This window comes from Vibrio sp. 2017_1457_13, assembly GCF_030851525.1.
Classification (GTDB): Bacteria; Pseudomonadota; Gammaproteobacteria; order Enterobacterales; family Vibrionaceae; genus Vibrio; species Vibrio metschnikovii.
Window position 1 is genome coordinate 1 of record NZ_VHTA01000005.1, and the last position, 57,671, is coordinate 57,671.

A 57,671-nucleotide genomic window follows, 5' to 3' on the forward strand; every position below is an offset into this window, starting at 1 on the left:
CTGAAGTGCTCTTTGATGGTATTAATATTCATGGCAACACCTTAAAAAAGGAGCATAAGATCACAGCCCGCACGTCAGGTCAAACTTAACCTCGCATTGCGCAAAAAACGTTCATGATCTTGCCCTGCCTATTCAGGGCTGTCAGGTTAGCGTGCAGATGCACTAGATGATCGGGATAGTGTAAAACCAGATTGAAGTAATCAATAGTCTGCGCGCAGGGGCGCATCATCCGACATTTCTTGCCCGAATTCATAATCATTATGCGACAATCATAAACACTCAAACATAGGACTCAGCCTTAAGGGCTGTAGTCCATTTCCTATCGCCTTTTCTTTTTTGTGTATCGAATAGACTGATAAAAATAGCGAATGAAAGCATTACTCAGGATTCACTCATCACACAACACATTAATATATAACATTTTCTATAAGCTAGAGATAAATCTTATATTTATTATAAAGATATCGATAATCATCTAAATCTTTTTTCCAACGTAATTCTAGCTTTTTAACCAATGATTCAAGTTCAGTGACTTCTTTAGAATAAGATTGAAGATCAGCGAGAAAGCTTTTCGTACCAATCAATTTAGCGAGCCATGCGGGTCGAATAACGAAATGAGATTCTTGATAATCAAGGTAATTCGCTTCTTGATCGTATGCTACAGCTAAACTTTTAGCATTATGTTGAAACGCAAGCCACCAGCGAACAAACTCTTTAATACTCGCACGATAATGCTGCGGGTTAGCATAATTAAAACGCTCTCCATAAACGGTTTTCCCTCCTTGAGGCCAACCATAAGCGGTGATAGATGGATCAATGTGATATTGAGTATTAATGTAAAAACTAGGATCCGGAAAACCTAATTGTTCATGAGGGAAAGATGAACCTCTCCCCATATTCACACTGGTTGCTTCGAATAGTCCCAATGCTGGGTATAGACGTATTGCTAAGTCCGTTGCTAAGTTAGGTGATGGATTAATTGGCAAAGAATACGGCTGCTGGTGGGTGTAATTTTTCATGGTTATAACATGCAGCTTTTCAACGGGTAAGCGGTATTGCTCCGCCCCAAACAAACTCCATCGATATTCATCAACCCCAGTCAACCACCCTTGGCCAACAATCATCGTCGCGAGCTCACCAGAAGTCAGTCCATGTACCATAGGAATGGGATGGATACCGATACCAGATACGTTCTCCTCCTCTAGTAATGGACCATAAACATAATCACCATTAGGATTTGGGCGATCAAAGACCATGAACGCTTTGCCATACGCTTGAATGCTCTCCATCATTCGATGCATTGAGATTGTGTAAGTAAAAAAACGTACGCCAACATCTTGCAAGTCGTATATAACAATATCGACATTAGAGAGTTGATCTTCTGTTGGTCGAGCTCTCGGTCTGCCATTATCGCTCCCATATACACTGATTATAGGTAAGCCAGTTTTATCATCAATATGGTCGTTATCGCCCTCACCAGCCTCTTTATCACCTCGAATACCATGCTCAACCGCAAAGAGGGTGGTTACTTTAAAATTGTATTTGCTCTCTAAAGCAACTAATTTATCTATGGTATGCATACCTTTAGAATCTAAAGAACTTTGATTAACCATTAATCCAACATTTTTACCAGCTAATAGTGGACCATAAATGTCTTGTCTATCAACACCAAGTTGTAACTGATTACTTTCATCAGAATTACAAGCCAACAACCCAATTGATATAATTAATATAAAAATAGTTTTAAACCATATTTTCATTATTTTCCCTTACTCTATTAATGGTGAGTTTTATTTATGGTACGTTAATCCATGGCCAATCTTATATCTTAAGTCGCCTAAAGAACCATCTTCATTCTGATGATAAATATTAACTGGAAGTTTCCCTTTAGGCTCTAGCTGACCTGAAATTATTTTTGCCACTGCATTCATTACATTTGAACCAAGATCTTTTCCATTATTATCCTGACCATAATAGTTATAGGTAGCGATAGCACTGTGTGACACTTTTTCAAAGTTAACAATGTCATAGGGAGCCCGAAGAGTAACATGAATAACGTTTTTACCACGTTTAAATGCGTACTCCATTAACTCATAAGCGAATTTATATTCATCTATAACCGTATTATCATTAAAATTATTGGCATTAAAAACCAAACTACGTTGTAGATTATAATGCTCGAACCTGACATCACCATTATTTTCTACTGGTGAGGGTTTTGTTGATGCCGTTCCTATAATAATGATATCTGATTCATCAATAACTCGTTGTTCATCATCTTGAGTTGTCTGTGACATTAAACTGGCTGAAACATATTCAAATCCATGTTCGATCAACTCATTTTTTAGTGTCTTTGCTTTATCTCCCTCCCCATAATTTGGCATAATCACATGAACCTTACTGGTCATTTCTTCTGCAATAGGAAGTGACTTTGAACTACCAAACTCCGTGTTTCGAATCAGTGTTATCGCCTGCTCTGTGATGTTCTTCTGGATAATTTTATGTTCTGATTTTCCAATCGTATGATGAGCTTGTTGTTTTATCTTCTCAATCGAAGGTGGATTATTTTGTTTAATTAATCCATATTTCAATTTCGTTTTTACGATTCTTTCAACGGAACGAGTGATCTCTTGTTCTGACAAATCACCATACTGCACCGCTTGTACAATCTGATCAATTAACTCACTTAATTGATGGCTTTCTTGATCAGTGTGAATTAACACAGGCATTAACGCGATATCTACCCCAGCTTGAAAGGTTTTGATTACTGCTTCAGCTGGCCAAAAATGATCGGCAATACCTTTCATGTCCAGTGCATCAGTAATGGTTACTCCCTGGTACTGAAGTTCTTTACGTAACAGCTGGGTTTGAATTTCTCTAGAAAGTGTTGCTGGAAGAATCATCTCTTCCCCAGTCACATTACTTACAACCGTCGTACCGTCTAAAGCTGGATATTGAATATGCGCAGTCATAATCATGTCCGGTGCAAGACCGTTTTGAATAGCAAATCGATAGGGATATAAGTCCGTTGCATCCGCTTCTTCCCTTGATTTATTGACTATTGGCAAGCTGTAATGTGAGTCAGATTGAGTATCACCATGCCCAGGAAAATGCTTAAAAACAGGTACTACATTATTTTTAGCAAAGCTTTTTGCCGTTTCGCCTGCCATTAATCCAATTAACTTAGGATCTTCACCATAAGCTCTAACATTGATTACTGGGTTGAGAGGGTTTGACTGAACATCAACAACCGGGGCAAAGTTAACATTAAAACCAACTGCACCAACCTCTGCCGCTAAAATATGTCCAGCATCATAAGCCAATGAAAGATCACCACTGCTTAAGTAAGCAGAACCTAATGCCATGTTACCCGGCAAGTTAGTGGCTTTTGTCCTTGGTAAACGAACAACATTTCCCCCTTCTTGATCGATAGCGACAAAGAGGGACAGTGGATACTGCTCATGAGTTGAATTTTGTAAATCCCAGATTAACTGAGCGGTTTGGTCAATATCCGTCAAATTAGCACTAAATAAAATAATACCGCCAATATGATTATCCGATATGAGTTGGCTAACAGTGTCGTTGATTTCTATAAATCCATCTCTACATTGTGCATCTTGATCATCACACCAATAACGAAAAGACATCATGAGTTTTTCACCAATCTTTTCTCTTAACGTCATTTTTTGAGTTATTTGCTGTGCTTTTTCTTGTAGAGGATCTTGTTTATCACGATCAAAACATCCGGTTAGTGTGATCATGATTCCAATAATAATCCAATAGCTCTTTATTTTTGTTTTCATCGTATCTCCATGAATTCCAGTTATTAATATTTTTATTCTCAAATTAATTACCGCTATATCGTATGTATTTTTATTGATAGTTCTACGATATAAATCACATCTAACTCTATTCAGGATAACCATTAAAAGTGGAATACTCATTAACCAAAAATAAATAATAGGAATTAATTTACAATAAAAACAATTAGTTATACGAAGTACGCGCTTTAAAATTTATTCTCCAAAAGAATAATCCCTCTTTTATATAAACAAATAAATTATGAAAATTGATATTAAACAAATAACCTAAACTAAAAGTAGGAATAAACCACAAAAAACAAGGATTAATCCTACTTTTAATTCAACATGAAATCATGTAGGGAAAATTTAAAAACTATAGAGTCCAGTAAATGAGAAAATCTCAATCGATGTGGATGAAAAAATACAGTTGGGGAGTCATTGTTTAAATAGGAGAGATCCAAGAATTATAAAGTTGACCTAAATCAGATCAACTTTATACATATTACTGATATAACTCACTTACCTTATCAATATCAGTCAACGCTAAATTTATTAGTGCAATTCTACACGCACAGTTTCCCCTGTCTCGCTACTTTGCAGCGCCATCTCTATCAACTGGATGTTTTGTAGCGCTTGCTCGGCGGGTACTGGGTTATCGGTGCCAAGTCGAATCGCATCGGCCACGGCTTTAAAATAGTGTTGATAACCACCGATTTCTGTCTCGATTAATTCTGAGCCTTGCTCACTGTAGAGCTGCCCATAAAGATATAAATCCTCTTTTGCCCATTCAGGGCTGTCGGGGACTCTACCTTGCTTTAAATACTCTTCTTGTGGGTCAAGGCCCTGCTTTACAAACTTGGCCTTAGTGCCCAACACATTAAAGCGTAAATTAGGCTCTGGGCTATAGAGGTTAGCGTGCAGATGCACCAGGTGATCGGGATAGTGTAAGATGAGGTTGAAGTAATCAATGGTCTGCGCGCCGGGGCGCATCATACGGCATTGGGCGTTAATCGCTTGTGGTAAACCGAACAGCACCAACACTTGATCGAGTAGGTGAGGAGCAAGATCAAACAAGATCCCACCACCATGTTGTGACTGCTCGCGCCAGCGTTGACGCACTTGTGGGCGATAACGATCAAAATGTGACTCGAACAGACGTACTTCACCTAATCGTCCCTCTTTAATCAGTTTTTGCACGGTGAGGAAATCCCCATCCCAACGTCGATTATGAAAGACACTCAGTAACAGACCTTGCTGATGGGCAAGATCGATCAAGGCCCGTCCCTCTTCGACACTGGTGACAAAGGGTTTTTCGACAATCACATGCTTACCGTTTTCTAGCGCTCGCTTTGCTAAAGGAAAATGGACATCATTGGGCGCGGTGATGATCACTAGCTCAGCATCGCTGTTATCTAACAAACTCTCTGCATCTTGATACCACTGAGCTTGTGGCCAATCAGCTTCGACCGCGGCTTGCTGACTGGAACTGATCGCGCACAATGTCAGTTCCGATAAGCTTTGAATAAAAGGTAAATGGAAGGTTTTTGCCGAGTAGCCATAGCCAATAACGGCGGTTTTGATTGGATGGTAGGTCATGATTGAATCTTCTCTTTTGGTATGTCGAGACTATCTTCATCATGCCCAATGCCGCTCTTGGGGTAAAGGTTTGTTTATCATAGCAAGCATTTGACAGTCAGCAGCCCACAAAAGAAAAAACCACCATCAAAAAGACAGTGGTTAGCACATAGAACTCAATTAAGCGGCGGCGATGTAATGTCGTTTGGTATGCTTTTTTTGTTGCAGCTCGGCTATCAACGCATCGATATCGACCTCGATATTAAAACGCTGCTTGAGATTGGCGAGGAAGATAGGATCTTCACACATCGCTTTTTGTGGCTCATCGCTGATTTTGGCGACGGGTCGCCCGCAACATTCCGTTAACTTAATCACGATAGACAATGGCTTATAGACTTTGCCTTGCGCATTTTTCCAATCCGCGAGATCGTTAGTCAAGAAAGTACCAATCCCGAATGAAACGCGCACTCTGCCAGCGAAGTATTCACACAAATCGAGTGCTCGTGCAAAATTGAGTCCATCAGAGAAAATAAATAGCTTGTTACGAGGATCAATACCAAGCTTCTCATAGTGAGCGATCATCTTATCACCCCAGGTAAATGGGCAACCTGAGTCATGCCGAACGCCATCATACGCTTTCGCTAAATGGACATTAAAATCGTTGAGAAAAGCATCAATATTTAAGGTATCGGTTGGCGCAATAGCAAGCTGACCATCAAAAGCGCGCAGCCACTGTTCAAGGGCAACGCGTTGTGAGTCTCCGACATTAACCAACGCTTGATGGCCCATAAACCACTCATGAGCAATCGTACCAATCGGCTTGAGATTAAACTCACGAGCAAAATGATAATTACTGGTGCCTAATAACTGATCAGGAATTTCTTGTTGTAAGTAAGCAATCACATCTCGCTGAACTTGGCTGGAAAAACGTCGCCGCGTACCCATTTCGGTCAATGAGAAGTTGCTGATCCCACGCTGAGCAATTTCTGCTTTTAAAGCTTGCACTTTATCAGCCAATACTTGCATCGGTAACTCGGCGGGCACTTGCGCCCAGTGACGACGACTACGAACTTCAGAGATCAAAGCCATCACTAATGTTTCATACAAAATGGTGTCTCGCCACGTACCTTGGATCGCGATGCGTAGCTGGCGCTTGCCCTCTTGCTTAATGATCCCCATTTCCACTTGACGCTCTGGTTGAAAATGGAAATAGCGTAATGACTGTAAAAAAGTGTGATTAAGGTGTGGGGCATGTTGCTCTAAATAAACAATGTCAGCATCCGAAAAACGCAGTGAAGCCAAATGATTGATTTCTTGGCGAACTTCTTCTAATAAGCCACTCAGGTCTTCATCGCTGCGTACAATCAATTCATAGCGCACCTCAACATCCGGATACAACGAATGAACAGCCTGCATCATATTGATTTTATAGGCATCAAGATCCAGCAAACTGCGGATAAAAAGAGGAGAAAACAGGCGATCGCTCATGATGATGCCATCCTTTCGTTCGGTTTTATTCAGTCATTACGTTAGTAACAACGTGTTGCTAACTTTTGGCGAACAATAAATTACCCTTGCAAGTTTGTCAACTTTTGTGACAAACCTAGTCGTCCACCAATTAACCTCGTTATAAATAGGGACAACGCAGATTAACCCGCTAGTCATAGCAACAATCACAGCACGTTTATTATCCAAGTCATGTTTGTCACAAAATGTTATTTACATTTGACCATCATCATCCACTTACCTAGAATAGACCCGTTGTTGATAAGAGAGCCCATTATGATTGTCACTATCGATATGATTTGCCTGCGTCTTGCGCCAAAATCTATCCAAGTTTTATTGGTGAAACGGTCTAATCCGAACCGGCCGGATTGTGGTAAATGGGCATTGCCCGGTGGGATAGTCTATGACGAAGATATGACCGCTCATGGTGGTGAACCGGTCGATGAGGATTTTGATGCGGCGAGACGACGTATTTGTCGGCAAAAAGTCCATACCTATCCCAACTTTATCAGCGATCCGCTGGTTGATGGCAACCCCAAACGCGATCCGAATGGCTGGAGTGTCAGCATTTCTCATTACGCTTTATTAAACGCTTCTAATGTTAAACAGATCGAAGATTTTGGCATCGACCCCGAACGAGCCAATTGGTTTGATCTTCCTCCCCTACTTAACGGGGATATGGCACTGGCTTTTGATCATGTCGCACAAATTCAGCATGCATGGCAAAAATTACGCGCTGCGGTTGAATACACGTCGGTGGTATTATTTTCATTAGAAAAAGAGTTTTTAGTCGCTGACATTATTGACGCCTACGCCAAATTTGGCGTCGAAGTCAATCGTATGACCATTAAACGCCGCTTGATCAATACCGGAGTGATCGTCAGTACCAATAAAATGGCCGCCTCTTGTAAAGGCAAAGGTGGCAAGCCAGCCACCGTTTATCGTCTGGCTAGTCACGAAGTGACCTATTTTCAAACCTGTTTACGAGGTTAACTGATCGAAAATCATGTACAGTAACGGTGATGAGGTTAACTGATAATAGATGGGTAGGTAGGAAGCAATGCAGATTATTCTTGTTCATGGACTTTATATGCATGGCTTGGTAATGCATCCTCTGAGCCATCGTCTGCATAAATTGGGTTATCGTACTCAAACCATTAGCTACAACTCACTCGCGATTGATGATGAGACTATTTTCCGCCGTCTTGACCGGGCGATCGCTCATGGTTCCCATAATGCTTTAGTCGGACACAGTTTGGGCGGATTGGTGATTAAACGTTATCTAGAATCACGCACGCCTTCTGGTGATACCGTCTCCCATGTCGTTGCTATTGGCTCTCCTTTGCAAGGTGCTTCGATCGTCAATAAAATTGAGCAATTAGGTTTAGGGGCAGCACTAGGTAATTCTGCCGAATTTGGCTTAAAACAACACCATGACGAATGGCGCTATCCGCAAAAGCTTGGCAGTATTGCCGGCACAATACCTTTAGGTCTGCGCAGCCTTTTACTGCGTGATCAACTGGACTCCGATGGCACAGTGACAGTAGAAGAAACCAAAATAGCTGGCATGACAGATCACATCGCAATATCGACCACTCATACGAGCATGCTGTTTAATCATTCCGTTGCCGAGCAAATCGACCACTTCCTTCGCTATGACCGCTTCCGACGCTAAGGTCGTTGGAGACTTCTGGCGACCTTTTGCTTCACATCAAACCGATGACGGTAGAAAACATACCCACGACTTAATCAGAGGGTATTTCCATCATCAGTGCTTTACCATGCAATAAACAGTCAGCAACTTTACGTCTGGCCGCTTTGACTAAATTGGCGAGTGTCTGCCGCGATACGCCCATGACCAACGCCGCCTCTTGCTGTTGTAAACCTTGGTAATCGACTAATCGGATCGCTTCAAACTCATCGGCTGCTAATGTGACGCGTTGTAATTGCGCCATCGGAATGCCGTTAGGTTTGAAACACGTTTGTGCAGGCACACCACAAATGTGTCTGGGAATTTTAGGACGAGCCATCACTGTTCTCTTTTCTGGGCATTCATAGCGCCGTTAATCGGTATTGTGTCATTTTAGCAAGAAAAGGCAACGTAACGCTTTATAATCAAGCTGATGCTGCTATCGATTGATAAATTTAACAAAATGATACAAAAGCAAAACAAATTAAACATTTATAACCTATCTCACATTCAACTTAGTTAATAATCAGTACACTCTGCCGGTTTTTGACTATTGGAGTACCTATAATGAATCGACTGTGGATCGGTTTTGGCTTGTTATTGATCCCTCAACTCGCGTCTGCAAGTAATGCCACCCATGACGCACCACTTGTACTTACTCATTCGACGATTGGCTATGCCTCTTTAATTTTATTTTGCTTCGCCTATGCGCTGGTGATGCTAGAAGAGTATTTGCAACTGCGTAAATCGAAACCAGTTTTGCTTGCAGCCGGACTGATTTGGGCGATGATTGGCTATGCCTATCAACAGCATGGTAATGTTGATATTGCACGAGCCGCGCTCGAACATAACTTGCTGGAATACGCAGAGTTATTGCTGTTTTTGCTGGTTGCCATGACATACATCAGTGCGATGGAAGAGCGGCGCTTATTTGATGCGCTGCAAGCTTGGATGGTCGGTAAAGGCTTTAATTTTAAAACCTTATTCTGGCTGACCGGTATTTTGGCTTTCTTTATCTCACCGATTGCCGATAACTTAACCACCGCACTACTGATGTGCGCGGTAGTGATGAAAGTCGGTGGCAGCAACACTAAGTTTGTCAATCTGGCGTGTATCAATATCGTCTTAGCGTCTAACGCAGGGGGGGCATTCAGTCCATTTGGGGATATTACCACTCTCATGGTATGGCAAGCTGGTCATGTTACGTTTATGCAGTTTATGGATCTGTTTGTACCTTCGGTGGTCAATTATCTGATCCCTGCTTTCATTATGTCGTGGTTTTTACCCAAAGAGCAGCCAGACGCAGTTTATGAACAGGTAGAAATGAAACGCGGCGCACGACGAATTGTCGCACTGTTTATTTTTACCGTCGCAACCGCCGTCTCTTTTCATGCCCTATTCCACTTCCCACCCGTGATTGGCATGATGATGGGCCTTGGGTATTTACAATTCTTTGGTTATTTCCTCAGAAAAACATTAGCCCGCTCATTAGCTAAAAAAGCCGCAATGGCGATGGCGAAAAATGATGAGGCCGCGTTAAAACGTCTCGGTTCTGTGGTTCCTTTCGATGTTTTTCGACGTATTTCTCATGCCGAATGGGACACGCTCCTGTTTTTCTACGGCGTAGTGATGTGTGTCGGCGGGCTAAGCCTGCTCGGTTATTTAGGTTTGATGTCGGAGCTGATGTATACCCAGTGGGACCCAGTATGGGCAAATATTGCACTGGGTATCTTGTCGGCGATTGTCGATAACATCCCTGTTATGTTTGCGGTATTGAGTATGGAACCGGAGATGTCGCTCGGCAACTGGTTATTAATTACCTTGTCTGCGGGCGTTGGTGGTAGCTTACTTTCTATTGGTTCAGCGGCTGGGGTGGCTTTAATGGGGGCAGCACACGGTAAATACACCTTTGTCGGCCACTTAAAATGGGCTCCGGTGATCATGCTGGGTTACGTAGCGAGTATTGCCGTGCACCTACTGCTCAACCAAGGACTATTTACCTAACCTTGTCTCAACATTGCTATGGTGTTGAAAACAGTCATCGACACCGCTAGCAACGCTCAATAAACCAAGGCAGAGGGATGATGATCATCAAATCCTCTGCCTTGCTTTTATTGATCAACGACCAGCATTTACGGTAGTACCGCTAAACCATACACTGCCGTTAGTTGTTTTGTGGATCAGCATCTAAACGTACCCAGACATGGCTCATCTGGTACAACGCACACGCACTGCAGGTTAAAACTTCCCCGCCACCGTGAATACGCATCACTAAATCATCCCGCTTCTCTTTCGAACTTTGCCGAAACTGTATCGCCAATTGATTATCTTTAACAATAAAACTGCGTTGCCACAAACGCGTACCGTTCGACTCAAACGCCACTTCACCGTCTTTGAAGAGCAGCATATCTTGATTATGCTGATTATCGTACTTACCTTCAAAAGAGAACGTCGGTCTATCAGCCAGACGCTCTAATTCTTCTTGGCTACAAGCGACTAACAGAGCAAGCAACAGCAGGGTAATTGCTGTTTTAAACCACTGACGATGCATGCTCCTCTCCTCCTGCTATGTGCTGCTTACTATCCTGCGAATGACGACCGCTGATTGATTCCGTTGAGCCAAGCATCACAACTTCTAGCGCTCAAATAAATACACATATTTTGGTAATGAACAATATGCATAAGTATAGAACAAGATTCGATTTACTGACTTAACCTTAGCGTGATCGTCGATTAATTAACCAACTCCTCGCGTGATCAACCAAACCCATTTGCTGATACCTACCTTTTCGCCAGTCACTAACGGTGAGAGTATCAAATGGTATCTGGTTATCGTACCTAGAGATGCGCAAAATGAATAGTCAGTAAAATCTGATTCATCACCCTACAAAAGCGTTAATCGTCATCGAGAGAGCATTACGGAACTTATCCCTTTCCGACTTAACGCTACCGCTTTAACTCGAAAGGGGATAATCAACATTAGCGCAATAGAGTGATGTACCCTTGCAAAACGATCAGATTCACAATATCAATGAAAAAGGCCCCGACAATCGGCACGACCATAAAAGCTTGGGGAGAAGGTCCATAACGGTTGACTATCGACCCCATGTTCATCACTGCCGTTGGTGTCGCCCCTAAGCCAAAACCACAATGGCCACTCGCCATCACCGCGCCATCATAAGTTTTGCCCATTATTCGAAAAGTCACCGTATACGCGAACAGCGCTAATATCACCGATTGAACACTAAGAATAATTAAAAAGGGCAGCGCAAGATCAAACACATTCCATAACTTAAGGCTCATCAGCGCCATTGCGAGAAATAATGACAGCGATACAGTGCCTAGAATATCGACCGTTTCGGTATCGATCTTACCCATTTTGCTCACCTCCAACAGATTGGTGATAGCAACACCGATAAAGAGCGCATAAACAAAATCCGGAACCATTAACCAAGCGATCTGAAAATGTGCCACCCATTGGCTAACATAATGTGCCCCTGTGACACACAGTAAAATCGTAGCTAAACTTTCAACTACTTTTTTAGCAGTCACACGGTCTTCTTCATGCTCGTTGTACGTGACAAGCTCAGGAAAGCGCTGATGGGTTTGATTGCCAATACCGTAGTCAGATTGTAGATGATGTTTATCAATCAATCTTTTCGCCATTGGACTGCCAATGATCCCACCAATGATTAAGCCAAAAGTCGCAGAAGCCATGGCAATTTCGAGCACATTATCTAAGCCATAGACATTTTGAAAAGTCTGTGCCCAAGCCGCTCCGGTCCCATGACCGCCTGACAGGGTAATCGAACCCGCAATCAGCCCCATTAACGGATCTAACCCAAGCAAAGTCGCTAACGAAATGCCTACGGCGTTTTGAACAACGATAAAAACAGAAGCGACAGCCAAAAATAAAAAGACTTTGAGACCGCCTTTAACCAATTGAGTGTAATTCGCGGCAAGGCCAACGGTAGCAAAAAACATCAACATAAAGGTGTTTTGTAACGGCAAATCAAAACGTATATCTACCGCATTAAAATGTAATATGGTCAATACGCTGGCGACCACCAAGCCACCGACGATCGGCTCTGGTATGGTGAATTTCTTCAAGATCGGGATGTGAAAATTAATAGAACGCCCTAAAAAAAGCACACTGATTGCCACTAGAAAAGACTCTAGGGGACCAATAGCAATAACCTGATTCATGTTACCTCTCACTGCATGTATGATTTCGGTGATTCCCTAATTGAAATGGGTACTTTGGCAGGGTGCCTAGCAATAGCCTGTATTTCTAGAACCAATTGCTGTTTAATTCCCAAAAAATAAGAATAAAAAGCAAATTAATCGCAATTAATTCTCATAATTTGAGAAAAAGGCAAGCATCAGCCCTCACACAGAATCATGATTGAAAAAGGTTGCTTATAGCCAAACAACTTAGAGTTGCAGGTAGGAAGGAGATATGAACAATCGCGGAAAAAGAGGAAGGAAAAAGAAAGCCCAAGCGGCGTTTAGCGACTTGGGCTTTCTTTCTATTGGAAGCTATTCAAACGCTAACCTCAGTCATCGTCTCAAAACGAGACTTAACCAAAGATGCTGATATACCCTTGCAAAACGATCAGGTTAACAATATCAATAAAAAACGCACCGACAATCGGCACGACCATAAAGGCTTGTGGTGAAGGGCCATAACGATTGACAATCGAGCCCATGTTCATCACTGCCGTTGGTGTCGCTCCTAAGCCAAAACCACAATGCCCACCAGCAATCACCGCAGCATCATAATTACTACCCATAAATTTAAAAGTCACGTAGTAGGTAAAGAAAGCGAGGACGATGGATTGTACAGTGAGGATAATTAAAAATGGAATGGCTAAATCGAGCACATTCCACAGCTTTAAACTCATCAACGCCATCGCCAAAAATAAGGACAGCGAGACGGTTCCCAGCATGTCGATGGTTTCAGTATCGAGCTTACGAACTTTCGTCACTTCGAGTACGTTAGTGATGATCACACCGATAAACAAGGCATAAACGAAATCAGGGATCATCAGCCATTGGATTTCTAAAGTACTTGCCCATTGTGAAACGTATCGCGCTCCAACCACGCAAACAATCAAAAAAAACAGTTGTTCAACCACCTTTTTTCCGGTGACTTTATCTTCTTCATTTTCGTTGTAGGTGATGATTTCAGGGTGCCGTTCATGGGTTTTAGAGCTTCGACCATACACAGATTCCATATTGTGTTTGTTTACCAAACGCTGGGCCACCGGGCTACCAATTAAGCCGCCAATGATCAAACCGAAGGTAGCCGATGCCATGGCTATCTCAAGCACATTATCAAGGCCATACATCTCTTGGAAAGTTTGCGACCAAGCGGCACCAGTACCGTGTCCGCCAGAAAGCGTAATCGACCCTGCCACTAAGCCCATTAATGGATCTAAGCCTAACGCAGTCGCCATCGAGACACCGATGCCATTTTGAATAATGATATAAAACGACGCGATGGCCAAAAACAGAAACACCTTGGCCCCGCCTTTGATAAGTTGTGTGTAGTTCGCCGCTAAGCCAACAGTGGCAAAGAACATCAGCATAAAGGTATTTTGCAGCGGTAAATCAAACTCTAAATCCATACCATAAAAATGCAGCATGCTGATCAGGCATGAAACAATTAAACCGCCGACAATCGGCTCTGGTATATTGAATTTATTTAAAATCGGCAGCCTAGCATTAACAAAGTGGCCTAAAAACAGCACGCTGATCGCCACTAAAAAGGACTCCAGTGCCCCAACTGAAATTAAATGATTCATACAACCTCATCATAATATGCTCTTCATCCTCCATGATGATTGAGGGTTAATGGGATAGTCTATTCGATAGCTCACGTCCACAAAGATACGTATCTCAACCGTTGTTGTGCGCCTTAGGCTGATTTAATGGGTGGAATAAGCGATGGTTAACTCACGCTGTTTACCCTTTAAAATGTAAAAAGGAGCACACCACAAGTGGGTGGTTGCGCTCCTTTTTGCTGTTGAGCGTGCGCGAAAGCGGGTCTTTCTGGGCCACAATAGGCTCCTTTACATCAACAGAAATGACCGATGCTATCGGATAGCGTTGTGGCTATAGCCTCTATCGCCAAATCATTTGGGATAGAACAAGAGAAGATGTCCCTAGGGCGAATTTACCTTTAGCGATGTTTATTTTTTCAGCTAAAAATCAACACGCCCTAGCCTGCAATTTACTTGTTCCTATCGTAGTGGAATACTCTGACTCATGGATAGGTTGTGAGTCGAAACCAAGGAAAAACTCAAGTTCGCAACAGGCTGCATGGCCATAACCGGGCCGGACTATAGCACAGGAACCACGATTTTAGGTAACCCTATGCCATTGGCGGAAGGCACATTATTACAAATATGTGACAAAAATATGAATTAGGATAATCACAAAGGTAAATGATTCTCACCAATCATCACTGACCGATGGCGCCACCACCTGTACAGGGAAACCATTTTGCGCAGCAATGGCCGCTCGAGCACGTGCGTCAGAATGATGAGAGGCACTCAGCCACCAAGTTAACTCAACCGGCAAATCAAGGGATTTTTTACTCCCATCACTACGGGTTAGAGGCTCATGAGCTTCAAGGTATACACTGCGATCAGGCTCCAGCGTGACTTTGATCGGCTCATCGATGATCCGCACTTTTACCCCGCGATCCACTTGGTGAAAAAGCCACTCAATGTCTTTAGGATCCATACGAATACAGCCCGCACTCACGCGCATGCCAATCCCAAAGTCTTTGTTAGTGCCATGAATCAGATACTCTCCTGAACCATAGGCTAAACGCATTGCATAGTTACCCATCGGATTATCTGGACCGGCAGGAACCACCGCGGGTAACTCAATACCACGCTGCAAATACTCATTACGCACTGACTGCGGCGGAGTCCAAGTTGGGTTACGGCGCATTTGGCTGATTTGTGTGGTCATTTCTGGCGTATCACGGCCAATTCGACCAATTCCAACCGGGAAAATATGCACCTGCTGAGTATTAGGTGGAAAATAATACAAACGCAACTCGGCAAGATTGACCACAATGCCTTGATACTCAACCTCAGGTAAAATGACCTGTGAAGGAATCGTCAACACCAAACCCGCTTGGGGGAGAAACGGGTCGACGCCTTTATTAGCCGCCATTAAAGCCAGAAAACCGACATCATATTGGCCTGCTATCTGCGCCAACGTTTGTCCTTCTTGCACTTCATGATAATGCATCCGCCCGACTAGGCGACTGCCCTCTTTAGGCAAGTCATAGACTGCCGCTTGCAAAGAGGCGAGCCCACTTAACCAGAGTAAACCGATGAGAAACCCGTTACGCAACATCAATAGGATTATCCTTTGCTTCTTTGTAGAGACGTAAGGTTACTTCTCTTGCTACTTTATGATCAACCATCGGTGAAGGATATAACAGAGACTTAACACCAAGCCATTTCCAAGGCGTATGAATATAGGCAGTAGGCACACTGGCCAGTTCAGGCACCCATTGACGAATAAATTGCCCACTGGGATCAAACCGCTCACCTTGAGTGATCGGGTTAAAAATTCGAAAATAGGGCTGACCATCACAACCGGTGGAAGCGCACCATTGCCAACCGCCATTATTCGCAGCGTAATCACCATCGATTAATTGCTGCATAAAGTAGCGCTCTCCCCAATGCCAATCGATATGCAGATCTTTGGTCAAAAAACTCGCCACGATCATTCTTAATCGGTTATGCATCCAACCGGTTTGATTTAATTGCCGCATCGCCGCATCAACAATCGGATAGCCAGTGTTACCTTCACACCAACGAGCAAAAGCTTGCTTATCATCCGACCATTGCAGTTGATCACCCCATGAATGAAAAGCTTTGCCTTTCGATAATTTACTTTCAAACACTAATAAATGCTGATAAAACTCGCGCCAAATCAATTCACTCAACCAGATTTCCGCGCCAGAAGATAACAGGGCGGATTGCGATTGCGCATACATTCGCGCAATACATTGCCGCACCGAGAGCATGCCAATCGCCAGATAAGGAGAAAGCCGACTCGTGCCTTCCTGAGCAGGAAAATCACGTTGCTGATGATAATCATCGATCGATTGCTGGCAAAACTGACGTAATTGGTGGCGAACGGTTTCAAAATCTACGGGCCATTGATCACTCGATACTCGTGGATAAGCAAAGTCTTGCCTCTCATTCCACAACGCGTTGTGTTCAGAAGCCAGTAACGGGTTCACCGCAGCAGTTGGAGTTGAAACGATGACTGGCGGTGTAAACCGACTCAACCATGCCCGTTTGAAAGGAGTAAAGACTTTAAAATACTCGCCTTGTTTATTTAATACCTGCCCAGGCGTAAGCAGACACTTATCATCACAAGCTAACCAACCAATTCCGAGCGTACTTAATGCCTGTTCAGTTTGGCTATCCCGCTGCTGTTCATTCCATTCATAGTCGCGATTGACCAACACTTGATTGACCGACAAGCTTTGTGCAAATTCACTGACCACTTGGCTTGCTTGCTGATAGTCATCAACCTGTTTGTAAAATAAAGGAATATTTAACGCCGCTAATTCTTGCTGCAAAGTAAACAAACGGCGATAAATGAAATCCGCTTGGATCGGAGCCAAGTCATGACGTCGCCACTGATAAGGTGTGGCCACGAAAAGGGCCGAAACCGATTCACCGCTGGCAATCGCCTGCTGTAATGCTGTGTTATCTATCGCGCGCAAATCTCGGCGCAACCAGACCAGTTTCATGACTCATTCTCCTGATGGGTTAAGACATCCAAAACACTGGATAAGACCAAGTGATCCTGCAGTTGGGTTTTCAACTGAGCCAACGCAGAGCGCTGCGCTTCTGCTAAACTTCGATGTGAAAACACACTCACTCCTTGCCAGTCGTGCAAACTCTCGTGCTGGAGCAAGCCACTCATATCGTCAACGCCTTCAATAAACGTCACTTGATAGCCTTTTTCAGCCCACATTACCGCCCAAAGCCAAGCAAGAATGCTACCGTGTCCATCAAAGCTGATACACAAACAAGGACCACGATGCGCCGCTTTATTTTCCGATTCGAGAATACTCGATAATTTACTGAGCATCAGGCTGCTAAACAGCCCCTTTTGCAGCGAGCGTAATGGTCCTTTGACCTTTTCCAGAGCTTCAATCACCGGCAACACAAACTGCGCTTCAATAATATCCAAAGGGTATTCTTTCATTACCGTGGCAATCACATTCGCGGCTTTGGCTCGTTTCAATTTAGCCAACGCGTCCAGTAACGCAGAACACGCTTCAAGCTCTCCACCCGGGTCCAGCACCTCACTTTCCGGTAGCTGATTGTTGTGTAACAACTGACTTACTTTGCCAATCGAGACGCCTTTTAATAACCAGCTCTGAATGGTTTGGATCGTCTGAATATCCTGTTCGGTATACAGCCGATGCCCTTTCTCGGTACGTAAAGGTTGCAACAAGCTGTAGCGACGCTGCCAAGCACGTAACGTTACAGGCTTAACGCCGGTTAACTCCGCAACTTCACGAATCGCATAGTGCTTCGCCTCATAGTCCATAACGTAATCTCAATGTTTGTGGGTGGGGATCCAAATAACGCTGCTGACTAAGATACTCATCAGGATACATGGATAAATAGTGCTTAATTAACGTTAAAGGCGCGAGCAGAGGCAATAAACCTTGACGATATTCATCGATCACTCGCGCTAACTCGGCTTTCTGTTGTGCGGTCAAAGAGCGTTTAAAATAACCTTGGATGTGCATTAGCACGTTAGTATTATTTTTGCGGCTAATACGGTGAGTAAGTGCTTGCATTAAGCCTAAGCGATATTGCTCGATAAAGGTGTCGGTCGGATATTTGGTCACTTCCGCGACTAAACGCCCTAAAGCTTTGTAGGACATCGGATGATGAGCCATTAAAGAGAGTTTATAACGCGAATGGAATTCTACGACTTTGCCTGCCGTTGGCTGTGAGCCAAGCGATTGGTAAAAATCATTTAAACAAAAAACGCGAGTAATAAAATTTTCTCGCAGCACAGGGTCATTTAATCGACCATCCTCTTCAACCGGTAACCAAGGCATCCGTTGCATTAATTGTTGCGTGTACAACCCGACGCCATTTTTTTCAGCGCCGCCTCGTTCACCGTAGATCTTGACTCTTTCCATGCCACAGGTCGGCGATTTAGCACACACGATATAACCGGATAGATGTTCAGATTGCAGCTGCTCTATTTTCTGCTCGGAATAATTGAGTAAGGCCGCCGTATGATCGCGGCTGGCATCTTTTGTTTCCACCAAGGCGATGCGTTCATTATTCGACATTAAACGTATGGTTGGTCGTGGCACTGGTAGCCCCATACCGACTTCGGGACAAACGGAAACAAATTCGAAGAAATTGGCCAACTCTTTGGTAACAAAGTTGCTTACTTTATGTCCAGAGTCAAAGCGAACCGGTTCACCGAGTACACAAGCGCTAATACCAACGCGAATAGGGGTCGATTCCATCTTTTTTCTCCTAATGACGATAATGTTGGGTAACATCACTCACGGTTGTACAATTATTTTATTTGTATAAGGTATAGCACAGCTCCGCAAAGTTATACAAATTATTTTTTTGTACATGAAACTGAGCATCTTTTGTCTCCCTATTCGATCAAGCAGCTAAAAAGCCTAAAATTACAGCGAGAAAACCAGTGTTTTGTGATTCAAACGATTAACAAATCGATTGCGCCATCAAATTAAACAGATTTAGTTATCAATAAGGGATTCAAAAGATTATCAAGGTGTTTTTGTGACTTAGTTCTCACGGAGTACTGGTACGACAAGATAGTATTGCTGCAACTGAACATTCATCAGTCAACAATAATCGTAATTAACTATTGTGACTGATTAACTCTTGGAGAAAAATGATGGCGACCCCACATATCAACGCACAAGCAGGCGCATTTGCAGAAACCATTTTGATGCCTGGCGATCCGCTTCGCGCAAAGTTCATCGCCGAAACCTATTTAGACGATGTGACCCAAGTTTGTGATGTCCGTAACATGTTCGGTTACACCGGTTTTTACAAAGGTGTCAAACTGTCCGTCATGGGTCACGGCATGGGAATTCCATCCGCGAGCATTTATGTACACGAACTGCTGGCTGAATACGGCGTAAAAAATATTATTCGTATCGGTAGCTGTGGCGCTGTTCGTGATGATGTTAACTTAATGGATGTGGTGATCGCGATGGGTGCATCAACCGATTCTAAAGTAAACCGCATCCGTTTCGGCGGGCATGATTTTGCTGCAGTGGCCGATTATGACTTGCTAGAAACCGCAGTTAACCAAGCGCGCGCTCATCAAATTCCAGTTAAAGTCGGTAATATTTTCTCTGCCGACCTCTTCTATACTCCAGAGCCAGAAATTTTTGAAAAGATGAAAAAGCTAGGCATCTTAGGTGTCGATATGGAAGTCGCTGGTATTTATGGTGTTGCGGCTGAGCACGGCGCTCGCGCACTCGCTATTCTCACCGTCTCTGATCATATTTTGCGTGGTGAAAAACTCAGCTCTGAAGAACGTCAAAAATCGTTCCATGAGATGATGACTATTGCGCTCGATACGGCAATCAACCTTTAATTTTTTACCCCGAGGGGGAGATCGTGTCTAACGACCAATTACCAGCGGCCGCTGAAGGTTTGCAACTCAACTTTTGTAAAACATTGGCGTGTGATAACTTTGGCTTGAGCGACGCAAAACATTATGTTCTGCAACATGCGAACCCAAAGCGGCCAACGATGGTTTGTCGTGAGTGTGGAGCTTTCCCCCCCTTACTTAATAATCGCGATGTGCTTAATGAGCTGCATCGCTTACGTCAGCAACACAGCGATGGCTTGCCCGCGTGTCGGCGCGATAATTGTCAAAATTTTGGCTTATCGGTGCACACTCACAAACACCTTTATCACGCTTTTGGTTACAGTGGCGACAGACAGCGTTATCGCTGTAAACAGTGCCACTCGACTTTTGTCGATAAATGGTCAGGTTCGAATAATAAACTTTTATTACAAGAGAGCTTACTCGGCTTGCTGTTTACCGGATATTCTGTGCGCGAGATTTGCCGCAAGTTACACATCAATCCTAAAACTTTTTATGATCACGTCGAACACATTGCCAGCCGATGCCGACGTAAATTAGCCATGATTGACGCGCGATGGGTCAATCACGCCAAGACGTATCAGTTAGCCTCTTATTATTTGCCGCTACAACCTCGCAGCAATAATGGCGCGCTGTGGATGGCAACGGGTGATGCCAAAACCGGTTATATTTTGTGTCAGCATGTCAACTATTCAATCCATGAACAGGCGCAAGGAACGAACGATCACGATCCTTATCATCTACCTGCCCGTTTTGTCAGTAAAGATTACTCTTCAGAATCCAACCTCCCGCTGTCAGTTTCTTCATCTATTTTACGGGAACGGATTGATCAAAAATATCAAACGATTTTAGCGCGAGGCAATGTTGAAGACCCAATGGGGAATTTAACGCGTTTTGATTATCCTTCAAAAGGAGCATTAATTCGTCCGCCCTATACTGCGTATGCTCATTATCTGCATGTGCTCGATCTGTGTCACAGCGATAAACCTGTGACAATTTTTATGCCCCAAGATCCTTTACTACGCTCTGCCTCAATGAGTGTTTGCTTACCTCGTATCCAAAATAACACCGTACATCTGATGTACGTTGAAGAGGATGAAACCTGGTCAAACCATCATGCATTCAACAAAATCGATATCGTCCTCATGGGCTGGTGGCGAGATCGATGGGCGATTATTAATCATCAGAATAGCGCAAAAGGGATCTGTTATTTAGCCGGTAATCATCCCGATCCTGAGCATTGGTTATCGATCGCTTCCACCCGTCAAATAGCTTTCTACCAACAGCGCTTCCAATTACTGTTTGAATCGTTGATCAATGAACCGCGTCGTAAATTACGTCCCGGTGGCATCTTGCCGTTATTGGATATTTTCCGCGCTTGGCATAACCTCTGTTATCAAGATAAATATGGTTTTACCGCAGCACAAAATTTAGGCGTAACTCAACACCCTTTAACATTGAAAGAGCTTTTATCATAACGCAGCCTCCGCCAGCATTAAAAACCGTCCGCAAAAACATGCTTCACCCCTGCGGGCGGCATTCAGTACTCAATCAAGGTCATAGGCCTGAACACAAGGTCTATCGACCCCATCACGTATCTACACTAAACTAAGAGGGAAGTGACTTTCTTACCGCACCTTGGGGTGAATCAAGAAATGTGAACTAAGATCAATAAATACGGTGTCATCGAGTAATTCACAGTACATTACTTGTCGATAGAGATAAGCTTAAGCCTAAAGACCATGCACAAAAAGGTTCAATCATCCTTGATTAGGAAAGATGGCCTAAGGTTAATCAATCAGCATGGTACTGATAAGGATGATCATTTGGATAAGCATCAGCGCCTCCTCGAACAGGAAATTAAACCACTAAAATCGAGAATTGATTCTGAACCTCAACAGGTCATCGCTATCGCTCAGCAGTGTTTATCTCGAGCCGAGCAGTTGGATTATTCTCAGGGTATCTTGCAATCACTGATCATTCTCTCACGTTGCGCTTGGGTCAATGGCGACTATCGCCTTGGTTTGAAAACCATTAAGCAAGCTTATCTCCACCAACACAGCCAAGATAATGATGATTATCTCGCCGAAATTTTTCATGTTCATGCTCTGCACTTCTGGGGACAAGCAAAATATTACACCGCACAACAGTATTGGATTAATGCGCTTGAGCAAGCTTCCCTTGTCGATGATACCGAAATCCTAATCGAAAGCCTTATCGGACTGGGTAATATTTGGCGCATGACTCATAACTATCAACTGGCTTGTTCTACCCATGAATTAGCCGTCAAAGTCGCCAATAATTGTCGAATCGCTTGGTTAGAAGGCAAAGCTCGGATTTTATGGGCTTGGGACCTTTATCTGCTCAATCACTACTTAGATATGCTTTCTGTGCTCGATGGCGCAGAAGAAGCCTTGCACACTCATGCCGATCAAACTTGGCAAGCAGAAATATGGGACTTTCGTAGCCTCGCATTATTGGGTTTAGAACGTTTAGCGGATGCCGAACAAGCCACACAACGCGCGCATGATTTAGCTGAGCGGCATAACCTGCCATGGATGAAAGCTCACGCTTATATTAGCCGCGCACGATTAGAATTATTGCGTAAAGACATCGATAAAGCCGGTCAGTTACTCGCTTTGGCCGAACAATCTGCAGAGAAATTCGATGATCGAGAGCTGCTCTCGCAAATTTGCTATCAACAATCGTTAGTCGCGGAAGAGAGTGGCAATTACCCGCAAGCATTGGCCGCCTTTCAAAAATATCGACAGCTTTCTCTTAGCATGCAACGTGAACATACCGCGCACTTAGGGTTAGATAAGGCGCGCCTCTCAAAACGGCAATTAGAACAGCGGGCTCGAAAACTCACTCACCGTATTCGCTCCCAGTATGAATATGATCCACAAAAACATTTATCTAATGTGGTGTCCGAAAACTACTGGTGGGAGCAGCTAATGCTTTACAAAGCGGAGTTAAAGCAAAGTAAACATTGCGTGTTGATCATTCGTCATGACGATCCCTCCTATTTAGATACCTGCACGGAAATCATCCATTCCTTATGTGTCGCGCCGGATTTATTATCCCGTTTAAGCCCAACACGATTAGCGTTATTGTTGGCGGAAACCGGCCCTCAAGCCCAGCAGTTTTATCATACTCTTGAGCAAATATTGGATGTTTATCCATGGCAACGCAAAGGCTTAACCGGACCAAAACCACGATTAACTTGGCATGATATCTTGAGTTTTCCGTTTACTTTGGAACAATTAGAACAACTTCAAGCACAGGAAGAGGCCAATGGAAACACTGCTCAATAAAATTCAGGATGCAGGGTTAGACGTCACCGCCGTGAATGGGGAAGAAGCGATCATCTTTTGGCATCATGTTTATCAACATATCGCCAATTCTCCTGAAGAAAAAGCCTTGTGTCTTACGTTAAGTGCCGAATATCGCGCGGAACTAAACCAATTAGCAGCCAGCTCTGAGGAGTTAAATGCCGCACTGGAACTGCTCAGTGCCAGCAAAAACATTGAGCTAATTTTAAGTATTAAACAGAGTCTCAGCGAACGCTTAATTGAGCTTAGCCACTACCATGCGGCACTCAACGAATACGTGACTATCTCCCACCTTGCCGTCACCCATGGCTATATTGATGACTTTGCACAATCAGTACTTGGGATGGGAAACTTATGTGATGCCTACGGCGATCATAACCGTGCGCTGCGTTATTACCAAAAAATCGATGCGCTTGACCACGCTCTCAGTAGCCGATCGTTACGCTTACGTTATAAATTACATATGCTGGCCTGCTATCTGCATCTTCAACGTTTTTCGGCGGCTTATGATTTACTCAAGGAGTGCGAAGAGCTCAGTATCTTGGTCAGTGATAAAACCTTGATGGGGCAAATTGCGCTGTATCAAGCGAAGTTATGTCGTCAACACGGTCAACTGGATCAAGCAGTCACTCGACTATCCCATGTCCAATACGTCAGTGGTAACGTCCATTCGATGTGGCTATCTAACATGATACGCATTGAACAAGCTTATTGCTTATTAGAGTTAGATAAAGCACACATGGCCGCGTTGCTACTCACTACCACGGAAAAACGTCTTAAGAAACTTAACGTACCGATTTTAGAGCAGAGTCTGTATGCGGCATTCAGTGAAGTGTGTGAACGCCAAGGCGACTATCAACGCGCTTTATATTATGAGAAAAAAGGCTTTCGCTTAGAGTCTGACTTAGTAAAACGTATTCCGATTGGTGAACTGGGTGCGGCTCAACTGCGCCGCTTGGCTCGTTTTGAGCCACAATTAAAACTGATTCTCTCTGAACAAGAAAATCGTGAGCTAAAAGAAACGACTGAGCATCAAAAAAACACCGTTGCTCAATTACAACAAGACGTGTTCACCGATCCATTGACTCAATTACATAACCGCCGTTGGTTAGAAATAAAGCTGAAAGATTTACTGCTCCACGAGACGTCCTTTGCTTTTTTAGTGGTGGATATTGATCACTTTAAATCGATTAATGATGAATTAAGCCATTTAGTCGGTGATAAAGCGATTACTCATGTTTCTGAAACGCTTGCCGATTATTTTAAGTTTCGTGGCGCCTCCTGTGTGCGCTTTGGTGGAGAAGAATTTTTAGTCATTCTTGAAGGCTGTTCATTAGATCAAGCCATCATGCATGCCGATACCTTCCGAGAACGCATCGTCAATTACGATTGGCAAACCATATTAGGCGAACGAGGTCTCACCGTCAGTATTGGTATCACCCTCCATCGTGATGGTGAAAATACTCAGCGAACCTTCTATCGTGCTGATAAAGCGCTTTACAGAGCGAAAGCCAATGGCCGCAATCAAGTTTGTAGTGAATAGTCATCAACTACAAACTTGATCTAAAACGCTTAATTTTTGCTTAAATTGCTTGGAAAAGGCCTCGAATCCACCTAAGATCGGCCATTGATTATTTTTATAAATTTAACAAAAAGCGAATTCAGACCCCATAAAAAATCGACAAAGCAACGATTACACCCAAGAGTCTGAACGCGGAGCATTTATGCATACAACGTCATTAATCAATCATGAAAAACTGGCTCACCCTAAACCACAATCAACAGCCGATACCGTCACCACGGTCAACAGTATTGATGCTTTAGCGATGGTAGAGCATGGCAGTGAGTTAACCTTAAGTATTACCACACCGGTAGGAACAAAATTTCTTTGCAAAACCGCGTTTATTGGTACTCATTCAGACACTTATTTACTGATTGAAACGCCTAAAATTTCAGCCGATGACTTGAATTATTACTTCCAGCAAGGTTTTTGGATCCATATTCGCGCTATTTCATCGCGCGGTGAAGGGGCAAAAATTCATTTCCGTAGCCAACTGCTGCATACCATTCAAGATCCTTTGGCTCTTTTGGTACTTTCTATCCCCAATACCATGCAGGTGACGCAATTGCGTCAAGAACCCCGTTATGAGGTTAATTTGGCGGCTCGTGTGATTTGTGAAAACCAACGTTCTGAATGTGAGGTGAGAGATCTATCGAAAAATGGTTGCCGTTTTATCACACCACCATTAAGCCGCCATTGGCAAGTTGGCGATCATGTCAGTATTGATATCTCGACTGAGCGACAGCATAGCCAAGTTTTTTCGCCTCTAACTGGACGAATTTGCAATCTACAGCGCTCGATTCATCACGTTCGGTATGGCTTGAAATTTGACGAGTCAGGAAGAGAAAGTGCGAAAACACTGCTCGGACAGTTGAAATTCAATGGTACTAAACTGATGCTGACGAAATCATCTCAATAAAACATCATTTTCTTAACAACAAAAAAATAGCCAGTCGCAACACGGCGACTGGCTTGTATTGGGTGAACAAATTGTCGTTCACTAACAACGTCAGTTGATTAAAACGGCCCTCGGCTTAAGAAGGGCCGCAACAAATTATGCACTAGGTTTAATTATATTTAAAGTTGCAATCAGTGACTGGCGTTATATTTACTAATATTTTCATTCGGTTAATTGCAAAAAAACATCATTAAACTCAGAAAAACAAGGTTTAGATCACACTCAAACACGGCAGCGATTAAAGCCTTCAAGCTCAGTGATGAATCGCGGTTAGCAATAACAACGGTAGGAGGGGGAAGTGGACTTCGCTATACTTCTCCATCGCTTAATAGCCACCTTTAGGTCAGTATAATGAATTATCTCAGCACATTTTTAAAAGGGATCGCTATGGGAGCAGCAGATGTTGTTCCAGGTGTCTCTGGCGGCACTATCGCTTTTATTACCGGAATCTATGATACTTTATTAGAAAGTATTCGGCGCATTAACCCACACCTAATCCAACATTGGCGGCAACATGGGTTGCTCTCCACTTTTCGCCATATCAATGGCGGATTTTTATTGGTTTTATTCAGTGGCATTTTTACCAGCATACTCACCTTAGCGAAATTCATCTCTTGGCTATTAGTTAACCAACCTATTCCCACGTGGTCATTTTTCTTCGGATTAATCATGGTCTCGGTGTGGCATATGCTGCAGCAAGTAGAAAAACGGCAGGCTTCACGTTTTCTCGCTTTTATCGTCGGTGGTGTCTTCGCTTATACCATCACCATGATTAATCCTATTCAACTCGATGTGACAACATTCAATATCGTGCTAGCAGGCAGCATTGCGATTTGTGCAATGATTTTACCTGGCATTTCAGGCAGCTTTATTCTTCTATTACTCGGCATGTATACTCCGATCCTCAATGCTGTCAAGACGTTACAAATTGATATGCTGAGCTTATTTATGTTTGGCTGTATCCTAGGCATTACCAGCTTTTCCCATCTTTTATCATGGCTACTCAAACGTTATCGAGATGTCACTCTGACTTTTTTAACGGGTCTGATGATGGGAACACTACCTAAAATTTGGCCGTGGAAAGAAACGTTAACGTGGCGAACCAACTCCAGTGGCCAAGAAGTTCCGGTATTACAGCACAACCTATTGCCTTGGGATTACGAGCAACTCACCACTCAACCAGCACAATTAGGCATTGCCATACTATGCATGCTAAGTGCGGTGATCATCGTCCTTGGACTAGAAAAAATTGCTCAGCGTGAACAGAGCCATTAAAGCGAGTTCATGTGCTCACCATTGAATTCACACTTCAACAACAGAACCGAGATAATCTAACAACATAAAGGCAATGCAATTACTTTCATTTTACATCGATATTTTTCATGATTGTGAGTAATTAAACCTAGACACCAGATATCGGGTGATTATTATTGGCTACCTTCAGTCAATCATCACTGAAGTAAATAGCACGGATGGATCTTGACTAAACAAGATCGCTGAAGCTAACAATGCCTTGAAACGGATGATGACCAACCACATTGGCTGCTCAACGCATCGAATCGGTCGTTGAACACTGATCAGATCTGCCCATTGGTTCGATTTCAAGGCTCAACACTCTAATAATTACATTTGAACACAGGGATAATTATGCAAAGCAACTCTCTCCTTGCCCGTTTTGCTCGTGGAAATCTGGTATTACAAATTTTAGCTGGGATCGTGCTAGGCATCGCACTGGCTATTATTTCACCAGAAAGGGCAGAAAGTGCGAGCCTGATTGGTAATCTATTTGTCGGTGCACTCAAAGCCGTTGCACCGATTTTAGTGTTTATCTTGGTCGCCGCTTCAATCGCTAACCAAAAGAAAAACAAACACACTTATATGCGCCCTATCGTGGTGCTTTACCTTTTCGGTACTTTTGCGGCCGCATTAACGGCGGTTTTGTTAAGCTTTATGTTCCCAACCACATTGACACTGGTTGCCGGAGCAGAAGGAGCGACACCACCTCAGGGTATTAGCGAAGTCATCCAAACACTTTTATACAAGTTAGTCGATAACCCAGTCAACGCGCTGATGTCCGCCAACTACATTGGTATTCTTGCGTGGGCGGTTGGCCTTGGCTTAGCACTGCATCATGCTTCTGCGACCACTAAATCCGTATTTGAAGATCTTAGCCACGGAGTATCACAAATTGTTCGCTTTATTATCCGCTTAGCTCCATTTGGTATTTTTGGCCTTGTTGCATCCACCTTTGCCTCAACCGGATTTGATGCACTAATCGGCTATGCTCAACTGCTGGCTGTCTTGCTAGGCGCGATGCTCTTTATTGCGTTAATTGTCAACCCAGCTATCGTTTATGCAAAAACCAAAAGCAACCCTTACCCATTAGTCTTCCAGTGTTTACGTGAAAGTGGAGTGACTGCCTTTTTCACCCGTTCAAGCGCAGCAAATATTCCTGTGAATATGGCACTGTGTGAGAAATTAAAGCTTGATGAAGATACTTATTCCGTCTCTATTCCCCTTGGCGCGACGATTAATATGGGCGGTGCAGCGATTACAATTACCGTATTAACGCTAGCAGCCGTTCATACCATGGGCATTGAAATAGATATTTTCACCGCATTATTATTGAGTGTTGTCGCGGCAATTTCAGCCTGTGGTGCTTCTGGAGTGGCGGGCGGTTCGCTACTTTTGATACCACTTGCATGTAGTTTATTTGGTATTTCGAATGATGTGGCAATGCAAGTCGTCGCGGTTGGCTTTATTATCGGAGTGATTCAAGATTCTGCTGAAACAGCACTCAACAGCTCAACCGATGTGGTGTTTACTGCTGCCGTTTGTCAGGCGAAACAGAACCAAGCTTAATCTGATAAAGCGTCTGTGCACAATACAAAACGCCCCTTTATTAAGGGGCGTTTTTGTTGGCAAGTTATTCAACTGAGGTAATCAATAGCATGGCTCAGTCAGCCAACGACCACTTTGTATTGCTTGATAAGATTAAGGAGTTTTAGGTTTATCAATCGGACTGTGTGAGAAGTCCAATCGTGCTGGATCGGTTTCAACATCGGCGGTTAGCTCATTCACTTGAGGGCTATCCTCATCTTGAGGAACTTCCACTCGCTCCTCTGGGCCAACGTCTTCCCCTTTCTTCGGAATGGGAACCGAACGCTTATAAAACTTATTGAGTGCACGAATAATGCCATGATTGTTGACGGTATAAGTGGCTATTTTTCTTTGTAGTGGCTTCGCCAGAAATTGCAACTCAACAACCGAGTCGACACCAATCTTAGTACCCACCTGATCCCGCAAAGAAATCGCTGGCTTATGACCGAAAGCCGCCGACAAAAATAGCCATATATAAGCGACTTCATTACCATTCTCTCCGTGCTCTATCCACGCCTTACCCGCGAGATACATCGCTTCTGGATGACCTTTCTCTGCCGCCCGCTCTAACCAATAACAACCTTTAGCATGATCACGCACCACACCAATACCTTCAAGATAATTGAGACCCAGCTTGATCATTGCTTCTAAGCTATTGAGCTCTGCCGCTCTTGAATACCAATAAAACGAATCTTGTGGTGATGGTGATAGATTGTCTTTTGAAACACACCATTCTCCCATAAACAGCATGGCGTCAATGTGTTGGCTTTCTGCCGCTTCTTGAATGAGCTCAACGCCTTTAACGACGTTAATTTCCGTCCCTCGGCCATAAATCAACGCCTCTCCAGTGGCGAGTTTTGCTGCCAAATCACCTTCAACCACTCGAATAAATTGCTGCCAAAACTTAGTTTTCTCTTTAATCAGAACATCTTCACGCATTTTCCCACAGACACGTACTACGCCGTACATACCGTTAATATTGTCGAAATTCGCTGCACGTTCATACCAAAATAACGCTTCTTTAAGGTTATTTCGTTCCGCTTCTTTAGCAAGGAACAGCATCGTCGGTACATGACCAGACTCTGCTTTAAAAAGCCGATCCTTTTTCTCCTGCTCACGCATTCGCTCTAACGTTTTACGATACGCTTCTTCACGCGCTTTCTTCTCTGCTTCTAGGCGTTTTTTACGAATCGATAACGAAATCATCCAGATAAAAATCAGGATGAGTGAGAGACCGGTAGCGCCAATAGCAATTCCAATGGTGTTCATGTAATAAAGTTCTTAATCCGTTTGTGACTAATCATAGCGTGAAAAATAGTGATGCTGGTGTATAAAAGTACCTTAATGATCATCAAACTGATGATTCTTCCTGACGACAACGTTCAGTAAACGAAGAAAGCTATGCGTTGGTTTTAACCATTAAGTCAAGGCAGAGTAACACATTCGATGATTAAATAAGAACATGCCGCATTAGAAAATGCGGCATGTTCATGGCTTAAAAATCAACCCTAGCGCTACCCCAAATGTTCTAAAGCGCTCATTAGTGAGTTCTGCTATTAACGGCTTTCACAAATACCGCTTGTGCACTCTCAATCCCTAAAGCTTTAGCTTCATCCAGCAGACCAAGTGCTTTAGGAATATCATTTGCAGCAACCGCTTGTTGGATAGCGGTGTGATAATACGTTGCAAGATCCTGACCTTGAGGACGATTGTCCGATTGCTTTACAAGGTGCTTCGAAACGAGATCATTTGCAGTAATATTCAGACGTAAGTGACCAAATAATGAATGTTTAGCATAAGGATCTGCAATATCTGGTGGTTGAGTGTGTCTAGCCAAAGCATGAGCTTTTGCTGGGTGAAGAACTTGTGTTTTACCTGCTAAATCGATAGCCGTTGTATAAATAAGGATTTTTAGTTCTTTTCCTGTTGTCTCAGGAATGATGTTGAATGTTGTGACAAATTTATCGTTGTCGAGTAATTTAGCTGGATAATATTTAAAATCATGGAAGCTTTTCTTATAAAGCTCATTATCTTGACTATCAAATACAACTATCGTGGGTGCATATACTTGCAAGTCATTAGATACAAAACTCGATAGTGAAATATCCAAACTACCTCGATTCCCTGGAACAACAAAACCCGCAACAGGGCCAACACTGGTACCGTCTAATAATATTTGACTAGTATTATCGAATAAAAATTCAACCTGAGTCGGAATTTCGAGTGGATTCCAAAATAAACTATCGCGATGAGTGATAAAACTATCAGCACCTTGATGCTGCTGTAAATCTAACATTGGAACAGAAGAACAACCTGTTACTAATACTCCAAGCAATAATGGCGTTAACCAATTCCTTATCATTTGTAACCTCTATCTGTCTATTTAGAAGGAAAAGAACACAGCCAGAGAAGCTCTGGCTGTGTTTATTAGGACAGTAACAGTAACCTAGTTTTTATTTCTCATTACCACCAAGCTTCGACCTGAACACCAAATTGGAATGAATCATCTGACTTACCATTATCAAAGGTGTTGCTGTTATCAGCTTTATCACTGTTTAAATATGAAGCATAAAGACGAATTTCAGGACGAGCCCAGAAACTTGAACCAGCAGACCATGCTTGAGCAACCGTCAGCTTACCATATTTATCTTTATTGCCATCATTATCATCTACAGCATAACCAGCTTCAAAAATAGTCTTGTGATTTTCATCCCACTTATAAACTGGACGAATAACCGCAGACATCGCTTTCCATTTATCTTGACCGTCCCACATTTCCTCACCAACTCCATACACTAGTTGATGACCTAATTCCCAGCTATCTCCGAGACCAACTACACCCCAGTTGATTAAACGATAACCGCTAGCACCACTTTTCGCTTCAGCACCATACCAGCTACCATCACCGTAGAAGGCAAAGGCTTTTGAATAACCTTCCGTACCGTATTGCAATACTGTTTTATTAAAACCATTCGCAAGGCCTTGGGTTAACTCAGCCGTTAACATTACGCCGTTTTTAGCATCTTTAGCCGCTTGTGATGCAGCATCAGTATCGTGAACGATAGCGTAGTTAACACCTACCTCTAAAGAGCCATTTTCCCAAACAGGAATTCCTGCATAACGAGCATCTAATGTATTAACATTTACCGCGCCGCCAGTATTACCAACGTCAGGAGTGGCACCGTCATCATTTCGGTCATTACGAACCCAAGCTAATGAAAGTTTACCAGGGCCAGCTTCAATCCCCTCAATACCAGCACCTGCACCAGAAATGTTCCAGTAATAAAAATCTGAGATATGAATGTCGTGGCGTTGGTAATAACGTTTACCCGCCCATAATGTCGCTTCAGGAGCAAAATCTAATACGCCTTGAGCACGCACATTGAATTGACGTAGTGCAAATTGTGCATCATCCGCACATTTAACTTCCGTTCCAGCTTGGTTTAACCCACAGTTAGTGCCCGTTCCTTCCCAATCATTTGAACCGTTAGAAGTCATCGCAAACATAGAATCAACGTAGAACGTCTTACCATTGTTGTTATAAACTTCTTTGCCTAATTGAACCTCGCCGTAAATATCACCTTCATTACCAAGACGACCGATTTTATTTTTTTCAAACGTAACCTGTTGACCGCCATCAGCACTAACGCCAACACCAGCACGCATGTAACCATTAAAATCGACAGCAAAAGCAGAACCTGCTGCTAAAGAAGCAGCCACTGCGGCAGCAATTACACTTACTTTTTTCATTGTTAACTCCATTTAGGGTTTTCTTTTATCACTCTATTTTTATCCTCAACCATGACGCGACTCATAAAGGCAGAAATGAATAACGAAAAGTAGAGGTGAGACGGGATGAATCCCCCGTTGTTTCAGCTGCTGAGCAGGTTACTAAAAGTACACAAGGGTGACGTCCTCCACCCTAACTATATTTAGGGGGGATGAGAAAGGAGGAGAGATTTTACCGAATGGTGTTTTTAATAGGTTGATCACGGAATTAGGGGGGAGATAGGTACCAACCAACACCATTAATTCATACAAAATGTATGAGCGATCACTATTTCACAATAAGTTAACCGCAAGAGTGAAATAAAATTACATAATAATATTTGTGACTAGGCGCTTGACCTTATGCTGACAAAGCCTTTTACTTAATAAGTCAGTGACTGAAAATAGAATAACAACGGTAACTTACCATGAAAGCCATGCTCTCTCAGCCGTACCCACTCGGTGCGACACTCGATAACGATGGATGCAATTTTGCTGTCTTCGCCCCCGCTAACAAAGATATTGTGTTAGCGCTTTTTCATGTCGATGGCAGCTACCATACCCATCCTTTGGATCACGAATATGCTGGTATCCAGCACACCTACGTGGAAGGCGTTAAGGCGGGACAACGTTACGGTTTTATTACTCAAGTCGAAGGCGAACTATTTTATCTGTCTGACCCTTACGCTCAGGCCTTAGATGGCCCACTGACCTATCAGCCGCCGTTAACACCAAATGGTAGTTTTGATTTGCCCAAATGTGTCGTAGTCGATGATCAATTTGACTGGCAAGGCGTGCAACGCCCTAAACGGCCACGTGATGAGATGGTTATTTTTGAAACCCATGTCAAGGGGCTGACTAAACTCAATCCTAATGTCCCTAAATCACAACGCGGTACTTATTTAGGGTTAATTAGTGAACCAATGCTGACCTTTTATCAGCAACAAAATATCAATACCTTGCAACTGCTACCCATCGCCGCCTGTATGCATGAGCCTCACCTACTCGAAATGGGTAAAGTCAATTACTGGGGCTATAACCCATATTTATTTATGGTGCCGGACCCACGTTACGCCAAAAGTGATGCGGTACAGGAATTGAAAACCGTGATCCGCGAACTGCATAAACAAGGCATCGAAGTGATTTTGGATGTCGTTTATAACCATACGGCTGAGGGCGGTGAAGGGGGTGCCGTTTTTAATCTGAAAGGGCTAGATCCTAATTACTACCTCAAGCACGGCTCAATGTACGCTAATTTTACCGGATGCGGCAATACACTTAACCTCACTTATCAGCCCACCTTAAATCTCGTCATGGATACTTTGCGCTATTGGGTCAATGAGTATCAGATTGATGGTTTTCGTTTCGATTTAGCCGCCACGTTGGGGCGTGATGGCGATAATTTTAGTCGTGAAGCCGCGTTCTTTAAAGCCGTAGCTCAAGACCCTGTATTACAACAAGTGAAGTTGATTGCCGAGCCATGGGATATTGGTCCAAATGGTTATCAAGTCGGTAATTTTCCTTTTGGCTGGAATGAAACTAACGATAAATTACGAGATATTGCGCGAAGTTTTTGGCGTGGCGATCAAGGCTTTTTAAAAGAGTTTGCCACACGAATCATGGGTTCACGCGATTTATACAGCGCATCACAGTGGCCCTATAAATTAACCGTCAACTACATCACCTATCATGACGGCTTTACTTTGCAAGATTTGGTTTCTTACAAACATAAACACAATGAAGCCAATGGCGAACAAAATCGTGATGGTCATGGTGATAATCGCTCGGATAACTATGGTTTCGAAGGTGATACCGACAATATGGTTATTCGTACCATTCGTGAGCGACAAAAACGTAATTTTATGGCCAGTTTATTGTTTGCGTTTGGGATCCCCCATATTCTTACTGCGGATGTCGTCTCACATACTCAGCAAGGTAATAACAATGCTTATTGCCAAGATAACGACATCAGTTGGTTAAACTGGCAATTGACGGAACGTAAAGAATATTTCAGACAATGGCTCGGTGAAATGGTTGCTGCTCGTCAGCGTTATATGGTGCCGTTTATTCGCGCCTTCAGTGGTGAAACTCGCAATTCAAACCGCGTTTTTTGGCGACGTAATGACGGTACATTAATGGAGCAAGATGACTGGAATCAACGTAACTCGGTAATACTGCATATTGGCATTGGTGATCATGGCCAAGAGCTCGCTTATTTGATTAATCAAACCAACGCTAATACACGCTTCACACTGCCAGGAGAAACGGATCAAGAATGGTGTGTGATCTGTGATACGAATATGCGCACCGTACATCAAGACTCGGTAAAAGATGAGGTTGTCCTCCTTCCCATGTCGATGGCGATTTTGCACAGTCATCCGCGGAAAAAATCGCACAAATAGCCTCTAGCAAGTAGGTGTTCATCGGCTCGACCACCTACTTGCTGTCGATAATAGCGATTTTGATCTCCCACACCACTTCTGTTATAACAGCGCTTCCTCATTGATGTCCCCTATTTATTAGAAACGCTATTTCTCCCAAACTATAGAGCGTAGATTAAGGTTTTTGCATGTATAAACGATTTGAAAGTTTGACCGATGCTTTCCCCAAACAAGAGCCACAGCGCCCACCCAATACCTTGTGGGCTTTTTGCTTACACTACACCAAAGGTTTTGAAAAACCGTTAATCACTATGGCGCTATTAAGTACTCTAATCGCCGTCATTGAAGTATCTTTATTTGGTTTTATGGGACACTTGGTCGACTGGCTATCCACCAGCCAACCAGAGACATTTCTCAGTGAGAATCGCAATACACTGATAGGTCTAGGGCTGCTCCTTTTAGTGGGAATGCCAATCCTTGTTTCAGTCTATTCATTATTAATTCATCAGACCATGCTGGGTAATTATCCGATGTCGATACGCTGGCTCGCACATCGTTACTTACTCAAACAAAGCCTCTCTTTCTATCAAGATGAATTTTCCGGTCGCATTGCCACGAAAGTGATGCAAAGCGCTTTAGCGGTACGTGAAACGGTCATGAAGACATTGGATGTCTTTGTCTACGTGATTGTTTATTTCTCAGCCATGCTGTTTATTTTAGCTCAAGCCGATTGGCGACTCATGCTGCCGATGTTGCTCTGGCTTACCGCTTATATCGCGATTCAAGTGCACTACGTGCCGAAATTAAAAAAAATCTCTACCGAGCAAGCCGATGCTCGGTCGCTAATGACCGGGCGAATTGTTGACAGTTATACCAATATCATGACCGTCAAACTGTTTTCTCATAGCCGACGTGAAACCGATTATGCCGAGCAAGGTATGGAAGGGTTTCTCGATACGGTACACCGCCAAATGCGCTTAGTGACCGGTTTTAATATTTGCGTCGAAATCGCCAATTATGTCTTGGTATTTACGATTGCTGCTATGTCGATCTATTTATGGATGGGCAGTGCGATCACTGTTGGAGCAATTGCGATTGCCATCAGTTTAGCGCTGCGTATCAACGGCATGTCAAAATGGATCATGTGGGAAGTTGGCGCTCTATTTGAAAACATGGGCACGGTGGTCGATGGCATGAAAATGCTTTCTAAACCGATTGCGATTGAAGACAGCCCTAATGCCCAAACCTTGCAAGTACGTGAAGGGAAAATCGAGTTCGAAAACGTCAGTTTTCATTATGGTGAAAATAAAGGGGTGATCAATCACCTCAACCTGACTATCAAACCTGGAGAAAAAGTTGGCCTCGTCGGTCGCTCCGGAGCTGGGAAATCAACGTTGGTTAATCTCCTGCTACGCTTTCACGACGTAGAAGGTGGCGCTATCAAAATCGACGGTCAAAATATTGCAGAAGTGACTCAAGACTCATTGCGCGCAGCCATTGGTATGGTGACGCAAGATACTTCTTTGCTCCATCGTTCGATTCGTGAAAATATCTTATACAGCAACCCCAATGCTTCGGAAGAAGCGATGTTAAGAGCCACACGTCAGGCGCATTCTCATGAGTTTATTGAAACTTTAACCGACCCATTTGGTAACGTCGGTTATGATGCACAGGTTGGCGAACGTGGCGTTAAGCTCTCAGGTGGACAGCGTCAGCGGATTGCCATATCGCGAGTGCTACTTAAAGATGCGCCACTGCTGGTGTTGGATGAGGCCACCTCAGCGCTCGATTCAGAAGTCGAAGCCGCCATTCAAGAAAGCCTCAATGAGCTGATGCAAAATAAAACCGTGATTGCGATTGCCCATCGGCTATCGACTATTGCCGCTATGGATCGCTTGATTGTACTCGATAAAGGACACATTGTTGAACAGGGCACTCATCAAGCGTTGATTCAACAAAATGGCATCTATGCACAACTCTGGGCACATCAGACTGGCGGTTTTATTGGTGGTGAAGAAGACGATTTGGCGTAATCGATAGGTATAAAGTGAGTACTTCCTATCATCATAGTGATGAATGTTGGCTGCCTCCCATGCAACCAACGTTCCTACGACGTCGACTCAACAATATTAGCTAATTTTTTCTATCTCTTTCGTCCCTTTGGGACATTTCATTTTGGTGTAACTTTATCATGAACAACAAAAGCATTATGACCAACCTCATTGCCTTACTGGTATTAATCGGTGGTTATTACTTCTCTTATCCTATGATGTTTAGTGCAGGATTATTCGCTTTTTCTGGTGCGGTGACCAACTGGCTAGCCATTCATATGTTATTTGAAAAAGTGCCTTTTCTTTATGGTTCAGGGGTTATCCCTGCGCGATTCGATGATTTTAAACACGCGATTAAGACCCTGATGATGGAGCAGTTTTTTACTGATGCGAATATTGAGCGTTTTCTCAATCAAGAAATGAGCAGTTCGCAATCCATCAATCTTGAACCGGTAATTGCTCAGGTTGACTTTAATCCAGCGTTTGATTCCTTGGTTGAGGTGATTCAGCAATCTTCCTTTGGTGGAATGCTGGCTATGTTTGGCGGTGCAGACGCACTGCAACCGCTTAGAGCTCCTTTTGTTGAAAAGATGCAAGCGTCCATGATCGACATCAGTCAGAGCGATTCCGTGAAAAACGCCTTAAAAACCCAGCTTGAGTCTCCGGCGATGCTGGATGAAATCAAAACCAATATTGAGCAGATCATCAATCAACGTTTGCACGAGTTAACACCACAAATGGTTAAAGAAATCGTCCAGAAAATGATTAAACAACATTTAGGCTGGCTCGTTGTATGGGGCGGAGTATTTGGCGGTTTAATTGGTGTCGTGGCCAGTGCACTATAGGCCATTAATACTCGAAAAAAATGGGCGTAATGCCCATTTTTTATTGTTTTTGATAACGTAAAAAAGACGGTAAATAGCGCCAAGCCCAAGGATACCGTTTCGGAACGAAGAGATACAAGGCACCGATTAACAAAACCGCTGCAAATAAATCTTCCGGCCGATGCATACCAACCCATAAGCGAGAAAAAGCGATAGAGCCACTCCAAGCTAATAATAGCAAAGCGCTTAATCGATGTTTTTGCTCTAACCAAATACCACCAAAAAACAGCAAACAGAGTGCAGCAAACACGGTATGACCTGAAGGGAAAGAGTAATCTCGCTCTTGTTCCCACACTGCTAAACGTGCCGAAGAGACTTTACCGTTCATTTGCTCCATGGCTAACGCTTGTTGCTGGGCATCTAAGCGATAAAAGTGTTGCGGAGAAGGCAGAGTGAGTGATTGAGTCATCACTTCAGTGTAAGGACGAGGGCTTTGAGTCACGTGTTTGATGCCTGTTTTTAGGATCATCGCCAGAACTAACAGTACCCCGAGTTGCATCGCTTTATCTAGCCATTGGCGTCGACACTCAGGCACGCGATACCAAGTCCAACCCATCAGTACCACTAAAGTCAGCAAAAACCCTTCTTTACCAGCAGAGTGAGTGAGTAAGACCAGCCATTGGGTCAGACGATCATCGTCTAAAGCGAATAAGTTGACTTGTGTCCCGACAAGACTGATGGGGATTAATAGCAGCATGAGCGCTATAAATAGCATCAATCCAAATTTAGATTGAGTAATTGGTTGCTTCAACACGTTTACACCTCCACTTTGAGGCTAAGGAGTGTAAACGAGTTTTTATCCACTTCTATCAAACTCTATTCATTTCTTTGTCAATTTTTTAAAAACGCGATCTTCGACGGTTACACAATACTCAACGCCTAATCACGGTACTTGTTCTTAGACAAACCGTCATCACTTTAAACGCTCAACCAGCCATATCAACAGACAAACGATTCAACTCATCAATAATCGCTTTCGTCTCCTTAGAGTAGATCAACTTATCTTTGGCTCCGATTAACTGAATCATTTTTACTTTACCAGAGAGAACAAGCTGACGAAGCATACGCAGCACCATTTGGCAATCAATAACATGATGCTCATCTAATCGATTCAATGGGATCAATGAAGCAAGATCAATAGAAATCACCAATTGGTCACAGTGCTCAATATAATGATTCAATTGGCTTTTGACTTGGTTTCGTTGCCGAAAATGACATTCTTGATCGGTTAACCAATCGCAACCTAAATCTTCTGCATAATCTAAAGTTTGGCTATTTACTCGCTGGGCATCAATCCCTAAATAGAGTAACCGCGTCTGAGCATAACGAGATAATGCAAAATGATAAGCAGACCCAACTTGACGATCTAAAGTCTGTTTTAATTCAAATTCATGGCCAATATGAATAATCCCGAGTTCGTCATTATCGAGCGCTAACAGCGGTAAGGCATTGAGCAACAATTCATGGCAATTGCCCAATATCATCGGAATAGAATGCAAGGTAAAATGATGACTGAGCAAGTCACGAAAACGAGTATCGGCAGGATCATGTAAGACTAAATGACCAGCATCAGCGTAGTGGGCATGGATACCTTGTTGGTAAAGCCAATCGGCGGCAAATTCTAAACTTTGCTGAGCCAATTCAAATTCTACTTGAGACATTGGCTTTATCTGTTCGCACACAGTACAAAACGTAAAAGCAGACATCGACTGAGGCTCAGGACGACTGAGACGGTAGCGTTTGAATAGACTGAGCATGATGAATTACCTCTCTGGTGGCAACGCTCGCGCGGCCTGTAATACATGTAAAATGATCCGTTGCCGATGGGTCTCGACACGATGAGCCGGTGCCATAACAGAAATCGCCCCGATCAATTTACTCCCTTTCATTACCGGAGCGCTGATCCCAGAAACCCCAGGATCAATTTCAGAGGTGCTCACGGCATAACCATGGCGACGAATTTTCTCTAATTCGATTTGCCATTTTTCCATTTGATGATCTTCACCAAAATAGCGCAGTATTTTTTCACAGCGCTGAGAAGGCATAAACGCCAACATCACTTTAGATGAGGCACCTCGAAGCAGGGGTTGACTTTGACCCTGGACGAAGCTGCATCGAAGTGCCTGCATGCTCTCTTTTTGGCTGACACACAAAGCTCGATATCCCACCGGAACCATGTAGGCCGCCATTTCACCAGTCTGTTTCTGTAAACGACTTAGCACCGCTTCCACTGCATCTAAATTATGTTGGCTGGTCTCATAACTGTGCATAAGTAGCAGGGCAGCAGGGCCAATAATTAACGTTTTATCGTGTGGGCTTTCTTCTATTAAGTTCCACTCTTTAAGCAGTTTCAGATGCCGATATAAGCTACTCAATGGCACTTGCAGTTGATCACTTAACGTTTTAGCCGAAACCGGTTCATGATTAACGGCAACTTGCATCAATAACTGCAGCGATTTCTCATTAACCTGACTGGTTGTTGTTTTTGCTTCATTCATGTTGTTCTTTTTAGCCTTTATTGCTTTATCGCTCAAACTTACATTCTTATATATCGAGAATTCTAAACGATTGAAAGCATTGCTTTCTCAAAACATGGGAAAATTAGATGAAAAAATCGCATTATCTTATCCATTCAATAGTGCAATGAAAGACATATAAGAATCTAGATGTTTAGATGGCTAAATTTGACAAACCCTACTGGAAAGATTAGGCTGCGTCTCCTTGTTGTTGATCATTAAAGTTGTTGTTCCATGTCTTCAAACTCATCTACTCCCATTACACCATCGGCGATCGCCTTACTCCCTCTACTCGTGTTTCTTGCACTCTTTATTGGTGTCGGCGCTTATCTCACGTTTCAAGGGGTTGAGTTTGCGTTTTATCAACTCCCCGCCCCTATCGCGATTTTACCTGCGGTGATCATCGCGCTATTGCTGAGTAAAGAATCTCTGAATCGCGCTATCGAGCAGTTTTTGCGTGGCGTTGGGCACCAAGATATTATTGCGATGTGTATGATTTACTTATTGGCAGGGGCCTTTGCCGCGGTAGCAAAAGCGTCTGGTGGGGTTGATGCAACGGTAAATTTGGGGCTGTCAGCCATCCCAAGTGAAATGATTTTACCGGGGATTTTTCTTATTTCGGCCTTTATCGCCACGGCGATGGGCACATCAATGGGTACCATTGCCGCCGTTGCGCCAGTGGCATTAGGCATTGCTCAGTCATCCGGTATGAGCCTCCCATTAACCGCTGGAGTCGTATTGAGCGGTGCGATGTTTGGCGACAACTTATCCATCATCTCAGATACCACCATCGCAGCCACGCGTTCACAAGGCTGTGAAATGCGCGATAAATTTCGTGAAAATATTCGCATTGCTCTCCCTGCCGCTTTTTTCTCATTAATCTTATTCGCGTTTAGCAGTACCGCAACACAAACCCCTGGTACTTCTGCTATTGAGTGGTTGAAAGTATTGCCTTATATGACGATTTTGGTGCTGGCTATCTCGGGGATCAATGTCTTTGTTGTCTTAACCGTAGGCATTGTATTGGCTGGTAGTGTCGGGCTTTGGCACAGTGATCACTATAGCTTAGCCAATTTTGGACAAGATATTTACCGTGGCTTTGGCAATATGCAGGAGATTTTCTTATTGTCGATGTTGATTGGTGGCTTAAGTGAACTGATGCGTCGCCAAGGAGGACTCGCTTTTTTAACTCAACTGGTGAGCCGTTGGATCCAGCGCTTAGCCAAAAAACAAACCCCAGCAGCGCAAAGTCGCGCTAGTGAGTTAGGTATTGCTGGTTTAGTCGCAATGGTCAATACCTGTACGGCTAACAATACGGTTGCTATCATCGTCTCTGGTGGTATTGCTCGTCAGCTAGCCGAAGAGCATACGGTGACACCACGTCGTTCGGCAAGTTTGTTGGATATTTTTTCTTGTGTGATGCAAGGTATCCTGCCATATGGGGCACAAGTACTCTTACTTGGATCGATTTTCCAACTCTCTCCCTTGGAGATTGTAGCTCACTCTTATTACTGCTTTTCATTAGCTTTTGCGGCGATTGTGGCGATTTTCTTTACCCGTCCATCCCGTCGTTACTCACAAACGGTAACTCATCAATAAATAAAAGCACACGAACGATAAAACGGCCCCTGAGTCTACACTGAGGGGCCGTTTTAATAACCGATTAGGTCAATGTATGCCTTGCAAAGCGAAGGCGGTAAGCGTCAACTAACTCACTTTAAACGTCGCCACTTTCGCGCTCAGCTCGGCGGCTTGCTGCTTCAATTGATTCGATTGACTCAAACTATCTTCAGCCCCTTCCACTAACTGCTCAGTCACGTCTTTAATCGCCGTCACATTTTGGGTAATTTCACCCGTAACGTGCGTTTGCTCCTCCGCCGCTGTCGCAATCTGAGTCGCCATGTCACTGATCAAAGCAACCGCAGCATTGATTTCTTCTAATGCATGTGTCGCTTTATCGGCATCATCAACAGAGTTATTCGCCAAACTTGAGCTACTTTCCATCAATGCAACGGCTCGTTTAGTCGTTTCTTGGAGCGTATCAATGGTCGATTTTATCTCTTCGGTTGAGGTATGAGTGCGCTGTGATAATACTCGAACTTCATCAGCAACCACCGCAAAACCTCGCCCTTGATCGCCTGCTCGCGCCGCTTCAATCGCGGCATTTAACGCCAATAGGTTCGTTTGTTCAGCAATGCCTTGAATGGTCGCTAACACGGTGGAGATTTCTTGTGCGTGTTGATTAAGGGCTGAAATAACCGAGCTGGCTTGCGTCACCTCTTTAGCAAGATGATGAATCGACGACTTGGTATTAAGCACTAAAGTACGGCCATTATTGGTGCTGGTGGCTGAATTCTGTGCCGCTTGAGCGGTTTGCTCAGCGTGAGAGGCAATTTCTTGTGTCGCCGATGCCATTTCGGTCACCGCTGTTGCGACCATGGTGACTTCTTGCTGCTGAAGGCTTAATTCAGAAGCCGATTGATTGGCTCGCTGCGCACCATGCTCAGACTGCGCGGTTAATTGCTCAGATTGCTGACGAATATGACCAATCAGTTGTTGTAAGCTTGCCACAAAAGTATTGAAGCTCTCTGCTAATTTTCCCACTTCATCATTGTTTTCAACCTGAATACGTTGGGTTAAATCACCGCTCCCATTGGCGATTTGCTCTAAGGCATGAGAAACGTTATTTAAAGGACGGAATAAAATATTACACAGCACATTGAATAAGACCGTACAGACCACAACGACTAAAAAGGTAACCAACAACTGTCCCCAGAGCGCATCAAAGAGAGGAGCAATCAACGATGAATAATTGATAACAATCACCGTACTTAACGCTGTGCCTTCAATCGCACGTGCAAATAGCACATTCTCTTGACCATTGATCATCACTTTACTGTATTGACCAGACCGCTGTGCCGTTTGAATATCGCGAAAATTCAGTCCCAACTCACTGACATTCTTATTTAATAACTGAGTATTCGCATGAGTAAAAATATTACCTTGTTGATTAGCAATAAACATATAACCAGAGCCGGGCAAAATGGTTTGCTTCATGCTATTGAGAATATCGGTGATCTCCACATCGGCGCCAAGCACTAATGTTTGACCATGTAAATTGATCGCTTTACCAAGAGAAACCACATTGGCTCCCGTCGCCGCAGCGACGGTAGGATTATCCATGAACACGGCATTGGGGTTAGCTTTGGCGTTAATGTACCATCCCCATTGGCGAGGATCGTTATTGCCTTGTGGTAATACCACACCATTGGCATTCTGTTGTGAGCCATCAGGATAAGCCAAAAATACATTATCAAAATCGGCAGAGTGCTTAACCTGTTTAAGGTGGGTAACAATCGCCTCTGGTTTCACCTCTTGCGATAGAGAGGTCAGCGCTCGCTCTTTCGAGACCAGCCAATCAGAAACGTATTGATTATAAGAAGAGGTCGCACTTTGCAAACGTTGCTCGATTTCGATATCCAATCGCCCGAGTGCGGCATTAAACGATACGGCTTCAACCAATACGCCACCGACGATGATGGCAATACTGGCTGAGATAGCCAACTTATTCTTTAGTGAAAGGTTTTTAAACATACGCTATCCCCGTTATGACCTTGTCGTGCTTCGTGTGAGAAGCACTTATTTATTTGTTTTCGGCATCCTGCATTATAATTTTTAGGCTAGAAATAAATGAGAGACTCTCTACGAAATGGTTTATTCGCATCAAAAAATTATAGTTCATGATTGAGAAAGGTTAGCGATTTGGGTCGATTGTGTGAGTGAGGTAAAGAAACTGAGCATCATCTGTCAAGAGATAACGCAAAAAAAGAAACAGGCCCTACCCTAAGGCAAAGCCTGTCAATCTACCGATCAATGTCACTCATTGAGAAGTAATGAGACATTATTGGGTAGCGCAGTCCGCAACACCTATCTCTTTCCATACCCCCCAAGCACCTGACTGAGCGGGATTATCCCCTTGTGTCCACCATTTGGCTTCCCACACTTTACCAGCCCATGTTACTTGGTTGCCACCGACATAAACGGCAGAGGCATTCCATAGATTGTCACATTGATCATTATTGCTGGTCGCTAAAACGATGACTGAAACGGATGCTGAGCTGCTCAACTCACCATCACTGACCGTTACCGTAAAGTTAAGCGTGGTATCAACGGAATAAGAACCCGCGGTGAAGCTCAGTTGACTGCCATTGATCTGTACTTCCAGTCCAGTTGGTACTTGCCAATCAAAGCTCAGCGTCTCTTGCTGCGCATCATAAGATGCCGAGGCATCAACCAACACTTGCTCACCAGCTCTCACTTCAGAAGGCGCAGAGACAATCGCAACGGGAGGCGTATTTTCCACACCACCGTCTTTGGCTTTAACGGTAATTTGAACCGTCGCGGAACCACTCGCTCCCTCATTGTCTGTTACGGTTAACTTAAAACGTAAGGTTTCGGTTTGAGTGACTTCACCAATCGAAAAACTCGCCTGAGCTTGATTCGCATCACTGAGTTGCACGGTTGGCCCAGCAATTTGTTCCCAGTAATAGCTGGCAATCGTGCCATCGGTATCTTTGGAAGCGCTGCCATCTAAGGTTACGGTCGCTGGAGCGATAACAGTTTGTGCCATACCTGCATCAGCAATCGGAGCGCGATTAACTGGTGGATTCGATCCTTGAGCAAGCCCTTCATGCTTGGCATTAAGAATATCGCCGTTATCCGCATCAATTTCCCATGAGAATAAACCGGCTAAACCTAGCTGACGAACATAAGCCCCTTTGGCTTTAATCGAGCGCGGATCGTCAAACGTGACCAATTCTCCTGTAGTGCGATTCCATACCCAAGGAGCTTCGGCTTGGGCATCATAACCGTATTCAAAGCCATTAATCCCTTGGTTATTATCACCAATCATATACGCTTTAAGGCCCTTATAATCAATGACACCATCTTCCCAGACTCCCTGCGCTGTTGAGCCCGTTAATTTACCGGTCGCAACCCCCGTCATCGGATCGGTAGGATCGGTCAACGAAGCCGGCATCACACCTTGCCAACCTCGACCATACATCGCAGCCCCAAGAACCAGCTTATTGGCTGGTACACCTTGGGCTAGCAATAATTGAATTGCGTTATCCGCGGTGTAAGCAGGGCCTTTATACGGTTCACCGTTTTCATCAATGCCTGTTCCATCACACTGACCTGGGCGCATAAAGTTACCGCAATACAGTGCCGTTTGATGGCCAGGGACGTTATTCCAACCACCATAAAAATCGTAGGTCATCGCAAAGATATAATCCATATATTGAATCGCTTGACCATAATCGACTTTTTCAATTTTATCGAAACCGACGCCTATTGCAGAGGTCAGTTCGTAAGAACGACCGGTCTCCGCTTCAAGTTCATCCAACATCACTCGTAACTCTTGCATTAAGGCGATATAAGCCGGTCCATCATTGATCGGATCGCCTAAATCGGGGGCCGCGCCATTGCCACCGGGGAATTCCCAATCAATATCGATACCGTCATAAAACTTCCATGTCTGTAAAAAACGTTTCATCGATGCCACGAACGTATCGCGTTTTGCTTTATCCGTGAAATCATAGAAAGGATCGGATAGCGTCCATCCACCGACTGATGGCAAGATTTTTAAATCGGGATAACGCTGCTTGAGTGCCATTAACATCGCATAGTTACCTTTGATCGGCGAACTGTACTGATGTCCTGCTTGAGGAAAACTTTTCTGGTATGCCGCCCAAGGGTCGTGGATCACCACTTCGTAATCAGGGACTCCCTGACACGCAGTCATCAGGGCATTATAACTATTACCACCGACCGATTTGACCGACTCATTCGGACCACAAATAGGGATAAAACCATACAAGATATGCGTTAAGTTATGAGCAGGAATATTATCCACCGTATAATTACGACCATAAATGCCCCACTCAACGAAATAGGTACCAACGACGGTATCTGGGTCCAATGAATAGGATTTATTATTCGGATCAACGTTCATGGTCAGAGGTTCAAGGTGTGAACCATCGGTATCAGCCAGAATTAACTCTGCTGGCGCACTGGTCGTACACCCAGAATCATCACAGGCTGCAACTTGGAGTTGATAACGTCCACCTTTATCATAGGTGAAGTTGGCGGTGGTTTGACTCCCGCTGATCGGCCCAGAAGCCACTTCCACACCATCAAATAAAATTTTATAAGTGTGCCCGCGTTCACCGCTCCATTGGTTAAAGGTAATCGAGATCGGCGCTTGTTCACGATATTGCACCATTTGGTGATAGCCCGCGGTCGTTTCCATTGCTAACTGTATTTTAGAAAACTGCAGGTTATTTGACCCATATACATCAATACTTGGCGCGCTTGGCGCTGCAATTACCGTGCTACTTAGCGATAAGGCAAAAGCCATCCCCGCCGAACACAGAATAGTACGCTTCATATCTGTCTCTCTTATGGTTGATTAAACATCTGAGACAGTATTTGATACTTGTGAGCGTTTGAAAAATGGAGTTCCAGAGTTTACGAGGCACAACGAGCAATGAATGGAACACATTCAACGTGTTACATGCTAAAGGCAATCTTCAGCCAAAAAAACGGATTTTCTATCGTATAGAGTAGAAAAACAGCCATTTTGGACTATGCTCGCATCGTTTTATATTAAGGATCGGTGAGCGTATATTGAAGCGAATCGAAAGATGATATTTTGATGAACGCTCATTGATTGCCGATGTGAAAACTTGCTTTTATCACGGACAAGCGGCACCCTGACAGTCTTCCCTTCTTCAAGTAATCAATAGGATAAAATAGATGAATGCCATCAAGCCATTATCGTGTCTTTTTGCGATTGTTTTTAGTGCCGCAACCCTAGCTAAAGTCACCATTGATATTCCTGATAGTATTAATATGTTGGTAGTTAATGGAGATAAGCCTGCAGTTTCTGGCGGTTTTTTTTCTGCAAAGAAAACATTAACCTTAGAAGATGGACAGCAACAGATCGTCTTCCGCTACCAGCCTTATTTCACACAAGGTAATGATCGTATTCAAGTAGAAAGTGAAGTGATTGTTGCGACTTTTTCTGCGCAAGAGACCAATCTAACCTTTGGTCTACCAACCTACCGTAACGCCGTTGACGCGGAAAACAATATCCGTCATCTGACTTGGTCACTGCAAGATTCTAACGGGCAGTCTGTTGCTCTCCAGCAAGATCGACTGATCAAACCCGGGATGCAAATAGGGCGTAACTATCAACAAGAATTGTTGGAATACAATCGAACAGGAGGCCCCGCAGCCATCGTCACCACCACTTCAGTCTCCAACAACATAAAAGCCCCACAGGCGATCGATAATACCGCCGAAGAGATGCTGTATTTCTGGTACAACAAGGCTGATGCTGCCACTCAAGAAAAGTTCAAACGCTTTATTAATCAGTAACCATCACGATATTCGCCCACAATAAAACCCCAAGTATTCAGAGATAAACTTGGGGTTTTATTGTTTTCAACAGCAGAGATGAGGAGCGGTGCTGATTAATTCCAGAATAACATCGCAATCGCTGATAAAATCACAATACAAGCGATGTTCAATGCCATCCCAACTCGCATCATTTCACTCTGTTTAATGTGCCCGGTCGCAAACACAATCGCATTCGGTGGAGTTGCCACAGGGAGCATGAAGGCACACGATGCCGCTATCGCAATCAACACCGACAGTATCACGGGTGAAACACCTAAAGCTTCAGCAACACCAGCAAACACCGGAATTAATAACGCGGCACTGGCCGTATTACTGGCAAACTCCGTTAAAAACACCACAAAAGCCGCAATCACGATAACAATCAGTATAATATTTAACTCTGAAATCATCGAGCTCAGTTCATTGGCCAGAAACACGCTGGTTCCGGTCTGTCTAAGAATATTACTAAGACAGATACCACCACCAAACAGCAGTAATACACCCCAGTCGGCGGTTTTTTCAATATCTTTCCAGTGAACTACTCGTGCAAAACAGACCAGAACAATCGCGCCTAAGGCGACGATCGTATCAAAGCTTTTAAAACCACCGAGAAGTTCATTAACCGGTTTACTGAATATCCACAATGAGACGGTCAAGGCAAAAATGGCCAAAGTCACCACTTTCCCTTTATCCCAACTCACTGTCTCGTGATTGAGCTCGAACTGCCCTTTTAGATCGGGTTTAAGCATCCAATAAAGTAGCAACATAGCAATAGGTAACATGACGATAGTCGTCGGCAAACCAAACTGCATCCACTCAGAGAAGGATAACCCCACTTGAGCGGCGGCAATCGCATTCGGAGGACTACCAACAATCGTTGCAATACCACCGATACTGGCACTATAAGCAATACCTAACAGCACAAATACATAAGTATTATGGCCTTTGTCTTGGTCAACTTTACTTAAAATACCAAGCACTAAAGGTAGCATCATCGCCGCCGTGGCCGTATTACTGATCCACATTGACAGACCAGCCGTGACACCAAACAGCATGAACACCGCGACACTAAAGCGCCCACGTGCCAGTATTAACACTTTATCAGCAATGACTTTATCCAGCCCTTGACGATGCATCGCGGCCGCTAACGCAAATCCGCCTAAAAAGAGGAAGATGATCGAGTTAGCAAAACTATTCAGCGCAGCCTGAGTTTCAAATACTCCAAATATCACCGCTAATATCGGCACTAAAATCGCAGTTACCGTGACATGCAACGCTTCGGTTAACCATAGCACAGCGATAAACGCTAAAATGCTCAATCCAAGGACGACATTAGGGGCAAAAGGTAAGTTATTCAGTAGGATAAAAAACAGGGCAATATCCGCTAACACAATCAAGCTGTTGCGGTTGAATAACCATTCTCGGGTATTGTTGGGCAATGGGACATTCTCGTTTCGATTCATTATTATTTTTCCTTATCGGGCCAAACGGCAGCCAACATGATCCCATAGATTCAAACGAGAGGATAATTATTATTGCGAAATTGTTAACCTTATCAAAACTATGGGCAACAATTTAACAGCTTGAAATGAATGCGCTTCTCAGCACGAAAATCATTAACAAAGTTTGCACAACAAAGCGTGACTTAAACAAAGGTTCCCCCTTAGCAAAAGAGAGATTTTATGGATTGGCTATTCTCGCTCTTGCTTATCTATGAAAGAATGAAAACTCTCTCCATTGGAAGGTCCATCATGCAAGCGCTCATCACCCAACTGCAATTTTCAGCCTCCATTACCGGCCCGATTTGTTTAATGTTACTGTTGGGGGTATTACTCAAGCGTGTGCAGTTGATTAACGATAATTTTATTGATGTTGCCTCAAAACTGGTTTTTCAAGTCACACTCCCGGCGATGCTTTTTCTCAGTATTGTCGGAGCCGAGCATGACTTCTCTTCCAGTCTGTCCTTGATTGTTTTTGGGCTCATTGCCAATTTTATTTTTTTCTTGTTTACCTGCTGGATGACTCAGCGACAATTTCATCATCCTCAAGATCAAGGCGTGATCATTCAAGGCGGATTTCGAGCCAATACCGCTATCATAGGCTTGGCATATGTTGCTAATTTATATGGTAATAGTGGGGTCGCATTAGCCGCGATTTATGTCGCAACAACAACGGTGCTATATAATATTCAAGCGGTGATCGCTTTAACGCCAAAAGGCGAAACACAAGGAACGAAGGCACTCACAACGATACTCAAAACATTGACGAAGAACCCGTTGATTATCGCTATCCTACTTGGGGTATTGTGTTATGCGATAGCACTACCGATCCCTACTATGATCAGCGAAGCAGGACACTATTTTGCCAACATGACTCTGCCTCTTGCTTTGCTCTGCACCGGTGGCTCACTGAATATCCAATCACTAAAAAATGATTCCCGATCGACTTGGTTTGCGACTCGCTACAAACTGCTTTGGTCACCGCTGTTGATCACCAGCGCTGCATTATGGTTTGGCTTTCGGGGTATGGATGTCGGGATTATTCTATTAATGACTGGAGCACCAACCGCTGCCGCAAGCTATGTCATGGCGAGAGCGATGGGAGGAAATGCACCACTCGCTGCAAACATTATCGCCTTAACGACGGTGTTTTCTTTTATCAGTTGTACCTTAGGGATTTTCTTACTCTCAAGCTTGGCGCTTATTTGATGAACGTAATGTAAGGATGTTGAATGAGGCGGATTTTTTGCGAACTGCCTATCAATTGCAATTTGCAAATGCAATTATGAAACACGACGCTATAAAACTGCGAAAATTAGTCCATTTTGCTGGTTTTGTCACCAAAAAATATTGGCACGGTAATTGTATTGTAATAAGTGACCCTTTTAAGCCGAGGGTCACCTAGCCAACTGACGTTGTTAGTGAATATTTTGTTCACAAATAGATAGCCAGCCGCCCAATTGCGACTGGCTTTTTTTTTGCTAATTCAGTTTGTAAAATAACGTCGCTAACGGTGGAATACGTAACCGCAGTGATTGTGCTAACCCTTCGCTCGGCACACGATCGCTGTTGACGACCGATAAAACGTCAAAACCACTCCCGCCATATCGCTTTTCATCCGTATTCAAGAGCAATTGATAAGTGGCCGAGACAGGGACACCTAAACGAAACGCTTCGTGCGGTACTGGCGTAAAATTGGTGATAACCAACACGCGCTCACCTGCACTATTGATCCGCTCATGAGCGATAATGCTCGCATCAGCCGCATCTTGTAGACGCCATTCAAACCCTTGAGGATCACAATCCAGTTCGTGCAGCGCGCTGTGTGTACGATACAAGTGGTTCAAATCGCGGACTAAGTTTTGTACCCCTTTATGACGCTCAAACTCCAACAAAAACCATTGCAGTTGATCATCGTGGTTCCACTCCCCCGTTTGTGCGAATTCAGCGCCCATAAAGTTAAGTTTCTTACCTGGTTGACCATACATGTAACCCAAATAGGCACGCATATTCGCAGTTTGCTGCCATTCATCACCGGGCATTTTGTAAATCAACGACTGTTTACCGTACACCACTTCATCGTGTGACAGCGATAAGACATAGTTTTCACTAAAGGCATAAATTAATGGGAAGGTTAAAGTGTTGTGATGATATTTACGATGCACCGGATCTTCTTTGATATAAGAAAGGCTATCGTGCATCCACCCCATATTCCACTTAAAGCCAAAGCCTAACCCCCCAACAAAGGTTGGGGCAGAAACGCCAGGGAAAGCCGTTGACTCTTCAGCAATGGTCATGGCATTAGGGAAATGCTTATACACTTCTTCATTCATCCATTTCAACATCGCAATCGCGTCGTAATTTTCACGTCCCCCATCAACGTTCGGGATCCATTGATCATGGCTACGCGAGTAATCGAGATAAAGCATAGAAGCAACAGCATCGACTCGTATGCCATCAATATGGAACATCTCAAACCAATAGAGCGCGTTAGACACTAAGAAGCGGCGCACATGTTCACGGCCTAAATCATAAATATAGGAATTCCAATCTTGATGCCAGCCACGGCGAGGATCAGGATCGTGATACAGCGGCGTACCATCAAAATTCGCTAACCCATGGGAATCGGATGGAAAATGGGCAGGAACCCAGTCTAGCACCACTCCAATTTGCGCCTGATGACACTGATCGACAAAATATTTAAAATCATCCGGCGTGCCATAACGACTGGTTGGAGCGAATAACCCTATCGGCTGATATCCCCAAGACCCATAAAAGGGATGCTCAGAAACTGGCATTAACTCTACGTGGGTATAGCCCATATCCACCAGATAAGGTACTAGCTGATCAGCCAATTCACGATAAGTTAAAAAGCGCCCATCTTCACCGCGCTTCCAAGACCCCGGATGCAACTCGTAAAAAGACAGTGCTTGTTTGCGCTTTTCGGAAATGGGGCGCTGTTGCCAGCGGGTATCTTGCCATTGATAGCGGCGATGATCGTAAGTCACGGAAGCTAAAGAAGGATACTGCTCAGCATAGAAACCCCATGGATCGGCCTTATGAGGTAAGCCTTCCCCATGAGGACCTTTCAGTTCGAATTTATATTGTGTTCCTTCAGGTAAATTAGGAATAAATAATCCCCAGATACCATAATCAAGGCGTTGCATCGGATGGCGACGTCCATCCCAGTGGTTAAAGGCACCGATTAAACTGCAAGCTGAAGCATGAGGCGCATAGACTAAAAAACGAGTTCCGCTGATCTGCTGTCCATCACGCTCTAAGGTAACAAATTGCGCTCCCATATGATGGTACATCTGCTTGGGCGTATGCAGCTGTTCAAATTCAGCATATAAAGCATGATATTGGTAAGGGTCATCAATGATTTGCTCTGTGCCAGCCCAATCAACCGCCAGCTGGTAATGGGTAAACCGCAGATCATGATCGGATTTTAGAATAAACCCATCGAACTCATCACGCTCTAAGGCAATTCTTGGTTGACCATCTAAGAGCAGCTCAACCTTATCTGCATTAGGCAGCCATACCCGTAGTGCTCCTTGCTCTTGTGGAAGATAAGGACCCAAAAAGGCAAAGGGATCGGCACACGCAGCATGCAATAATTGTTGATAGGTCTGCTGTAACTTAACGATTTTTTTCAGCGGTTTCTTTTTTACGGGGTTCAATATACTTACTCCTAACCAAGACTCTCAAAAGGAAAAACGCCCGCGAAGAGCGGGCTTGCTAGCATGGCATCCATGACCTTGAGTTTGACAGATCCGATTTGTGCTGTAGTAGACACTCGGAATTTATTCGATCATTTAGCCTGATACATCTTAACTAACCCAGTAAAAACATGGAGTGACCTAGCGTTTATTTCTTAACCTTAACTCAAAAAGATGCCGTATTATCGACAGAAACGGCACAGTGATGAGTGAACAACGCCAGTATTATCGCCGCCCAAAGGCGGCTACTCCGGTTTATTATTGGCTCGCTTTCGCGCGAATCTGGGTCAATTTAGTCGCAATACGATTAACATCATCGCGGGCAAAGATCTCATCCAAGTTCATCGATAGCTTACGACGCCAGTTAGGATACTCATTTACGGTACCTGGAATATTGACGGGCTTATCCATTTCCAGCCAATCTTCTAACTGAACGCTGAGTAACGCGGAAGAACCCGCCGCAACGTGCAGTTGCAATGCTTCACTTAAGTAAGAGTCCATAGGAACTAACTGAGCATCACGTCCAATGCTTGCTGGTAAGTAACCGTGCCAATCAACCGAATTCAGTATGCCTTGCTTACACTTCAAACGATCCGTAAACAGCTCTTGTAGTTGTGCTTCATCAGGATACAAACCAATCTCGCGGCCCATTTTCAAATCATCACAGTGCCAAAAACCACGTAACGTTGGCATATCATGAGTACATAAGGCCGCCATCGATTGTTCGGCATAATGAGTCGGAGAAATAAACCCACCGTCTTCTTTTGAAGTTTCAAAGAAAAAGACTTTGTAAGAGTGCACCCCTGCATCGCGCAGCAATGCGACAATTTCATCAGGAACGGTACCTAAATCTTCACCGATCACGCTACACTGGTGACGATGCGATTCGAGCGCCAAAATAGCCAGCATATCTTTCACTGGATAATAAATGTAAGCCCCTTGAGTGGCATTTTCACCTTTCGGGATCCACCATAAACGCAGCAAGCCCAGTACATGGTCAATCCGTAACGCACCACAATGTTTCATGTTGGCACGGAGCAGCTTGATGTAAGCATCGTAAGCCGTGGCGTGTAAGGTTTGTGGATTAAGTGGCGGCAAGCCCCAATTTTGCCCCAAAGGACCCAGCACATCCGGTGGCGCGCCAATACTGGCATCCAAGACTAAGCTGCCGTTATCCGCCCATGTTTCAGCGCCAGAGTCAGCGACTCCCACGGCGAGATCGCGATATAAACCAACCGCCATACCTTTTTCATCAGCTAACGCTTGTACTTCATTAATTTGTGTATCGGCGACCCATTGCAAATACATATAAAGATGAACACGCTCACGATGTTCTTCAATGTACTTTTGCACCGCCGCATTATCAAAGTGACGGTATTTTTCAGGGAAAACTGGCCACCCCCACACTTGGTTATCTTGTGCATGCAAATCCGTGTGCAATGCATCGAATGCGGCTTGGTGAACCAGACTTTCGCCACCTTGTTCAACAAAAGCTAAGAAGGCACGCGCGCGATCGGTATTATTATCCAAATGGCGGCGCTTAAACTCATTAAACAGTAACGGCAAGACACTCATTTTAAGCTCGGCCACTTCGGTATAATTGACCCAGTGAGTTTCACGAACTTTTTGCAAACGTTGCTGAAAATCCTGACTACCGACTTGTTGCTGAGCTTCAGCACTGAGTGCAAACTCAGGTACCGAGCTAACATCGATATACAGGATATTTAGCCAGCGACGTGAAGAAGGGCTATAAGGGCTGGCCCCTTCAGGGTTAGCAGGAAATAGAGAATGAATCGGGTTTAAACCCACAAAATCACCGCCACGCGAAGCGATATCTGCCACTAGCTGCTTGAGATCGCCAAAATCACCCATCCCCCAGTTGTGTTGGGTACGTAAGGTGTAGAGCTGAATGCTTGGTCCCCACAGTTTTTTACCTTGAACCAAAGCCGGTTGCTTAAAACACGCTCGCGGCGTGATGATCAGCGTCATCGTATACGGTGCTTTGCGCCGCTTACGAGTAACCAATAAAGTATGATATCCCCACGCCAAACCGCTTGGCAACGCAAACACTAAAGGGCCACCCTCTGCACGCTCATCACGAACAATTTGTGATTGAAGATAGCCTTCAAGTACTTCTCCCTGCTCGGTTTCTATCCGCCAATTAAATTCACTTTCCCGAGCGCTGACACCTAGGTAGAGTGGAACTTCAACCGCATCCCCTTCTGAGAGCACCAACACAGGATCCAAGACATCTTTTTTATGTTTTTTCTGAGCTGACGCTAATAACGTTTGATCATTGGTTGTATCGTAACCCAAAGACGCCAAAAGACGACGAATAGTGTCGTCTGAAACGGTGGCCTCGTCTCCCCAAGCGCTGACATAGCTATCGGCAATTCTTGCCATCTCTGCGACTTGTTTTAATGCATTATGTTCTTTCATCGCTTTCTCCGAAGGGACTGCTTACCCCTCAAAAATCATGTAGGGTGTATAAGAAAAGAGTTATCCAGCCAAGGGTTTCCTTGGCCGGATAGTCGGTTAATTAGCGTTTAACCGCTTTTAATTTCCAAATATTATTCACGTAATCTCGAATACTACGGTCTGAGCTGAACTTACCCACCAGCGCGGTATTCAAAATGGCTTTTTTCGCCCAGCCAGCTTGATCACGATATTGCTTGTCCATCGCTTCATGAGCTTGAATGTAAGAAGCGAAATCGGCGAGTACGAGGTAAGGGTCTCCGCCATCCAGTAAACTGTCATAAGTCGCGCGCAGCTGTCCCGGAGCACCTGGTGTAAACTCATCGCCCAGCAGTAAATCCATTGACGCTTTCAACAGTGGATCGGCTTGATAATAATCGTAAGGGTTGTAGCCGCGTGCTTTCAAAGATTCAACGCCATCGACATCCAAACCAAAGATGTAGATATTCTCATCACCAACTTCTTCACGAATTTCTACGTTTGCGCCATCCATCGTACCGATGGTTAACGCACCATTCAGTGCCATTTTCATATTACCGGTACCTGATGCCTCTTTACCTGCGGTAGAGATTTGCTCAGACACATCGGCTGCCGGAATAATGATTTCCGCCATGCTGACGCGATAATCGGGAATAAACACCACTTTAAGTTTGTGATTCACACGAGGATCGTTATTCACTTTCTCCGCAATCTTGTTCAGCGCGTAAATAATTTCTTTAGCAAGGTGATAGCCCGGCGCCGCTTTCGCAGCAAAGAACACCACGCGTGGCTGCATATCAAATTTTGGATCGTTCAATAAGCGATGATAGAGCGAAAGAATGTGCAACATATTCAGATGCTGACGTTTGTATTCGTGTAAACGTTTGATCTGGACATCAAAGATAGCGTTGGTATCAAGCTCAATACCCATATTGTCGCTTACCCAGTCAGCCAAACGTTGTTTATTGGCTTTCTTAACGGCCATAAACTGCTTTTGGAACGCTTTATCATCAGCATACTTGGCAATCTCTTTAAGCTGATCTAAATCCGCAGGCCATTGGTCACCGATCTTCTCGGTGATCAATGCGGTTAATCCTGGGTTACAGAATTTTAACCAGCGGCGAGGGGTCACCCCATTTGTCACGTTTTGGATCTTACCAGGGTAAAGCTCAACGAATTCGGGAAACAGATCCCGTTGCACTAACGCAGAGTGTAAGGCAGCAACACCATTGACGGCATACGACCCGACAACACACAAGTTAGCCATACGCACCATGCGGTGGAAACCTTCTTGAATGATCGATAATTTTTGCTGTTTGGTTACATCACCAGGCCATTTAGCACGAACGTCTTGTAAGAAGCGATGGTTGATCTCGTAAATGATCTCCATATGACGAGGTAACAAGCGTTGGATTAACGATTCACTCCACGTTTCTAAGGCTTCGGGTAATAACGTATGGTTGGTGTAAGCAAAGGTTTTTGAACTGATTTCCCATGCCGCTTCCCAAGTCAAATCATGCTCATCAATGAAAATACGCATTAATTCAGGAATGGCGATGGTTGGATGGGTATCATTTAACTGAATGGTTTCATATTTTGGTAAGTCTTGTAGCGAGAAACCAGCCGCTTGATGACGACGCAAAATATCACGCACTGAAGCCGCACTGTGGAAATATTGCTGCATCAAACGTAGCGTTTTGCCTTTTTCGTGGTTGTCATTAGGATAAAGTACTTTGGTGATATTACCCGCATCAATCAGCGCGTGCTGCGCTTCAAAATAGTTACCATTATTAAAGCTCTCTAATGAGAACGGTGCAATGGCACGACATTCCCAAAGACGCAACGGGTAAACGGTTTCACTCTGGTAGCCCACAATAGGCAGATCCCACGGCATCGCTTGTACCAACATGCCCGGCACCCAGCGGCGCTTCTCTTTACCTTGATCGTGGTAGAC

40 protein-coding genes (1 of these 40 running past the window's edge) are annotated in these 57,671 nt (G+C 44.0%); 16 read left to right on the forward strand and 24 right to left on the reverse strand.

Features of this window, described 5'->3' with window-relative positions; genetic code table 11:
• Positions 1–431: 431 nt before the first annotated feature.
• From FKN88_RS07765 to pncB, 4 genes are all read right to left on the reverse strand, one after another.
• Positions 432–1,760: an exo-beta-N-acetylmuramidase NamZ domain-containing protein gene (locus tag FKN88_RS07765; RefSeq protein WP_154170792.1), complete on the reverse strand. Its 1,329-nt coding sequence runs from the start codon at positions 1,758–1,760 to the stop codon at positions 432–434.
• A 30-nt stretch (positions 1,761–1,790) separates the two neighbouring features.
• Positions 1,791–3,803 (reverse strand): glycoside hydrolase family 3 protein, encoded by a 2,013-nt coding sequence (locus FKN88_RS07770; RefSeq protein ID WP_306687456.1) that lies wholly within the window; start codon positions 3,801–3,803, stop codon positions 1,791–1,793.
• A gap of 552 nt (positions 3,804–4,355) precedes the next feature.
• A complete protein-coding gene (locus tag FKN88_RS07775) occupies positions 4,356–5,399 on the reverse strand; it encodes an oxidoreductase (RefSeq protein WP_154170793.1) in 1,044 nt (347 codons plus the stop codon).
• Positions 5,400–5,558: 159 nt separating this feature from the next.
• Complete coding sequence (gene pncB, locus FKN88_RS07780) at positions 5,559–6,866, reverse strand: nicotinate phosphoribosyltransferase (RefSeq protein WP_154170794.1); 1,308 nt, start codon at positions 6,864–6,866, stop codon at positions 5,559–5,561.
• Between the two features lie 294 nt (positions 6,867–7,160).
• Between pncB and FKN88_RS07785 the strand changes: the two genes are divergently transcribed.
• Together FKN88_RS07785 and FKN88_RS07790 are read left to right on the forward strand one after the other, a co-directional pair.
• Positions 7,161–7,877, forward strand: a complete 717-nt coding sequence (locus FKN88_RS07785) for an NUDIX domain-containing protein (RefSeq protein ID WP_154170795.1) — start codon at positions 7,161–7,163, stop codon at positions 7,875–7,877.
• 67 nt (positions 7,878–7,944) lie between these two features.
• Positions 7,945–8,559 (forward strand): triacylglycerol lipase, encoded by a 615-nt coding sequence (locus FKN88_RS07790; RefSeq protein ID WP_154170796.1) that lies wholly within the window; start codon positions 7,945–7,947, stop codon positions 8,557–8,559.
• A 70-nt stretch (positions 8,560–8,629) separates the two neighbouring features.
• Here FKN88_RS07790 and FKN88_RS07795 read toward each other — a convergent pair whose 3' ends face one another.
• Positions 8,630–8,914, reverse strand: a complete 285-nt coding sequence (locus FKN88_RS07795) for a DUF134 domain-containing protein (RefSeq protein WP_154170797.1) — start codon at positions 8,912–8,914, stop codon at positions 8,630–8,632.
• 227 nt (positions 8,915–9,141) lie between these two features.
• Here FKN88_RS07795 and nhaD point away from each other — a divergent pair, with 227 nt between their 5' ends.
• Positions 9,142–10,578: a sodium:proton antiporter NhaD gene (nhaD, locus tag FKN88_RS07800; RefSeq protein WP_154170798.1), complete on the forward strand. Its 1,437-nt coding sequence runs from the start codon at positions 9,142–9,144 to the stop codon at positions 10,576–10,578.
• Positions 10,579–10,738: 160 nt separating this feature from the next.
• Here the strand turns inward: nhaD and FKN88_RS07805 are convergent, their stop codons facing one another.
• The 7 genes from FKN88_RS07805 to FKN88_RS07835 all read right to left on the reverse strand — a co-directional run bounded on the left by FKN88_RS07805 (position 10,739) and on the right by FKN88_RS07835 (position 19,123).
• A complete protein-coding gene (locus FKN88_RS07805) occupies positions 10,739–11,125 on the reverse strand; it encodes a hypothetical protein (RefSeq protein ID WP_004396794.1) in 387 nt (128 codons plus the stop codon).
• Positions 11,126–11,553: 428 nt separating this feature from the next.
• On the reverse strand, positions 11,554–12,780 hold the full coding sequence (gltS, locus tag FKN88_RS07810; RefSeq protein WP_158137193.1) for a sodium/glutamate symporter: 1,227 nt from the start codon (positions 12,778–12,780) through the stop codon (positions 11,554–11,556).
• Positions 12,781–13,154: 374 nt separating this feature from the next.
• The gene (gene gltS, locus FKN88_RS07815) at positions 13,155–14,381 is read right to left on the reverse strand and encodes a sodium/glutamate symporter (protein WP_004396796.1); all 1,227 of its coding nucleotides are present in this window, start codon (positions 14,379–14,381) and stop codon (positions 13,155–13,157) included.
• A 649-nt stretch (positions 14,382–15,030) separates the two neighbouring features.
• On the reverse strand, positions 15,031–15,951 hold the full coding sequence (locus FKN88_RS07820; protein WP_161425991.1) for a L,D-transpeptidase family protein: 921 nt from the start codon (positions 15,949–15,951) through the stop codon (positions 15,031–15,033).
• Positions 15,941–17,368, reverse strand: coding sequence for a deoxyribodipyrimidine photo-lyase (phrB, locus tag FKN88_RS07825; protein ID WP_154170799.1), 1,428 nt, complete (start codon positions 17,366–17,368; stop codon positions 15,941–15,943). Before phrB ends, FKN88_RS07820 begins: the two co-directional genes overlap by 11 nt.
• Positions 17,365–18,177: a MerR family transcriptional regulator gene (locus tag FKN88_RS07830; protein ID WP_004396799.1), complete on the reverse strand. Its 813-nt coding sequence runs from the start codon at positions 18,175–18,177 to the stop codon at positions 17,365–17,367. The genes phrB and FKN88_RS07830 overlap by 4 nt, the downstream gene beginning before the upstream one ends.
• On the reverse strand, positions 18,167–19,123 hold the full coding sequence (locus FKN88_RS07835; protein ID WP_154170800.1) for a DUF523 and DUF1722 domain-containing protein: 957 nt from the start codon (positions 19,121–19,123) through the stop codon (positions 18,167–18,169). The genes FKN88_RS07830 and FKN88_RS07835 overlap by 11 nt, the downstream gene beginning before the upstream one ends.
• Before the next feature lie 404 nt (positions 19,124–19,527).
• Between FKN88_RS07835 and deoD the strand changes: the two genes are divergently transcribed.
• From deoD to sstT, 7 genes are all read left to right on the forward strand, one after another.
• Positions 19,528–20,238, forward strand: a complete 711-nt coding sequence (gene deoD, locus FKN88_RS07840) for a purine-nucleoside phosphorylase (protein ID WP_004396801.1) — start codon at positions 19,528–19,530, stop codon at positions 20,236–20,238.
• Positions 20,239–20,261: 23 nt separating this feature from the next.
• Positions 20,262–21,731: a lactate dehydrogenase gene (locus tag FKN88_RS07845; protein ID WP_306687455.1), complete on the forward strand. Its 1,470-nt coding sequence runs from the start codon at positions 20,262–20,264 to the stop codon at positions 21,729–21,731.
• Between the two features lie 348 nt (positions 21,732–22,079).
• The gene (locus FKN88_RS07850; protein ID WP_306687454.1) at positions 22,080–23,567 is read left to right on the forward strand and encodes a hypothetical protein; all 1,488 of its coding nucleotides are present in this window, start codon (positions 22,080–22,082) and stop codon (positions 23,565–23,567) included.
• Entirely contained in the window at positions 23,548–25,128 is a 1,581-nt protein-coding gene (locus tag FKN88_RS07855; RefSeq protein ID WP_004396804.1) for a diguanylate cyclase, read from the forward strand. Before FKN88_RS07850 ends, FKN88_RS07855 begins: the two co-directional genes overlap by 20 nt.
• A 283-nt stretch (positions 25,129–25,411) precedes the next feature.
• A complete protein-coding gene (locus FKN88_RS07860; RefSeq protein ID WP_233268140.1) occupies positions 25,412–26,065 on the forward strand; it encodes a flagellar brake protein in 654 nt (217 codons plus the stop codon).
• Positions 26,066–26,455: 390 nt separating this feature from the next.
• Positions 26,456–27,379, forward strand: coding sequence for a DUF368 domain-containing protein (locus FKN88_RS07865; RefSeq protein WP_040905172.1), 924 nt, complete (start codon positions 26,456–26,458; stop codon positions 27,377–27,379).
• A 372-nt stretch (positions 27,380–27,751) separates the two neighbouring features.
• Complete coding sequence (gene sstT / locus FKN88_RS07870) at positions 27,752–28,966, forward strand: serine/threonine transporter SstT (RefSeq protein ID WP_115152763.1); 1,215 nt, start codon at positions 27,752–27,754, stop codon at positions 28,964–28,966.
• Between the two features lie 132 nt (positions 28,967–29,098).
• Here sstT and FKN88_RS07875 read toward each other — a convergent pair whose 3' ends face one another.
• The 3 genes from FKN88_RS07875 to FKN88_RS07885 all read right to left on the reverse strand — a co-directional run bounded on the left by FKN88_RS07875 (position 29,099) and on the right by FKN88_RS07885 (position 32,734).
• Entirely contained in the window at positions 29,099–30,253 is a 1,155-nt protein-coding gene (locus tag FKN88_RS07875) for a tetratricopeptide repeat protein (protein WP_306687453.1), read from the reverse strand.
• 271 nt (positions 30,254–30,524) lie between these two features.
• Positions 30,525–31,343 (reverse strand): MalM family protein, encoded by an 819-nt coding sequence (locus FKN88_RS07880; RefSeq protein ID WP_154171220.1) that lies wholly within the window; start codon positions 31,341–31,343, stop codon positions 30,525–30,527.
• 104 nt (positions 31,344–31,447) lie between these two features.
• Positions 31,448–32,734 carry a maltoporin gene (locus FKN88_RS07885; protein ID WP_154170803.1) on the reverse strand — a complete coding sequence of 429 codons (1,287 nt, stop codon included), beginning with the start codon at positions 32,732–32,734 and terminating at the stop codon, positions 31,448–31,450.
• A gap of 446 nt (positions 32,735–33,180) precedes the next feature.
• On the opposite strand from FKN88_RS07885, the gene glgX reads away from it, so the two are divergent.
• The 3 genes from glgX (at position 33,181) to FKN88_RS07900 (ending at position 38,029) form a co-directional block, all read left to right on the forward strand.
• Positions 33,181–35,154 carry a glycogen debranching protein GlgX gene (gene glgX / locus FKN88_RS07890; RefSeq protein ID WP_187984885.1) on the forward strand — a complete coding sequence of 658 codons (1,974 nt, stop codon included), beginning with the start codon at positions 33,181–33,183 and terminating at the stop codon, positions 35,152–35,154.
• 167 nt (positions 35,155–35,321) lie between these two features.
• Positions 35,322–37,166: an ABC transporter ATP-binding protein gene (locus tag FKN88_RS07895; protein ID WP_154170804.1), complete on the forward strand. Its 1,845-nt coding sequence runs from the start codon at positions 35,322–35,324 to the stop codon at positions 37,164–37,166.
• A gap of 158 nt (positions 37,167–37,324) precedes the next feature.
• On the forward strand, positions 37,325–38,029 hold the full coding sequence (locus FKN88_RS07900; RefSeq protein ID WP_154170805.1) for a DUF445 domain-containing protein: 705 nt from the start codon (positions 37,325–37,327) through the stop codon (positions 38,027–38,029).
• A 40-nt stretch (positions 38,030–38,069) separates the two neighbouring features.
• Here FKN88_RS07900 and FKN88_RS07905 read toward each other — a convergent pair whose 3' ends face one another.
• The 3 genes from FKN88_RS07905 to FKN88_RS07915 form a co-directional block, all read right to left on the reverse strand.
• On the reverse strand, positions 38,070–38,822 hold the full coding sequence (locus FKN88_RS07905; RefSeq protein WP_004396813.1) for a phosphatase PAP2 family protein: 753 nt from the start codon (positions 38,820–38,822) through the stop codon (positions 38,070–38,072).
• Positions 38,823–38,994: 172 nt separating this feature from the next.
• Complete coding sequence (locus FKN88_RS07910; RefSeq protein WP_154170806.1) at positions 38,995–39,825, reverse strand: arginase family protein; 831 nt, start codon at positions 39,823–39,825, stop codon at positions 38,995–38,997.
• A gap of 6 nt (positions 39,826–39,831) precedes the next feature.
• Positions 39,832–40,566: an IclR family transcriptional regulator gene (locus FKN88_RS07915; RefSeq protein ID WP_004396815.1), complete on the reverse strand. Its 735-nt coding sequence runs from the start codon at positions 40,564–40,566 to the stop codon at positions 39,832–39,834.
• Between the two features lie 252 nt (positions 40,567–40,818).
• Here FKN88_RS07915 and FKN88_RS07920 point away from each other — a divergent pair, with 252 nt between their 5' ends.
• A complete protein-coding gene (locus tag FKN88_RS07920) occupies positions 40,819–42,183 on the forward strand; it encodes a Na+/H+ antiporter NhaC family protein (RefSeq protein WP_154170807.1) in 1,365 nt (454 codons plus the stop codon).
• Positions 42,184–42,291: 108 nt separating this feature from the next.
• Here FKN88_RS07920 and FKN88_RS07925 read toward each other — a convergent pair whose 3' ends face one another.
• Positions 42,292–44,178 carry a methyl-accepting chemotaxis protein gene (locus FKN88_RS07925; protein ID WP_154170808.1) on the reverse strand — a complete coding sequence of 629 codons (1,887 nt, stop codon included), beginning with the start codon at positions 44,176–44,178 and terminating at the stop codon, positions 42,292–42,294.
• Between the two features lie 307 nt (positions 44,179–44,485).
• Positions 44,486–47,032, reverse strand: a complete 2,547-nt coding sequence (locus tag FKN88_RS07930; protein ID WP_154170809.1) for a glycosyl hydrolase family 18 protein — start codon at positions 47,030–47,032, stop codon at positions 44,486–44,488.
• Between the two features lie 368 nt (positions 47,033–47,400).
• Here FKN88_RS07930 and FKN88_RS07935 point away from each other — a divergent pair, with 368 nt between their 5' ends.
• Entirely contained in the window at positions 47,401–48,024 is a 624-nt protein-coding gene (locus FKN88_RS07935) for a DUF2057 family protein (RefSeq protein ID WP_154170810.1), read from the forward strand.
• Positions 48,025–48,119: 95 nt separating this feature from the next.
• On the opposite strand, the gene FKN88_RS07940 is transcribed toward FKN88_RS07935, so the two are convergent.
• Complete coding sequence (locus FKN88_RS07940) at positions 48,120–49,508, reverse strand: DASS family sodium-coupled anion symporter (RefSeq protein WP_154170811.1); 1,389 nt, start codon at positions 49,506–49,508, stop codon at positions 48,120–48,122.
• Between the two features lie 288 nt (positions 49,509–49,796).
• On the opposite strand from FKN88_RS07940, the gene FKN88_RS07945 reads away from it, so the two are divergent.
• Positions 49,797–50,753 (forward strand): AEC family transporter, encoded by a 957-nt coding sequence (locus tag FKN88_RS07945; protein ID WP_154170812.1) that lies wholly within the window; start codon positions 49,797–49,799, stop codon positions 50,751–50,753.
• 272 nt (positions 50,754–51,025) lie between these two features.
• Here the strand turns inward: FKN88_RS07945 and glgB are convergent, their stop codons facing one another.
• The 3 genes from glgB to FKN88_RS07960 form a co-directional block, all read right to left on the reverse strand.
• The gene (gene glgB / locus FKN88_RS07950) at positions 51,026–53,224 is read right to left on the reverse strand and encodes a 1,4-alpha-glucan branching protein GlgB (protein ID WP_306687452.1); all 2,199 of its coding nucleotides are present in this window, start codon (positions 53,222–53,224) and stop codon (positions 51,026–51,028) included.
• A 297-nt stretch (positions 53,225–53,521) separates the two neighbouring features.
• A complete protein-coding gene (gene malQ / locus FKN88_RS07955) occupies positions 53,522–55,702 on the reverse strand; it encodes a 4-alpha-glucanotransferase (RefSeq protein ID WP_154170813.1) in 2,181 nt (726 codons plus the stop codon).
• Between the two features lie 100 nt (positions 55,703–55,802).
• Positions 55,803–57,671, reverse strand: partial view of a glycogen/starch/alpha-glucan phosphorylase gene (locus FKN88_RS07960; RefSeq protein ID WP_154170814.1) — the 3' portion only. It continues 585 nt past the right edge of the window; 1,869 of the gene's 2,454 nt are visible here — the last part of the coding sequence; its start codon lies beyond the right edge, outside the window; its stop codon occupies positions 55,803–55,805.

What these genes read in the sequence shown, in the direction of transcription:
- FKN88_RS07785 (WP_154170795.1), top strand. Translation starts at nt 7,161, where the DNA reads ATGATTGTCACTATCGATATGATTTGCCTGCGTCTTGCGCCAAAATCT.
- FKN88_RS07940 (WP_154170811.1), bottom strand. Translation starts at nt 49,508, where the DNA reads ATGAATCGAAACGAGAATGTCCCATTGCCCAACAATACCCGAGAATGG.
- FKN88_RS07830 (WP_004396799.1), bottom strand. Translation starts at nt 18,177, where the DNA reads ATGGACTATGAGGCGAAGCACTATGCGATTCGTGAAGTTGCGGAGTTA.
- FKN88_RS07775 (WP_154170793.1), bottom strand. Translation starts at nt 5,399, where the DNA reads ATGACCTACCATCCAATCAAAACCGCCGTTATTGGCTATGGCTACTCG.
- phrB (WP_154170799.1), bottom strand. Translation starts at nt 17,368, where the DNA reads ATGAAACTGGTCTGGTTGCGCCGAGATTTGCGCGCGATAGATAACACA.
- deoD (WP_004396801.1), top strand. Translation starts at nt 19,528, where the DNA reads ATGGCGACCCCACATATCAACGCACAAGCAGGCGCATTTGCAGAAACC.
- FKN88_RS07770 (WP_306687456.1), bottom strand. Translation starts at nt 3,803, where the DNA reads ATGAAAACAAAAATAAAGAGCTATTGGATTATTATTGGAATCATGATC.
- FKN88_RS07865 (WP_040905172.1), top strand. Translation starts at nt 26,456, where the DNA reads ATGAATTATCTCAGCACATTTTTAAAAGGGATCGCTATGGGAGCAGCA.
- malQ (WP_154170813.1), bottom strand. Translation starts at nt 55,702, where the DNA reads ATGAAAGAACATAATGCATTAAAACAAGTCGCAGAGATGGCAAGAATT.
- FKN88_RS07895 (WP_154170804.1), top strand. Translation starts at nt 35,322, where the DNA reads ATGTATAAACGATTTGAAAGTTTGACCGATGCTTTCCCCAAACAAGAG.
- pncB (WP_154170794.1), bottom strand. Translation starts at nt 6,866, where the DNA reads ATGAGCGATCGCCTGTTTTCTCCTCTTTTTATCCGCAGTTTGCTGGAT.
- FKN88_RS07910 (WP_154170806.1), bottom strand. Translation starts at nt 39,825, where the DNA reads ATGCTCAGTCTATTCAAACGCTACCGTCTCAGTCGTCCTGAGCCTCAG.
- FKN88_RS07795 (WP_154170797.1), bottom strand. Translation starts at nt 8,914, where the DNA reads ATGGCTCGTCCTAAAATTCCCAGACACATTTGTGGTGTGCCTGCACAA.
- FKN88_RS07820 (WP_161425991.1), bottom strand. Translation starts at nt 15,951, where the DNA reads ATGTTGCGTAACGGGTTTCTCATCGGTTTACTCTGGTTAAGTGGGCTC.
- FKN88_RS07765 (WP_154170792.1), bottom strand. Translation starts at nt 1,760, where the DNA reads ATGAAAATATGGTTTAAAACTATTTTTATATTAATTATATCAATTGGG.
- gltS (WP_158137193.1), bottom strand. Translation starts at nt 12,780, where the DNA reads ATGAATCAGGTTATTGCTATTGGTCCCCTAGAGTCTTTTCTAGTGGCA.
- FKN88_RS07930 (WP_154170809.1), bottom strand. Translation starts at nt 47,032, where the DNA reads ATGAAGCGTACTATTCTGTGTTCGGCGGGGATGGCTTTTGCCTTATCG.
- FKN88_RS07875 (WP_306687453.1), bottom strand. Translation starts at nt 30,253, where the DNA reads ATGAACACCATTGGAATTGCTATTGGCGCTACCGGTCTCTCACTCATC.
- FKN88_RS07860 (WP_233268140.1), top strand. Translation starts at nt 25,412, where the DNA reads ATGGTAGAGCATGGCAGTGAGTTAACCTTAAGTATTACCACACCGGTA.
- FKN88_RS07935 (WP_154170810.1), top strand. Translation starts at nt 47,401, where the DNA reads ATGAATGCCATCAAGCCATTATCGTGTCTTTTTGCGATTGTTTTTAGT.
- FKN88_RS07805 (WP_004396794.1), bottom strand. Translation starts at nt 11,125, where the DNA reads ATGCATCGTCAGTGGTTTAAAACAGCAATTACCCTGCTGTTGCTTGCT.
- sstT (WP_115152763.1), top strand. Translation starts at nt 27,752, where the DNA reads ATGCAAAGCAACTCTCTCCTTGCCCGTTTTGCTCGTGGAAATCTGGTA.
- FKN88_RS07900 (WP_154170805.1), top strand. Translation starts at nt 37,325, where the DNA reads ATGAACAACAAAAGCATTATGACCAACCTCATTGCCTTACTGGTATTA.
- FKN88_RS07945 (WP_154170812.1), top strand. Translation starts at nt 49,797, where the DNA reads ATGCAAGCGCTCATCACCCAACTGCAATTTTCAGCCTCCATTACCGGC.
- FKN88_RS07855 (WP_004396804.1), top strand. Translation starts at nt 23,548, where the DNA reads ATGGAAACACTGCTCAATAAAATTCAGGATGCAGGGTTAGACGTCACC.
- FKN88_RS07925 (WP_154170808.1), bottom strand. Translation starts at nt 44,178, where the DNA reads ATGTTTAAAAACCTTTCACTAAAGAATAAGTTGGCTATCTCAGCCAGT.
- FKN88_RS07915 (WP_004396815.1), bottom strand. Translation starts at nt 40,566, where the DNA reads ATGAATGAAGCAAAAACAACAACCAGTCAGGTTAATGAGAAATCGCTG.
- FKN88_RS07790 (WP_154170796.1), top strand. Translation starts at nt 7,945, where the DNA reads ATGCAGATTATTCTTGTTCATGGACTTTATATGCATGGCTTGGTAATG.
- FKN88_RS07920 (WP_154170807.1), top strand. Translation starts at nt 40,819, where the DNA reads ATGTCTTCAAACTCATCTACTCCCATTACACCATCGGCGATCGCCTTA.
- gltS (WP_004396796.1), bottom strand. Translation starts at nt 14,381, where the DNA reads ATGAATCATTTAATTTCAGTTGGGGCACTGGAGTCCTTTTTAGTGGCG.
- FKN88_RS07885 (WP_154170803.1), bottom strand. Translation starts at nt 32,734, where the DNA reads ATGAAAAAAGTAAGTGTAATTGCTGCCGCAGTGGCTGCTTCTTTAGCA.
- FKN88_RS07835 (WP_154170800.1), bottom strand. Translation starts at nt 19,123, where the DNA reads ATGGAATCGACCCCTATTCGCGTTGGTATTAGCGCTTGTGTACTCGGT.
- glgX (WP_187984885.1), top strand. Translation starts at nt 33,181, where the DNA reads ATGAAAGCCATGCTCTCTCAGCCGTACCCACTCGGTGCGACACTCGAT.
- nhaD (WP_154170798.1), top strand. Translation starts at nt 9,142, where the DNA reads ATGAATCGACTGTGGATCGGTTTTGGCTTGTTATTGATCCCTCAACTC.